We start from the raw sequence: 57,343 nt of genomic DNA on the forward strand, positions 1-57,343 counted from the left end.
ATTACTACGCAAAACCAATGCCCGCGGACCAGCTCGGGCATTGGCTGGCTAAGCATCCTGCCCGCGTTTAACCCCGGTCTGCGAGATTATCCGGCTTTGCGCAGGGACGCGCTGTGACGGTTTTGCAGCTGCACCAGACGTTCCATATACGCAATGTCTTTCGGTTCCAGCGTGAAAGCATAATCCACCCAATCTTCGGTTATATCCATCAGTTCCGCCCTTGAGAGTTGCAACACGCGCTGACGTGCTTTCAACATCGCCCGTACACCATTTAGTTTAGGGCGCAACGTGTCGATAAACGTACGTGTGGTGCGATAGCTATCCCCTGGCTGGAAGACTTTGTCGACCAGACCACGGGTTTCATACCACTCCGCACTGTGTGACTCCCCTTCACAAATTAACTCTTCTGCTAGCTTCATACCCGCACGGCGCGCCACGAGCGAGTAGCCACCCATGCCAGGGAACAGGTTAAAGGCAATCTCCGGGAATCCCATGCGTGCGCTGTTTTGCGCCAAAATGAAGTGATGCGCCAGTGCGGCTTCAAAGCCACCGCCGAGTGCACTGCCCTCGATCATCGCCAGCGTGACTGCGCCGGTATCAAAGCCTCGCGCCGCCGAATGGATGCAATCCACACAGGCTCGTGCGTAGGCGCGCAGCGCTTCACGTCGGTTGTTGCGAATACATTCAACAAAGAAACGTAAATCGCCTCCGGCGTTAAACATCTGCGGCACTAACGACCCCGTCACCCAGAAATCAATCGGTAAACCAGAACGCTGCGCCGCATAGCTCAGGTTCATGATTTCTTCGATTAATTCGTGGTTGAAACTGGGACGTGGTTGCGCCCGCAGCATCATCCACATGGTATGACGCCCTTCCTCGTAGTAGGCCGCCAGCTGGGTGGTTTGTCCGACTTCGGTAAACAGTCGGCATGTCGGTTGGTTAATCACTGTCATAGTCTCATCCTCTAGTTATGTGATGCGTTAAACGCAATATCAGCGTAATCCAGAGTGAGGCCAGACCAAATGAGAGATTGATTTATAAAGCAAATTCCAGAGATTTCCCCGACTCAGGGGTCGGGGAAAGATTAGCGAGGTTACTTAATAGCGGCGCGCTGGCCCACAGCAGCACGAAAACGCTTAATGCGGCGTGAATAAAGCGCCGTAATGATCGGCACCAATACTGAAGTCACGATTACCGATGTTGCCACTAATGCGGTAGCGGCAGGCGCGACCGGTTTGAACTGTGGCAACATTTCAGCGATTAAAACCGGTGTCGCTACCGCCGCGCCAGCGGTACTGGAAGCCGCAATCCCCGCCGTGCCATCACCGCCACCGATCAGGCGATCCGCCAGGATTAACGGAATGCCGGTGATGATGATGACAGCGACGCCGAGCATAATCCCAAGCAAGCCGGTTTGCGCGATAACCGCTAAGTCGATGGTGTTGCCGAGCGCAAAGGCAAAGAAGGGAATCAGGGTATGTACCGCTTTGCCGAAAAACTCGCGCAACTCGGGATCGAGGTTACCGAGGGCAAAACCGACGAGGAATGGCAGGACTGCGCCAACGAAGACATGCGGCTCAAAAGAAGCGATACCTGCCGTGCCCAGAATAACCATCGTCATCAATGGCCCTGATTCCAGTGACATCAGCACAAACGCGCCCGCTTCTTCTTTCGAGCCATATTGCTGCATGATCGAGGCATACAGACCACCGTTGGTCATATCCATCGCCGCCACTAACGCCAGCGTCGAAAGACCGGCAAACATCCCTACTTCCACGCCATTTTCCGGCATCACGCGTGAAGCAATGGCCGCAACCACCCAGGCAACCGCGATTTTCGTCAATACCAGCGTACCGGATTTGCGCAGCACGGTGCCGGTGGCACTGAGTTTGATCGAGGCACCCATACAAAAGAACCATACCGCAAGAATCGGTACGGTGCCGGTCATCAGTCCGTTAGTAAAGGAGCCAAAATACTTGCCTGCGCCGGGAGAAAAGGTATGGCATAGCGCGCCAAGAAAAAGCGGAATCAACATCATACCGCCAGGAATTTTATCGATTGCACGTTTGATATGCATTTGAGTATCACCTGTACTGAGCCAGAGGGAGGTGCGTTTATTGTTGCCATGCGGCATAAGCGGCAAGATAACGGCTCTGGACCGACAAAAAAGTGATCGCAAATATATTTATGAAACGTTGTTTTACTTTTATTGGTTTATCATTTTATTTTTTTGATCCTGGTCGCCATACCAGTCGATTTCAGGCGATAAAAAAGGCGCCAACTGGCGCCCTGGTTGTTTTGTTCACTTCTGCCCATACCAGGCGTTTTTGCCATGTTTGCGCAGATAGTGCAGATCAAGCAGCGTTTGTGAAATCGGCGGGAGAGCCTGATGCAGCTGCTCGGTATGCAGCGCCATATACGCCACTTCCTCCAACACTACCGCGCTATGTACCGCTGCATCGGCATCTTTGCCCCAGGCAAAGGGGCCATGAGAATTAACTAACACTGCCGGAATCGCGCTGGGTGATATTTCGCGCTTAGCGAAGGTTTCAATAATCACTTGCCCGGTATTCCACTCATACTCCTGTTCGATTTCTTCGCGCTGCATCGCCCGCGTGCAGGGAATGGTGCCGTAGAAATCATCCGCGTGGGTGGTGCCCCAGGCAACTATGTCCCGCCCCGCCTGTGACCAGATAGCAGCGTGGCGTGAATGGGTATGGACTATGCCGCCAATATCCGGCCAGGCGAGGTACAGCGCGCGATGGGTAGCGGTGTCGGATGAAGGACGCATGTTGCCCTCAACTACCTTGCCGCTCTCCAGCTCTACCACCACCATATCGTCACGCTGCATGTCGGCGTACTTCACCCCGGAAGGTTTGATCACCAGCAAACCGCTATCACGATCGATGGCACTGACATTGCCCCAGGTAAAGGTCACCAGGTTGTAACGTGGCAGATCCAGATTGGCTTCCAGCACCTGTTGTTTCAGCGCTTCCAGCATATTTTTTCTCCAGCAAGATGTGATGAAGAAATTGTGCAAAGGCTGCGGCAAAAACGTTATGGAGGGAATCGCTGTAAAAGCTGCGGAAAGTGGCTGAGCACGTAAAAATGTGGCGTGAATTCGGAGTTTTCCATCTTCGGAAAAATCTCTTAATGATTAGACTGTCTCCAGCCAACCACGGGCCGATTTTGCTGCCATGTGGCACGGCTATCCCCCTGTTTTTGCATGCGGGCTGCGGATTGCAGGCTCACGGATGAGAACCGTTATGGAATCACAGGGTGAAACGATTGCAGGAAACAACACCTATACTTAAAACGTTGTCCCTGTATGTACAATCAAGGAGAAGTTTATGACAACAACAATGAAACGTCTGACCGCCGCCGTACTGGCTACCACTCTGGTTATTGCCTTGAGTGGTTGTTCAAACTGGTCCAAACGTGACCGTAATACCGCGATTGGTGCGGGTGCGGGTGCAATTGGTGGTTCTGTTCTGACTAACGGAAGTGCATTAGGCACCATTGGTGGTGCTGCTGTGGGTGGCATTATCGGCCATCAGGTTCATTAATTCCTGACTACATAACAACAGGCTTAACGCAGCGCATCTACATAAACAGGCCACTCATTGAGTGGCCTGGTCATTTTAGCCGCCAGCCAGTTTTACCTTCATGCCTTTAGCTTCGAGCAACGATTTCAGCAGGTCGCGCTTATCGCCCTGAATCTCAATCACGCCGTCTTTAACTGCCCCACCGCAGCCACATTTTTTCTTCAGCTCGGCGGCCAGCTTGGTCAGTGCCTCATCATCGAGATCGACACCGGTGATCAGACAGACCCCTTTACCTTTGCGCCCGCTGGTCTGGCGTTGAATACGCACGATGCCATCGCCTTTCGCGCGCACGGCTTTCTCTTCAGTTGGCGTAATACGGCCGGTTTCTGTGGAGTAAACCAGTGGATTGTCCTGAGCCATTAGCCCTCCTGTAAGCTGTGCAGAATCTGTTGCAGGGTGGCGGCGGGATCGGCTGATTGGGTGATCGGACGCCCGATAACCATGTAATCCACCCCGGCCTGTTGCGCCTGCTGCGGTGTCATGATGCGACGCTGGTCACCTGCGTCACTGCCAGCCGGACGGATGCCCGGTGTCACCAGCGCAAAATCTTTACCGATGACCTGTTTGAAATGCGCGGCTTCCTGCGCGGAGCAAACCACGCCGTCAAGACCACAATCACGCGTCAGACGTGCCAGACGTTCAGCCTGCGCCGCAGGTGACAACGTGATACCGAGACCTTTTAGATCCTCTTCATCCATGCTGGTGAGTACGGTGACCGCAATCAACAGCGGCGCATCGTTACCGTACGACACCAATGCCTCACGCGCTGCGTTCATCATGCGCGCCCCACCACTGGCATGGACGTTAACCATCCACACACCGAGGTCTGCCGCGGCGGCGACCGCATGCGCTGTGGTGTTCGGGATATCGTGGAATTTCAGATCGAGAAAAATCTCGAAGCCACGGTCCTGCAACGTTTTAACCAGCGTCGGCCCAAACAGGGTGAACATCTCTTTACCGACTTTCAGGCGGCATTGGCTCGGGTCGATACGATCGACAAATTGCAGTGCGCTGTCGAGATTATGATAGTCGAGTGCCACCAGAATAGGTGAAGTGGTAACAGGCATAACGTTTCCTCAGTTACAGGCACCCGCAGGCGCGTTAGACAAACGGCAAGCATTCTACCTGCGTGATCTGGCGACGACAATCACAGCACCACGATTAGCGACCTGTTTGACTGAAGGCTGCACGATGCGGCAAGGAAATAATTGATATGATCTTTAGTATGTTGTAACTATATTGCGCTTTTTTTTAGTAATACGGCCATTATTGGCCGTCAAGTCCACGAATCGGTTTCACCGAAGACCAGGTGCGACAGGAAGGGCAATGCCAATACAAGGCATGCGCAGTAAATCCACATTTCTGGCAGCGATAGCGCGGTTTGGTGCGGATTTGCTCCCCAACCATATCACGCAGCACCATCAGGCTCTCTTTGGCACGTCCATCTTCGGCTTCATGCAGGTGAAAATCCATTAAACGATGGAAAACCCGCATCGTCGGATGACGTTGCAGCTGGCGATTAATATAGAGTTGCGCAGCTTCCGGGCCTTGTTGTTGTTCGAGGATATCGGCAAGATAGAGTTCGGCCACTGCCCCGGTATTTTCATCGACACAGCGTTGCAGGAATTGTGCCCATTGTTCGGGCTGATTCAGACGTTGATAGCAGGTTTCGAGCATCGGTAAGGCTTCGCTGACCAACTCTTTATCCTGCTCAAGCACACGCTGTAAGCGTTCGACCGCTTTCGTATACTCACCCTGCTCCATATAGATGCGACCGGTCATAATCGACACGCGCGCACTTTGACGATCTGCCGCTTCGCCTTTTTTCAACAGCGCCATAGCGCGATCAAGATCGTCGCTGCTGAGTGCCTGCAAGGCCAGTTCACAGTAGAAATGCGCTATTTCACCTTTCTGCTTATCCTTGCCCAGCTTGACCAGCTTTTCCGCGACTTCAATGGCCTGCTGCCAGTCACTGGTTGCCTGATGGATCAGCAGAAGTTGCTGCAACGCACCGATGCGAAAATCGGTCTCATCCACCAGTTGGCTAAACATATCTTCCGCCCGGTCATACAGACCGGCGGCCATGTAATCACGGCCAAGCTGTTGTACCGCCAGCAAACGTTGCTCATAGCTGAGCGACGCGCTTTCCATCAAAGATTGGTGAATGCGAATGGCACGGTCAACTTCGCCGCGGGAACGGAATAAATTACCCAGAGTGAGATGGGCTTCGACCGTGCCACTGTCCTCTTTTAACATATCGAGGAAGAGATCAACGGCCTTGTCCTGTTGATTGGAAAGCAGGAAGTTAACCCCCGCAACGTATTCACGTGACAGGCGATTGGCTTCCTGTTGCTTATCCTGTTGCGCACTGCGGCGGCCCATATACCAACCGTAAGCCGCAGCAACAGGAAGAAGCAGAAACAGCAATTCAAGCATCGAAGCTTAATCCCGACGGGCAGCAGAAGGCGACGTTGTCACCGCCGTCGATTGTTCATTCTGCGCCTGCATGCGTTTTAACTTACGCTGCGCTTGCGCCAGCGATACCCGTAAACGTAACCAGAACAAACCGCAAATCGCCCATCCCAGCAAGAATCCAGCACCAAACAGAACAGCCAGCAATGTAGAAATACGGAATTGGCCCTGCGCCAGCAGATAGTTAAAAGTGATGATTTGATCGTTGTGCGCTCCGAGTGTCACGGAGATGATAAAAATGACCAATACCACGAGAAAAATCAGCAAATATTTCACAATGCATCCTGTCGTGAGGTTATCCAGTAGAAGTATGCCAAAAAAGCGGCGTTGATGCTGCTTATCACCGCATCAAACCGCCTGATTTACGCAAGTCCAATCAATAATATGGGGCCAGATGCGAAAATTACAATCCGTCGTCGCGCTGCGCAATCTCTTTTACCTCAGCTGGCGGGACTGTCAAGGGGCCGCAAAAACGTTGTGCCAGCCAGGTCGCCACCGTCACCAACAGCCAGGAAATCAGCGTTGCCATTACCAAATCACGCGGCCAGTGCATTCCGAGCAGCAGGCGGCTCCCCATCACCAGTGAGGCCCAGACAAACAGCAGCACAATCGTCAGGGTATGCCGACGCGGCCAGAGTAAACCAATAACCAGCAGCGCCCAACTGGCAGCAAACATGGTATGGCCTGAAGGAAAAGCGAAGCCGGTTTCAAAAGCCCAGTGTTTTTTTAACCATCCCGGCAGTTGGGTATCATCCGCGACCAGTTGCTCAACCAGCTTGCCGCGCTGCTTACGTTTCAATTCATAGAATTGGCTTTCATTGATACCGTGACTCTTTTCCAGCCACACGACATACGGTCGGGGTTCCTGTACCTGATCTTTAATGAAAGATTTCGTGTATTGCCCAGCCAGGATCGCGCCATTCATGATGATCAGTAGCAGGATGGCCGGTTTGAGACGAAAGCGCAGACACCATAATACCCAGGCGCTCAGGATCAGGCTGGTGAGGATACCCCAGGGACTGGTGACCGTTTCGGTCATCCAGAACAACACTTTCAATAGCGCACCATTCTCCCCAGGTTGCCACTGCCAGCCAGAAAGCCAGACGCCGAGCGGCATAATCAGCAATAAAACCGCACCAATGGTGGTGCGTTGTATGATTTTGAACATCCATCTTCCTTTGAAACCACGCAAAATACTGTGCTATGCATAACTTTAGCTTAAAAAAGAATAACATAACCGTTGCAGCTTGGATAATTGTGCTTTATCACTACAATAACTCTGACTGATTAACTGCCTGCAACCAGGTTGTGGCACAATATTGTCAGTTTTTCGGGCCACTCAGGCCCGTGCGTTATCATGATGATAGCGCATCCTCTGAAGGTTCTGGAGAGTCACATGCAGCTTAAACGGGTAGCAGAAGCCAAACTGCCCACGCCATGGGGAGACTTCCTCATGGTTGGTTTTGAAGAACTGGCAACCGGTCACGACCATGTTGCACTGGTCTATGGTGATATTAGCGACCACAATCCGGTGCTGGCGCGCGTCCATTCCGAATGTCTGACCGGTGACGCATTGTTCAGCCTGCGTTGCGATTGCGGATTTCAGCTGGAAGCCGCGCTGACCGCTATCGCTGAAGAAGGACGCGGTATCCTGCTTTACCATCGTCAGGAAGGCCGTAATATCGGCCTGTTAAATAAGATTCGCGCTTATGCCTTGCAGGATAAAGGTTATGACACCGTGGAAGCCAACCATCAGTTAGGCTTTGCCGCCGATGAGCGTGATTTCACCTTGTGTGCAGATATGTTCAAACTGCTGGGGGTGAATGAAGTGCGTTTGCTGACCAATAACCCACGTAAAGTAGAAATCCTCAGCGAAGCCGGGATCAATATCGTTGAGCGCGTCCCCTTAATCGTCGGGCGTAACCCGAAGAACGCGCATTATCTTGATACCAAAGCGGAAAAAATGGGCCATTTGCTGCCGAAGTCATAAAAAGCACGTTTCGTAGCGGCGCGATTTATCGTGCAGTCATGAAACAGCGCGATAAATCGCGCCGCTACGCATACTACCCTGCTCCCGACTTTTTCTTAGTTCAGCATATTACGTATCACGTAATGCAGAATGCCGTCATGCTGGTAATAGGTCAGCTCATTGCCGGTGTCGATGCGACAACGGGTTTCCAGCGTCTCCACGCTGCCATCCGCGCGGGTCAGCGTCACCTCAACCTTACAGCCAGGCTTCAGTTGGGTCAGATTTGCCACATCAATGCACTCCTCCCCGCTTAATTTTAGCGTTTTACGCGTAACACCTTGGGGAAACTCCAGTGGCAGAATCCCCATCCCGATCAGATTCGAACGGTGGATACGCTCAAAGGACTCTGCAATCACCACACGTACGCCTTGCAGACGCGGCCCTTTAGCCGCCCAGTCACGGCTGGAGCCTGAGCCATACTCTTTCCCGGCAATCACCGCCAGTGGGACGCCCTCAGCCTGATATTTCATGGCCGCATCGTAGATCGCCAGTTGCTCATCGCTGGGGAAATGTTTGGTATACCCCCCTTCCACCCCCGGCACCATCTCGTTGCGAATACGAATATTGGCGAACGTCCCACGCATCATCACTTCATGGTTACCGCGACGCGAACCGTAGGAGTTGAAATCAGTACGCTCCACGCCATGCGCCAGCAGATATCGTCCTGCCGGGCTTTCGGCCTTGATGCTTCCTGCCGGGGAGATATGGTCGGTGGTGACGGAATCGCCGAGCATCGCCAAAATGCGAGCCCCGCTGATGTCCTGCACCGGTTTCGGCATTTTTTCCATATCGTCAAAGAACGGTGAAAGACGGATATAGGTTGAACCCTCATCCCAATCGTAGGTAGCCGCTTCGCTCACCTTGATCTGCTGCCATTCTGGGGTGCCATCAAACACTTCGGCATATTCTTTATGGAACATATCGCTGGTGACTTTCTGCACATACTCGGCAATCTCTTCCGGTGACGGCCAAATGTCCTTCAGGTACACATCCTTACCGCGCTGATCCTGGCCGATCGCTTCGGTTTGCAGATTGACCTTCATATTGCCCGCCAGTGCATACGCCACCACCAGCGGCGGCGACGCCAGCCAATTGGTTTTCACTAACGGATGGATACGACCTTCAAAGTTACGGTTGCCTGACAGCACTGCCCCCACGGTCAGATCGCCCTCTTTTATCGCGCTCTCGATGCTGTCCGGCAACGGCCCGGAGTTGCCTATGCAGGTAGTACATCCATAGCCCACCAGATTGAAACCTAACTCATCCAGATAAGGGGTGAGTTGGGCTGCGGCCAAATAATCAGACACCACTTTTGAACCGGGTGCCAGTGACGCTTTGACCCAGGGCTTACGCATCAGACCCTTTTCTACGGCTTTTTTTGCCAACAGCCCCGCCGCCATCAACACGCTGGGGTTCGAAGTGTTGGTGCAGGAGGTAATGGCGGAAATCACCACCGCACCGTCATTCAGTTGATAGCTGACGCCAGTTTCGCTGTCACGGTAATGGATGCTTTTATGTGGTTTCTGCGCCTGATTCACCTCCAGCTCGTTGCTGGCCGCGAAAGCCGCCGGAACATCACCCAAAGAGACACGGTCCTGCGGACGTTTAGGACCCGCGAGGCTGGATTCAACCTCGTTCATATCCAGCGCCAGCGTGCTGGTGAATACCGGTTCATCGCCCGGATTGCGCCACATACCTTGCGTTTTGGCATACGCCTCGACCAATTTTATCTGTGCGCTGTCACGCCCCGTCAGCGTCATGTAGCTGAGAGTGATGTCATCAATCGGGAAGAAACCACAGGTGGCACCATATTCTGGTGACATATTGGCGATGGTTGCACGATCGGCCAGCGGCAAATCTGCCAGCCCATCACCATAGAATTCAACGAACTTGCCGACGACACCGTGTTTTCTCAGCATCTGCGTCACGGTTAACACCAGGTCGGTGGCGGTGATACCTGGGCGGAGCTTGCCGGTTAATTTAAATCCAACCACGTCAGGGATTAGCATAGATACCGGCTGCCCCAGCATCGCCGCTTCAGCTTCGATGCCACCAACACCCCACCCTAGTACGCCAAGCGCATTAATCATGGTGGTATGGGAATCCGTACCGACCAAAGTGTCGGGATAGGCCACCTCCTGGCCTTCCTGGTTTTCATGCCAAATCGCCTTACCAAGGTACTCAAGGTTTACCTGATGGCAAATACCGGTGCCCGGTGGCACCACGCGAAAACGGTTGAAGGCTTTTTGCCCCCAGCGCAGGAACACATAACGTTCATGGTTGCGCTCCATCTCCAGACGCACATTCTCCTCAAACGCTTCATCATCACCAAAATGGTCAACGGTAACCGAATGGTCGATCACCAGATCCACCGGCGATAGTGGATTCACCTTCGCCACATCTCCGCCTAAACGTTTTACCGCTTCGCGCATTGCCGCTAAATCGACCACCGCCGGTACGCCAGTAAAATCCTGCATCAGTACCCGCGCCGGACGATAGGCAATTTCCCGCTCGGCATGTGCATCTTTTTGCCACGCGACCAGCGCCTGAATATCTTCCGCCGTGACGGAATCACCATCCTGCCATCGCAGCAGATTCTCCAGCAGGACTTTCATGGACTTCGGCAGGCGTTCGATATTGCCAAGCTGAACGGATGCTTTTGGCAGGCTGTAGTAGTGATAAGTCTTGTTGCCAACTTCGAGCGTTTCCCGGCTCTGCTCGCGTAACGTTAACGACATAGCTCCTCCTCCTCATAGGGTTCTCTTAACCTCAGTAACCGCAAGGTTTAGCTTAAAGATAGACCACATTCTCGTTAACGTTTTGATAACAACACGAATTGACACATTGCTTCAGAAACAAAAATGCCCCGGATATTGGCCAGGGCATTTAAAAAAAGAAATAATTTGAGTTATTAAATTACATCATCATCCATACAGCCGCGCCCCAAAAAGCAATTGAGAAGGCATATACGCTGAACCATGACAGGGTAATTGTGGAATTCATTGGTCACTCCCTCCCGGATTCCGGGTAAAAAAGGCTTCGGCCTTCAGCCTGAGCTGACGACACCATTTTTTATGTGCTGAGTGTTAAGGAAAGGGCGTTCAAATTGCCCACCGGATGACCCGGTAAAATGAAGGAGTATACGTCTATATAAAAAACTGAACGCAGGCTGCGTTATTTTGATTTCGGATCCATGAACGATTCAATAAAGCTGCGCTGCTTATCACTCAGTTCCCAGGATGAAGGGATCGCCACATCCTGTTCTGTGCTGGCAGCGTCTTTAGCTTTGCACGCTGGCGTGTTGGGCTGACGTGCAGGAACCGGAGATTTACGACTGAGTGTATTTGCCCACATGGTTTAACCCCACATACGCCAAATCATTAATGCCACCACTACCCAGAACAAAGCTGATGCAGCGAAGACAGTTAACCAGGCTTTGCGACGGATGTTACCTGAACGCTCAACCTTGGTGCTTTTAGCCCGGAAGTCCGGTTGTACAGTTAATCTCGTAGCCATAGTTTTTGATAATCACTCTCAATAAAACGATTGTTAACATCGATTAAGATTTAGGACGAATCCTAAACGCCTTAAGTCCAAAAATCCAGTTATTTTTATTGAGCACAACGATTAATGCTATTTATCAAAACATCGAAAAATGATGAGATAAATTTAATAACTAAGCAAACTATTAATTAAAAACTAACTTTGTAAATTTGGGTTAAATCGAAATTAGATCCATTTTAAATTCGAGTTTAATTTAGCGGGCCAGATAAAAAGCCCTTCTCCATCAACTCTTAACTGGAGTATGGGAATATTCCTGGGATCGCGCAAAGCGATAACGTAAAAAATGTGTACTAATTCGCATTTAACAACTAACAATGAAAAAACATGTGACCGATGTTTCATTTACATAAAATTAATCTAATTTTTGAGCTACCAATGGCGCTAAGCATCATCTGGAAAAAGAAAGGGTGCCCAATGGGCACCCCGGTAACCTAATGAGTTCGTGGGCTATTTGAAGGGTAATTTGATATCCCGGAACATCGCTTCGATGTCCTCATTGGAGCGTAATGCAACGGCGGTATCCACCACATCACGGGTCAAGTGCGGTGCAAAACGTTGAATAAAATCATACATATAGCTTCGCAGAAAGGTACTGCGTCTGAAGCCGATTTTAGTCGTGCTATTGGTAAATATCTCTGATGCTTCAATTCTAACCAGATCAGGATCCGAGACCGGGTCCACCGCCATGCTGGCAATCACCCCTACCCCCAGCCCCAGACGGACATACGTCTTAATCACATCGGCATCGGTGGCGGTAAAGACAATACGTGGTGTCAGGCCCGCGCGATTAAATGCGGTATCCAGCTCCGAGCGTCCGGTAAAGCCAAAGGTATAAGTCACCAGCGGGAACTCCGCCAGCTCTTCAATCGACACCTGCGCTTTGCCTGCCAGTGGATGGTCCGGCGTCACCACGATCGCGCGGTTCCAGTGATAGCAAGGCAACATAATCAGGTCGTCGTAGAGATGCAACGCTTCGGTGGCAATGGCAAAGTCGGCATTGCCTTTAGAAACGGCTTCAGCGATTTGCGTCGGCGAGCCTTGATGCATGTGCAGGGAAACACGTGGATAGCGCTCAATAAAACCCTTAATCACACCAGGCAGCGCATAACGCGCCTGGGTATGGGTAGTCGCGACGTAAAGTGAACCTTTGTCAGGCCACGTATGCTCTCCAGCAACCGATTTGATTGCATCCACTTTTGATAACACTTCACGGGCAATGCGAATGATTTCCTCACCGGCTGGAGTGACCTGCGTCAGGTGCTTACCGCTGCGCGCAAAAATCTGCACCCCCAGCTCATCCTCCAGCATTCTGACTTGCTTACTGATACCCGGTTGCGACGTGTATAAGCCTTCTGCCGTCGATGAGACATTGAGGTTGTGATTGACCACTTCAACGATGTAACGCAACTGCTGCAATTTCATAGTTATATCTTCCCGGTAGGCGACAGAGGAGCATTCCCAGCCAGCGTGTTTCCGCCTTGAGCAAGGTATTTCAGGGAAAGCGTGTACGCGAAAAGTAAAATCTATAACTACTATATCAGTTAAAGAAAGAATGTAGAACGATTAGCTATAAGGATGGTAAAAAGGCCAGCAGACGCTGGCCTTGTGGGGATTATTTCTTCGCTTCCTGCCAGCTACCATCGATATAGAAGGCTGACCAGCCGGTCGCTTTGCCCTCTTTTTCCGAGGCAACATATTGTTGTTTGGTTTTACGACTGAACCGCACCATGGTTTTGTTGCCTTCCGGATCGGCTGCCGGTGCTTCCGCCAGATACTTCAGTTTCTCCGGCAGGCGGTCCGCGAAGCGCTGCAACTCTTCTACCAGCGGCGCACGGGTTTCGCGCGATTTCGGGAAGGTGTTGGCAGCGAGGAACACGCCCGCAGCGCCATCACGCAGCACGAAATACGCATCTGACTTCTCGCATGCCAGCTCCGGTAACGGCACTGGATCTTCCTTCGGCGGTGCAACTTCACCATTACGCAGGATTTTACGGGTGTTCTTACACTCGTCGTTGGTACAGGCCATGTACTTACCAAAACGCCCCATTTTCAGGTGCATTTCTGAGCCACATTTTTCGCACTCAACAATCGGGCCGTCATAGCCTTTAATACGGAACTCACCGTGCTCGATTTCGTAACCGTCACATTCCGGGTTATTACCACACACGTGCAGCTTGCGCTGGTTATCAATCAGGTAGCTGTCCATCGCGGTGCCACACTTCTGGCAACGACGACGGGCGCGTAACGCGTTGGTTTCCGCGTCATCACCTTCCAGCACGTTCAGGACTTCGTTTTCCGGGATCAGGTTGATGGTTTGCTTGCAACGCTCTTTCGGTGGCAAGGCATACCCCGAACAACCAAGGAACACACCGGTGCTCGCGGTACGGATCCCCATCTTACGTCCGCAGGTCGGACAATCGATGGAGGTCAGCACCATCTGGTTCGGCTGCATGCCGCCCTCTTCCGGTTCTTTCTCCGCCTGATCCAGTTGCTGGCTGAAATCGCTGAAGAACGAATCCAGTACACCCTTCCATTCAGCCTGATTGTTCGCCACCTGGTCGAGACTGTCTTCCATATGGGCGGTGAAATCGTAGTTCATCAGCTCACGGAAGTTCTCTTCCAGACGATCGGTAACAATTTCACCCATCTTTTCAGCATAGAAACGACGGTTCTCAACCCGTACATAACCACGATCCTGAATGGTTGAAATAATCGAGGCGTAGGTCGAGGGGCGACCAATACCGCGTTTCTCCAGCTCGCGCACCAGCGAAGCTTCACTGAAGCGGGCTGGCGGTTTCGTGAAGTGCTGGCTTGGCAGCACTTCTTGTAGATCCAACACGTCGCCGACATTCACTGGTGGCAGTGTCAAATCTTCATCATTTTTACGCAGCGCTGGCATCACGCGGGTCCAGCCATCAAAACGCAGCGTGCGCCCTTTGGCTTTCAGTTTGAAGTCACCCGCACCAACGGTCAGGGTGGTGGAATCATACTGCGCCGGAACCATCTGACAGGCGACGAACTGGCGCCAAATCAGCTGATACAGTTTCTGCGCATCGGCTTCCATATCCTTGAGTTGTTCTGCCGCTACGGCCACGTCAGAAGGACGAATCGCTTCGTGCGCTTCCTGCGAGTTATCTTTGCTGGCGTAAGTATTGGGCGCATCCGGCAGATATTTCGCACCAAAACTTTTGTCGATATAACCGCGCGCCATGGCAATGGCATCCTGACTCAGGTTGGTGGAGTCAGTACGCATATAGGTAATGTGGCCCGCTTCATACAGACGCTGCGCCATCATCATGGTTTTCTTCACCCCAAAACCAAGGCGCGTACTGGCCGCCTGTTGCAGGGTGGAGGTAATAAAGGGGGCCGACGGTTTGCTGCTGGTCGGTTTATCTTCGCGATCCAGCACGTCGTAACGCGCTTTTTGCAGCAAGGCTACCGCAGCATAGGTTTGTTCGCGATTAACCGGACGGAACGCCTTATCACCCTGATGCGTGACTTGCATGGCCAGCGCGTCACCTTTCGGTGTCACGAAATCGGCATCCACTTCCCAGTACTCTTCCGGGACAAAGGCTTTGATTTCACGCTCACGCTCCACCACCAGGCGTACCGCCACCGACTGCACACGTCCGGCAGAAAGGCCGCGGGCGATTTTTTTCCACAGCAGCGGAGAAACCATATAACCCACCACGCGGTCCATAAAACGGCGCGCCTGCTGGGCATTAACACGTTCGATATTCAGTTCGCCAGGCTTCTCAAACGCCTGGCGGATCGCATTTTTGGTGATTTCGTTAAACACCACGCGGCTGAAACGCTTGTCATCGCCACCAATCACTTCCCGCAGGTGCCAGGCAATGGCTTCCCCTTCGCGGTCAAGGTCGGTTGCGAGATAGATATGGTCAGCATCGGCAGCAAGGCTTTTTAGCTCAGAGACCACTTTTTCTTTGCCCGGCAGGATTTGATAATCCGCCTGCCAGCCATGCCAGGGATCCACGCCCATACGATTGACCAGCGCGGCTTTTTCATCTTTTTTGACTTTTTTGCCAGCCGGTTTCGCTTTTTCCCCTTCGGTGGTTTTACGGGCAGTTGAACCACTGGTCGGCAAATCACGGATATGACCGACGCTGGATTTCACCACGTAGTCATTACCGAGGTATTTATTGATTGTTTTGGCCTTTGCCGGGGACTCAACGATGACGAGTGCTTTACCCATATGTACCTTTACCTAATTGAAACGTCCTGATAAACGGGGGAGGATTGAAGACCCTAAAACCCAATGGGTTCAATATTGCTGCCACTGTTTCACTTTTCAAGGCAACCGGGACAATCTCAGGTCAGATTGCATCGACTTATGCAACTTTATGATTAGGAGCGAGTTTTCCATCTGACAGTATCACACATCCCGGTGTGATCTCCCTGAAATCTGAATCGCCCACACTCTACCTGATAAAATCCGTTACGCAACTTAATTAGCATCCTGGTTAATTTTGCGCCAACCATACCGCCCTGAGCGGATTTGCACCACAACCTCTCTGGCAAGTAATATAGAAGGAGAAAAGTGGCTGTCAAAAAAGGAGTGAATAATGTCAGCTTTTACGGAATCCATTTCACGCCAGGCGTTACTGGAAAAAGCTAATCACCTGATCAAAGAACACGATGATTATTTTGCCGGTATGGTAGCGAATGACGTCGTCCAGCAGCGTGACGTGTTGGTGTTTCGCGGCCCGTTGTTTCTCGATAAAGACGACTTACCCACCGCCAAAACCACCGCCGTGTTTAACGTGTTTAAACACCTGGCGATTACCTTCTCGTCTCAGTATCACCTGGAACCGTAATCACGGTAGCGGCGCAATGTATTGCACATGTTTTTCGATCACAAACGCGCGATAAATCGCGCCGCTACAAGATAGGGTCGTTTTACAGGAGCGGCCTGTTGCCGCGCTGCCACATTTTCAGAATCAGGCGCTCTGCCGCCAGACTGGCGCTATGTGTCATACGATCAAGCATTTTCCGTTTGCGCGCATAGTGCACGCCCAACACGGTGAAGCGATCCATCTGATTGATAATCAGCGCATCGCTGGTGCCAATTTCATCCACCAGTCCTAACTCAAGTGCCTGACGACCGTACCAATGTTCACCGGTGGCCACTTTTTCTACATCCAGCGTTGGACGCATCTGGTGCACAAAGTCTTTGAACAGCAGATGGGTTTCATTCAGATCTTCACGAAACTTTTCACGACCTTCATCAGTATTTTCTCCGAATAATGTCAGGGTGCGTTTATATTGTCCGGCGGTATGCAACTCAACATCAATATCGTTACGCTTCAGCAGACGATTAAAGTTGGGGATCTGCGCCACTACACCAATCGAACCGATGATCGAGAAGGGTGCAGCAACAATGCGATCTGCCACGCACGCCATCATGTAGCCACCGCTGGCCGCCACTTTATCCACGGCTGCGGTTAATGTCAGGCCAGCATCGCGCAGACGTTGCAACTGTGAGGCCGCCAGGCCGTAGCCGTGTACCACGCCACCAGGGCTTTCCAGTTTCAGCAGGACTTCATCACCCGGGGTTGCCACCGCCAACACGGCGCTGATCTCTTCCCGTAGCGAACTGACTTCTCCGGCGTCCATACTGCCTTTAAATTCCAGCACATAAAGCGTCGGTTTTTCCGTTTCCGTCACGCCAGATTTCGCATTGCGTTTCGCGATTTTGGCTTTCTGCTTCTCTTCTTTTTTATGCTGCTTCAACCAGACTTTTTGCGCTTGCGGTTTCATCTTCGCCAACTGCAAATCTTCTTTCATCTGGAGATAGTCATCATCCAGATGGGTTAAGCGCAGCTGACCACCGCTGTGACGTTTCCGCATCGCCGCATTGAGCACAATCAGAACAATAGCTGCAATCGTCACCACTACGGTGACGGCCTTGGCCAGAAATAATCCATAACTGGAGAGTAAATCCATTCTGCCGCCTTATTAAACAGTGAATTACAGACAAAGCCCGAGTTTACCCGCTTTAATGGCATTCGTCGCCTGAATTGCCCACGGGCGGCACAGAAAGCGCGGTTGAGCGATTGCGCCGGACCGCAAATTAAGGCATAAAGCCAAAAAACCTTCTGACCTGTGCAAAGGACATCGCTGTGCATTATCAACCGAAAAGCGATCTGCTTGAAAATCGTATTATCCTGGTCACCGGTGCTTCTGATGGTATCGGCCGCGAAGCCGCGTTAACCTACGCGCGCTATGGTGCGCAGGTGATCCTGCTGGGACGTAACCCGGAAACCTTGCAGCACACCGAACAGGCGATTAATCAGCTGCATAAAAAACCGGCCTCTACCCTGCTGCTGGATTTCTCCCATGCCACCCCTGAAAGCTGTCAGCAACTCGCGGCCCAGCTGGCACAGCAGGTGCCGCACCTCGACGGCGTGCTACACAACGCCGGGATCCTTGGCGAAATTGTGCCATTAGCAGAACTGGAGCCACACATCTGGCGTCAGGTGATGCAAATTAACCTTGATGCCACCTTCTATCTCACCCAGGCCTTGCTGCCGCTGCTGCTGAAATCCGATGCCGGATCGTTGATCTTTACGACCTCCAGCGTCGGACGTGTCGGTCGTTCCGGTTGGGGAGCCTATGCGGTATCGAAGTTCGCTACCGAAGGCATGATGCAGGTACTGGCCGATGAATATAAAAACCGTCATTTGCGCGTGAACTGCATCAACCCTGGCGGCACCCGTACCAAAATGCGGGCCAGTGCCTTTCCACAGGAAGACGCCAGCTTGCTGAAAACCCCAGCGGACCTGATGCCGTTATATTTATATCTTATGGGCGATGATAGTCGCCGCAAGACCGGCATCAGTTTTGATGCCCAGCCAGGACGCAAACCCGGACCGGCCAGCGCATGAGTGAACAACGTCATCAACAACGCCAGCAGCGCTTGAAAGAACAGGTCGATGCACGCATCGCAGCAGCAAACGAGGTGCGTGGCATCCTGATGGTGTTTACCGGCAATGGCAAAGGCAAAACCACCGCTGCCTTTGGCACCGCCCTACGCGCCTGTGGTCACGGCAAGCACGTCGCGGCCATTCAGTTTATTAAAGGTGAATGGCCCAACGGCGAACGTAATCTGCTGGAACAACATGGCGTCGAATTTCAGGTAATGGCGACCGGCTTTACCTGGGAAACCCAGAACCGGGCAACCGATACCGCTGCCTGCCAGCAGGTATGGCAACACGCAAAAAGGATGCTGGCAGATCCCCAACTGGATTTAGTGATTCTGGATGAAATCACCTATATGGTCAGCATGGATTATCTGGATCTGGATGAACTGTTAGTCGCCTTGCAGCAACGGCCACGGGGACAGAGTGTGATCATTACCGGCCGCGGCTGCCATCGCAGCTTAATCGAGATGGCGGATACCGTGACGGAGATGCGTCCGGTCAAACACGCATTTGATGCCGGGATCCAGGCGCAGCAGGGTATCGACTGGTAAGCAAGGTTAGTAGCGGCACGATTTATCGTGCGTCTTTTTAAAAACGCGCGATAAATCGCGCCGCTACGGGATATGTCTTTATACTCAGGCGCCGCGTTTGCTACTGCGACGTGGTGAGTTGCTCACCTGGCTGTGGCGTTTCACAGCACGGCGAATCTGATTGGCTTTAGTACGACGGCGATCTTTTTCCACCGCGACTTTAGTCACTGTCTCTTCCGGCATGTCTACCAGGGTGCGCAGATAGTTGACCGCCGGTAATTCCATTTCCATCCAGCCACCGCGTGGCAAACCTTTTGGCAGTTGGATATCACCATAGCGCACGCGCATCAGACGGCTGACCTGCACCCCGACCGCTTCCCATAAACGACGCACTTCACGGTTACGCCCTTCGGTCAGCGTGACGTTGTACCACTGGTTGATCCCTTCTCCGCCAGCAAAACGCAGCGTTTTGAACGCGGCCGGACCATCTTCCAATTGCACGCCTTTACTCAACTGGCGAATTTTATCGTCACCCACTTCACCAAACACACGCACCGCATATTCACGTTCAACTTCACGGCTGGGGTGCATCAGGCGGTTCGCCAATTCTCCGTCGGTGGTGAACAGCATCAGGCCACAGGTGTTCACATCCAGACGACCAACGGCAATCCAGCGAGAACCACGTAGGCGTGGCAGACGATCAAACACCGTCGGACGCCCTTCCGGATCGTTACGCGTGCAAAGCTCGCCTTCAGGTTTGTAGTAGGCTAATACCCGGCACACTTCAGTGGTGGACTCGGCGATGGAAACCAGATGGCCATCAATACGGATTTTCAGGGATTTATCGTTTTCGATGCGATCGCCCAGCGTCGCCAGTTTGCCGTCAACGCTGACGCGTCCGGCTGAAATCATGGTTTCGATTTCACGACGCGAGCCATGACCGGCACGCGCTAATACTTTCTGTAATTTCTCGCTCATTGAGCAGCCTCGTTGTCGCCTTCCCAGGCGTCGTGGTAAGAAGGTGCAGATACAGGGATTACCAGTTCCCATATCGGAATTCGTCTAAGCCGCCAGACCTGCAAGCGGCCCGAGATTTTACACTAAGCATAGCAGCGTTAAAACCTTTTACTTTTCTGCCGATAACAATGGTCGCGCACTTTGTGTCCATCATGCAGTCAAAAGCGTCATCCATTCGCAAAACTAATAAATGCCCCACAGCACTGACCGGCTATTTTTCCTCAACTCCCTGAATTTTTGTCTTTTTAACTTAAGACTTATTGTTAGAAAATTAGCCGCACTTAAACAAACTGATACATTAGCCACTCTCAATACTGCAATCACAGCAGAGCCATCTATACTCATGTTAAAGTGCAATTACAAAGACTAACCACTAAGCAAAAAACAGAATTAAATTCTGATCAACGAGCTTAAGTAAGCCGCATCCCCCCACTAAATGTAAATCCTCAGCTAAATAATACTGTGGATTGGATTATATCTCTATTTTCTGATTTATTTGACAAAGATTAAATTTCTGAATTGTTCTGATTTAAAATCTGTGTAAAATTTGAGCCTGAAATCCAGTGCATCGTGAAAATAAAAAAACTTTAGTCTTACTTTTTATTATCGATTTACCAACAAATCATTAACGAGCACTGTGAAATTTCATTGATAATATAAACCGGCGCGCGCGGGAGTTGTTGCGTTAATTCATTCAGGTACGAATTAAACTTGCATACCAAAAATCTTCACCAGGGATTTTACCGGTATGCCTGAATAAAGATTACTATCATGAGAACTTCCCTGCTTTGGCCTGCGCTCGCCGCGCTGGCACTGAGCGGCTGTTCCGTGGGCCATACTGAGTACAGCCGTGCGGCGCTGCAACACGTTGATATGAGCGTGACCGGCATCCCGACTGTACTAGGTTTAGGTGTCCTCGGCACAACCATTCCCTTAACGCCAGAGTACAGCTTGACAGCTGCCCACGTTGCGACCACTGCCGTCCAACGCGTGAAGGCTTATCATCCGTATTGTGATGTGGCAATTATTTATCACAAGAACGATCCCAGCACGCTGGTTAAATTCCGCAAAAGTAATATTGGCGAACCGATTAAGATGTACGGTTACAGTTTTGTTTCGGCCATGCCAGTGGAATCAAGCGGCGTTAATTTAGCACGCACCGCCATTAATAATCGCTGGAATAAAAAACCTTGTGTGGCAATGGCTACCAATGCCGGTGTTGTTCAGGGCATGTCCGGCGGAGCCGTTTATAATTCCGACCAAACCATGGCAGGCGTCATTGTCGGCTATAGCCATCGAATTGATAATATTCGTAGTGGTCAGGCGGTATTGAAAGATGTGTCGCTGTATATTCCTTACGGCGAATTTAGAAACTGGCTGGAAAGTAATATTGGTCAGACGCCTGACAGCGCGCCTGACCATACATAATTACTGGAACGGGCGAATATCGCCCACCCCTTCACGCACGATGACCGGAGCATCGCTGGTGAGATCGACCACCGTGGTCGGCTGTTGTCCCAGCGTTCCGCCATCAATGATCAGATCGACCAGCTTACCTATGGTGTGCTGGATCTCTTCCGGATCGGATTCGGTGAAATCGTTACCTGGCAACATCAGCGAGGTAGACATCATCGGTTCGTTAAGCGCTTCCAACAGCGCCAGGGCGACCGGATTCGACGGCACTCGCAGGCCAATGGTTTTACGCTTGTCATTCATCAGACGACGTGGGACTTCTTTGGTCGCTTTCAGGATAAAGGTGTAGCTTCCCGGCGTATTGTTTTTAATGATGCGGAACGCCGAGTTGTCTACCTGCGAATAAGTCGAAAGCTCCGACAAATCGCGGCACATCAGGGTAAAATTGTGGTGTCCATCCAGCTGACGAATGCGGCAGATGCGCTCCATGGCATTTTTCTCTTCGAGACGACAACCCAGCGCATAACCTGAATCCGTCGGATAGACAATGACTCCGCCTTTATTGAGATACTCAACCGCCTGGTTGACCAGACGTGGCTGCGGGTTTTCCGGGTGAATATGGAACAGTTGACTCATAAAAACCTCATATCACCTGTCGGCTGGCATCAGATCAGGCGCAAGCACGGGAAAACGTTCCCAGATCGGCTCAACACCGCCCGGTAACCACAGCTTACGACCCAGTTCGATCCACGGACAGGGTTGGTGAAAATCCGATCCCTGCGACGCTGCCAGCTGATGATCGCGGGCATAACTCGCCAGCTGACTGCGTTCGTTCGGTGCCTGCTGGCATTGCGCCACCTCCATGGCATCGCCGCCCACTTCAGCGAAATGGGCGATCAGTCGTCTTAGCCATTTGCCGGAAAGACCGTAGCGCCCGGGGTGTGCCAGCACGGCGTAGCCACCAGAATCATGAATTGCATCAATGGCTTGTTTAATTGTACACCATTGCGGCGGCACATAACCGGTTTTCCCTCGCGCCAGGTAATTCTTAAACACCTGGGCCAGGTTATCCGCTTTGCCGATTTCAACCAGATAACGGGCAAAATGGCCGCGGGTGATCACCCCGCCCTGCGCCAGACGCAACGCACCCGCCAACGCATCAGGAATGCGTGCACGCTCAAGGCGCTCGCCAATCATCTGCGCCCGTTGTATGCGGCAGTCATGCTGCTGCGCCAAAAACTGCGTAAGCGCCTGATGCTGGCAGTCAACATGTAATCCGACGATGTGGATTTCATGGTTCTCCCATAAGGTCGAGGCTTCCAGCCCGGCGAGGACTTTAAGTGGCAAGTTCTGTTGAGCTGCCGTCTGTTGCGCTTCCACCACCCCGGCAACGGTATCGTGATCGGTAATGGCGAGCACGCCCACGCGCATCTCCACCGCACGCTGCACCAGCGCCGCAGGCGTCAGCAAGCCGTCAGAAGCCAGTGTATGGCTGTGTAAATCGTAAAGGGGAAAACGGGGGATGTCCGTCAAGGATAACTCCAGCAACTACATAAACCGGCAGGCATGATAACGATTTTGTTCTTAACTGAAAAAGGGTATTGACTTTTTTCAGCCGAACCAGTTAACTAGTACACAAGTTCACACGTAACGGGTATTTAATCATGGCTGTTGTTCACACGCATTCAAATGGTTGGTGGCGCGATGTTCCCGAATCCGGGCGACGTCGTCGTGCACAACTTGCGTAAACGCTGTGCAGATACCTGAGCCCGCCACCGAGCGGGCTTTTTTTTGAGCTAAATTCAGAGAATTCATCATGCCAAATGCGAAACCTACATTGAAGTTGATTACCGGCACCGCACCCTACCGCGAAGATCCGGCCGCAGTGTTTCATCAATTATGCGGCGCACGTCCGGCAACCCTGCTGCTTGAATCCGCCGATATCGACAGCAAACGTAACCTGAAAAGCCTGTTAATCGTCGATAGCGCCCTGCGTATCAGCGCGCTGGGTAACGTGGTCACCATTCAGGCGCTGTCTGAGAATGGCCGCGCGCTGCTGTCACTGCTGGATGAAGCGCTGCCGCAGGCGGTGCGCATTGAAGTACGCCCCGATGGCCGCGAGCTGCACTTCCCGCAACCGCAGGATTTACAGGATGAAGATTCGCGCCTGAAAGCGCTGTCGGTATTTGACGCGCTGCGTCTGATTCCACAACTGGTGCAAAGCCCGGCAGAAGAGCGTGAAGCGATGTTCCTTGGTGGTTTATTTGCCTACGATCTGGTGGCCGGTTTTGAAGAGTTACCTGATCTGCGCAATGACCAACGCTGCCCGGATTACTGTTTCTACCTGGCAGAAACGCTGCTGGTGATTGACCATCAGACACGGAGCGCCCGGTTGCAGGCCAGTCTGTTCTGCCCTTCCACCAGCGAGTTCCAGCGCCTGCAAAGCCGCATCGAACAGTTGCGCGGCCAGATGACTCAAGCCGCTCCCGCCCTGCCAGTGCAGACCGTGGAGCATATGGTGCTCAGCACCAACCAGAGCGATGAAGTCTATTGCAACGTAGTAAGGGAGATGCAGGAGGCCATTCGCATTGGTGAAATATTCCAGGTGGTGCCGTCACGCCGTTTCTCGCTGCCGTGCCCATCACCGCTGGCTGCCTACGACACACTGAAGAACAGCAACCCCAGCCCGTATATGTTCTTTATGCAGGATCAGGATTTCGCGCTGTTCGGCGCTTCGCCAGAAAGCTCGCTGAAATATGACGCCACCAGCCGCCAGATTGAAATCTATCCGATCGCCGGGACGCGTCCACGTGGTCGCCATGCCGATGGTTCGCTGGATCGCGATCTCGACAGCCGTATCGAACTGGAAATGCGCACCGACCATAAAGAACTGGCCGAACACCTGATGCTGGTTGACCTGGCGCGTAACGATCTGGCGCGCATCTGCGTGCCCGGCAGCCGCTATGTGGCTGACCTGACCAGCGTTGACCGTTACACCTTTGTGATGCATCTGGTGTCGCGCGTGGTGGGGACATTGCGCCATGACCTGGATGTTTTGCATGCCTACCGTGCGGTGATGAACATGGGCACCCTGAGCGGCGCGCCCAAAGTCCGTGCCATGCAGTTGATTGCCAACGCGGAAGGCACCCGCCGTGGCAGCTATGGCGGTGCCGTGGGTTACTTCACCGCACATGGCGATCTCGACACCTGTATCGTTATCCGCTCTGCCTGGGTGGAGGACGGCGTAGCCACGGTGCAAGCGGGTGCCGGTGTGGTGCTGGATTCTCAGCCCCAGGCCGAAGCCGACGAAAGCCGTAACAAAGCCCGCGCGGTATTGCGCGCGATTGCCACCGCCCATCACTGCAAGGAGATTTTCTGATGGCCGATATCCTGCTGCTCGATAATATCGACTCCTTTACTTACAACCTCGTTGATCAGCTGCGGACATTCGGCCACAACGTGGTGATTTACCGTAACAATCTGCCCGCGTCACTGTTAATTGAACGCTTGCAGCAGATGGAAGACCCGGTGCTGATGTTATCACCCGGTCCGGGTGCCCCCAAAGATGCGGGCTGCATGCCGGAACTGTTACGCATCCTACGTGGCCGTTTGCCGATTATCGGTATCTGTCTCGGCCATCAGGCAATTGTTGAAGCCTATGGCGGCCAGGTGGGCCAGGCCGGAGAGATTCTGCATGGCAAAGCCTCTTCCATTACCCACGACGGTATTGGCATGTTTGCCGGTCTGAGCAATCCCCTGCCGGTCGCACGCTATCACTCTCTGGTCGGCAGCAACACGCCTGCCGAGCTTACAGTCAACGCCAGCTACAACGGCATGGTAATGGCGGTACGTCACGATGCCGATCGCGTATGCGGCTTCCAGTTCCATCCTGAATCTATTCTGACCACCCAAGGCGCACGTTTGTTAGAGCAGACGTTGGCCTGGGCGCTGGCGAAGTAATAGGGAGATAATGATGCAAGCTATTCTGGAAAAACTTTATCAGGCCCAGACACTGACCCAGGCGGAAAGCCATCAGTTGTTTAGCGCCATTATTACCGGCCAACTGGAACCAACCCAACTGGCAGCGGCCCTGATTGCCATGAAGGTACGCGGGGAACGTCCGGAAGAAATCGCCGGTGCCGCGTCAGCGCTGCTGGAAGATGCCAAACCCTTCCCGCGCCCCGATTACACCTTTGCCGATATCGTTGGCACCGGTGGTGACGGCAGCAACAGCATAAATATCTCTACCGCCAGTGCGTTTGTCGCCGCAACCTGTGGCCTGAAAGTGGCGAAGCATGGCAACCGTAGCGTGTCGAGCAAGTCTGGCTCCTCCGACTTGCTGGCAGCGTTTGGCATCAATCTGGATATGCCCGCTGAACAGGCGCGGCAGGCGTTGGATGATCTGAACGTGTGTTTTCTGTTTGCGCCGCAGTATCACAGCGGTTTTCGCCACGCGATGCCAGTACGCCAACAGTTGAAAACCCGCACTCTGTTTAACGTACTCGGTCCGCTGATTAACCCGGCGCGACCGCCGCTGGCAGTGATCGGCGTGTACAGCCCGGAGCTGGTACTGCCGATTGCGCAGACGCTGAAAGTACTGGGATATCAACGCGCCGCCGTGGTTCACGGCGGTGGGATGGATGAAGTCGCGCTGCACAGTCCGACCCAGGTGGCGGAGCTGCGTGACGGTGAAATTACCGGCTATCAACTGACGCCAGAAGACTTTGGTTTCCGCTTCCACCCCCAGGAAGCGCTGGCTGGCGGCACCCCGGAAGAAAACCGTGACATTCTGGCGCGTTTACTCCAGGGTAAAGGCCAGCAAGCCCACGAGGAAGCCGTTGCGGTGAACGTGGCGATGTTGCTGAAGGTATTTGGTAATGAAGATTTGCGCGAGAACGCCCAACGCGCCATCACCGCCATTCGCAGCGGTCAGGCGTATGAACGCGTTGTCGCACTGGCAGCGAGAGGATGAGATGAGCATTAAGGGAACCGTGTTAGAAAAAATTGTGCTGGATAAAGCTGTGTGGGTCGAGGCGCGCAAAGCGCAGCAGCCGCTGGCAACCTTCCAGAACAGCCTGCAACCGGCCGAACGCCATTTTTACGATGCGCTGCGCGGTACACGCACTGCCTTTATTCTGGAGTGCAAAAAGGCTTCACCGTCGAAAGGATTGATTCGTCAGGACTTTGATCCGGCGACCATCGCCGGTGTTTATCGTCATTATGCTTCTGCCGTCTCGGTATTGACCGATGAAAAATACTTCCAGGGCAACTTTGAATTTCTGCCCATCGTAAGCCGGGCGATCACTCAGCCAGTGCTGTGCAAAGACTTTATCATCGACCCTTATCAGATCTACCTGGCGCGTCATTACCAGGCCGATGCCATCCTGTTGATGCTGTCGGTGCTGGACGATGAGCAGTATCGCCAACTGGCCGCCGTTGCCCACAGCCTGAAAATGGGTGTGCTGACGGAGGTAAGCAACGAGGAAGAACTGGAACGTGCCATCGCGCTGGAAGCCAAAGTGGTTGGCATCAATAACCGTGACCTGCGCGATCTGTCGATTGATCTGAATCGTACCCGCCAGCTGGCACCGCGTCTCAGCCACGGTGTGACGGTAATTAGCGAGTCTGGCATTCATAACTATGCACAGATTCGTGAACTCAGCCATTTCGCCAATGGCTTCCTGATCGGCTCGGCGCTGATGGAAGAAGACGATCTTAACGCGGGTGTGCGCCGCGTGTTGTTGGGTGACAACAAGGTGTGCGGTCTGACCCGTACGGAAGATGCGCGCAGCGCCCATGAAGCCGGGGCCATTTATGGCGGCGTGATTTTCGCCGCAGGTTCACCGCGTCAGGTCACCACCCAACAGGCACAGACAGTGATCGCCGCCGCACCGTTGAAATACGTTGGCGTGTTCCGCAATCAAGACATAAGTGACATTGTCACGCAAGTTACCGCGTTGAACCTGTTCGCCGTCCAGTTACACGGTGATGAAGACCAGAAATTTGTTACCGAACTGCGCCAGGCGTTGCCGGATAACGTGCAAATCTGGAAAGCACTGAGTATCAAAGATGCGCTCCCGGCACGTGACTGGCCCAATGTAGACCGTTACGTGTTCGATAATGGCCAGGGCGGCACGGGTCAACGTTTCGACTGGTCACTGCTTCAAGGGCAGGATCTGAGCAATGTGCTGCTGGCCGGTGGATTAAGCGCCGACAACTGTGTCGAAGCGGCACAACTGGGTTGCGCCGGTCTGGACTTCAACTCTGGTGTGGAATCGACACCTGGCATTAAAGATGCCAGCAAAATTGCCGCCGTATTCCGCACGCTACGCGCCTATTAATTTCTCTTGCCCGCCGGGAGCGGGCTGGATAAGGAAGATGAGAAGATGACGTTACTGAATCCCTATTTTGGCGAGTTTGGCGGCATGTATGTGCCGCAGATCCTGATGCCGGCCCTGCGCCAGCTGGAAACGGCATTCGTTGAAGCCCAACGCGACCCGGCGTTTCAGGCCGAATTTACTGACCTGTTGAAAAACTATGCTGGTCGCCCAACCGCACTGACGCTGTGCCGCAATCTGACCAAAGGCACAAGAACCCGCCTGTATCTGAAACGTGAAGATCTGCTGCACGGCGGTGCGCACAAAACTAACCAGGTGCTCGGCCAGGCGTTGTTGGCGAAGCGCATGGGCAAGAATGAAATCATCGCGGAAACGGGCGCTGGTCAACACGGTGTCGCTTCTGCTCTGGCCTGTGCGCTGCTGGGTATGAAGTGCCGCATCTACATGGGTGCGAAAGACGTTGAACGTCAGTCACCTAACGTGTTCCGTATGCGTCTGATGGGTGCTGAAGTGATTCCGGTGCACAGTGGATCCGCCACGCTGAAAGATGCCTGTAACGAGGCGCTGCGCGACTGGTCTGGCAGCTATGAAACCGCGCACTATATGCTCGGCACCGCAGCAGGCCCGCATCCCTTCCCGACTATTGTACGCGAATTTCAGCGTATGATCGGTGAAGAGACCAAAGCACAAATTCTGGAAAAAGAAGGCCGTTTACCGGATGCGGTACTGGCCTGTGTCGGTGGCGGCTCGAATGCTATCGGTATGTTCGCTGACTTTATCGATGAAACCAGCGTCGGCCTGATCGGTGTGGAACCGGCGGGTCACGGTATCGAAACCGGTGAACATGGCGCACCGCTGAAACATGGTCGCGTGGGCATCTACTTCGGTATGAAAGCACCGATGATGCAGACCGAAGAAGGTCAGATTGAAGAGTCCTACTCCATCTCGGCCGGCCTCGATTTCCCGTCCGTCGGACCGCAACACGCGCATCTCAACAGCATTGGTCGTGCGGAATACGTCTCGATCACCGACGACGAAGCACTGGACGCCTTCAAACAGCTGTCCCGTTCTGAAGGGATTATCCCGGCGCTGGAATCTTCACACGCCCTCGCCCATGCATTGAAGATGATCCGCGAAAACCCGGAAAAAGAGCAGCTGCTGGTGGTTAACCTGTCTGGTCGCGGCGATAAAGATATTTTCACCGTACACGATATTCTGAAAGCGAAGGGAGAGATCTGATGGAACGTTACAATCAGCTGTTTAAACGTCTGTCGGCGAACAAAGAAGGCGCGTTCGTTCCTTTCGTGACTCTCGGCGATCCGTCACCCGAAATGTCGCTGAAGATTATTGATGCGCTGGTCGCTGGCGGTGCTGATGCGCTGGAATTAGGCATCCCGTTCTCCGATCCGCTGGCCGATGGCCCGACCATCCAGAATGCTACCTTACGTGCTTTCGCGGCCGGGACCACTACCGCACAATGCTTTGAAATCCTCGCCGCCGTTCGCCAGAAGTATCCTGACCTGCCGATTGGCCTGCTGATGTATGCCAATCTGGTGTTCAGCAAAGGAATCGATAACTTCTACGCACAGTGCGCTGCCGTCGGCGTCGATTCGGTGCTGGTAGCTGATGTGCCGGTAGAAGAATCCGCCCCGTTCCGCCAGGCAGCGATGCGTCACAATGTGGCACCGATTTTTATCTGCCCACCTAATGCGGATGATGACCTGCTGCGTGAAATCGCGTCGCATGGCCGTGGTTATACCTACCTGCTGTCACGCGCCGGGGTGACCGGTTCAGAAAACCGCGCCCATGTGCCGTTGCAGCATTTGATCGATAAATTGCGTGAGTACCACGCGGCTCCACCGTTGCAGGGCTTTGGTATTTCCGAGCCTGGTCAGGTGAAAGAAGCCGTCGCTGCCGGTGCTGCCGGTGCGATCTCCGGTTCCGCGATTGTGAAGATTATTGAGCGTAACCAAAACCAGCCAGAGACGCTGCTGAGCGAGCTGCAAGCCTTTGTCAGTAACCTGAAGGCCGCTACCCGTTAATCTCCTCCCGCCTTGTCTGTCCCAGCGACAGATAAGGCGGTATCTCCGTTCTGATCATTTCACGCTTTTTTACCCACGTTAATTTGACCATTCTCCTCTGTCCCACCACACTTTAAACGCACCGTCACATCGCGGTGAAACATCATGTATGACAAGGAGATAACCGATGAAATTGTTTAAGGTCGTTGCAGGATTGGTGATGGCTGCGGTGATGGCGCTGGCACTCAGCGCGTGTGCACCTACGTCAACGCAGGAAGGAACCGGGGGTTACATTGATGACACGGTGATTACCACTAAAGTCAAAACCGAGTTGTTGAAGGATGACTCGCTGAAATCCACCGAGATCAATGTGGAAACCTTTAAAGGACGTGTGCAGTTAAGTGGATTTGTCAGCTCACCACAGATGGCCAACCGAGCCGTTGCCGTGACGCGCAGCGTGGCTGGCGTGAAATCGGTGGTGAATAATATGCAAATCAAATAAGTTATCGGGCGACCATCTGGTCGCCCGGTTTTATTTCGCGATATATTCAAATCATCAGGACATTTCTAAACTAACCCTTCTTCTTTCTTATCCGTTGATTATTTTATCCCGACTGGGCTGCTTTTATAATTAACAAGAAAGAGGTGATAATCACCGTTTCTTGTGAATCACACAGCAAATAAATAATCAAAAGGAAATTCCTTGATGAAACTTAAACATCGGACGTTGCTATCTTTAGTGATTGGTAGCATCTGTGCTGGCTCCGTTCCCAGCGTATTTGGTCATGGCGCATTAGTTGAGCCACCGGCACGCCAGTATCAATGTGCCTTAGAAAACAGAACGGGTAATATGTCTGCGACCTGCAAACAAGCGTCAGCCGACAGCAATGATGGTGGTCAGTCAATTTACACCTGGCAACAGTTGGTGGGATTTGTTGACGGCGACCACAGCGCGGAACGGGCCAGATTACAGATCCCCAGCAACCAAATTTGCCACGGTCAATTTAATGGGCGTGGCTTTAGCATGCCTCGCTCGGACTGGGCGACGACAGTGATCAAGCCGGACAGCAATGGTAAGGTGAGAATGCGTTATGGTTATACGCAACCTCATGATCCGTCATGGATTGAATTCTATATCAGCAAAAAAGGTTTCAATCCGGCTGAAAAAGCCCTGGGATGGGACGATATTGAACTGCTGGATACAGTCGTTTCTTCCAAAGCCACTCATCCAAGCTCAGATGCGCTTTATAGTCGCTTTGAAGATTATAACATCACCATTCCGGCAGACCGTACTGGTCGTGCAGTGATCTTCGCTCGCTGGCAGCGTAATGATGCTGGCAATGAAGGTTTTTATAACTGTAGCGATGTGATTATCGACCAGCCAGGCAGTGGTGAATTGCCTCCTGAACCCGAAAATCCGGGTGGTGAAGACGGTGGTCAGGTTACTGATTGGTTTGAATACAGTAAATTTGCCCAGGAACACAAACCTGTAGCCGGTGAATATGTTCACTTCCGTTTAATGGGCGGCGCGAAAGGGAGCAACCTGGTCGATATTAAGAAAGAGATCAACGCAACCAACGTGAATGATAAATGGATTTCTGAGCTGGCGACTGAAATTAATACCAATCATTCCAATATTGTTTTGATCGGTAAACAAACAACCAGCGGCAATATCGCTTTTGATCCAGCGGATTTGCGTAATAACGATATTTTCCTGCAAGACAAAAATCAGTCTGTGGTAGTGACCGTTGAAAAAGCGGCAAATGCGCCAGTCGCCATTGCCGGTACCCACTTCACCGTCGAAAGTAATAAAGATTCCCGCAATTACCCGTTGGATGGTTCAGCCAGTCAGAATGCGCAATCCTGGGCCTGGAGTATTGTCTCCGGTCACGATGTGGGTGCGTTGCAAACCATGGACAATGGTGAGTGGGTACAAACAGTCAACACGGCTAAAGCCCGTGCCTTGATCAAGCCAGGTAAAGTGGGCAAAGTGACCTATCGCCTGACAGTTAAAAACGGCGATAAAACCAACAGTAGCGATATCACGGTGACGGTTAAAGCACCGCAAACTAAACCTGTCGCCAATCTGGAAATTCTGGGCAACGACACCATCAATACCACCAATAAACGCGTAACTTTAAGTGCGGCCAATTCAACCTTGCCGGGGGATGCTGCACTGAATAACGCTAAGTTTGAATGGTCGGTGTTGAACAACGCCAATAAGATTGTGTTTAAGCATCGCTATGGTCAGGTTGCGACGGTCGATTATCGTGCCTCTGTGGTAATGAAAGATTTCGATGTTGATGTTCAGGTGAAAATTACCGATCCGAATACCGGTCTTTCTTCAACCGCCATCCAAACAGTTAAAGTTCGCCGTTAATCACGCATCACACTCTCTGTAACTATCGGGGAGTGTTGATTATCTCATCGCCTCCTGTCTCGTGCGGGAGGCGCATGCTCAGGAAGTCGTATATGACAAGGACAATTAAAGTTCTTTGCCTTGTGCCTTCAGCGCTGCTGTTATGCTCGCTATTTTCTCAGGCTGTGCAGTCTGCCACGCTGCCACTGGTATGGGGAATAAAAGAGCAAAGGCTGACGGTGACGAACACGGGTGAAAAGCCAATCCAACTCGACAAAGATATCAAGCTGTTACCGGATGACTCAATTGTGATGTTGAATGAAACCAAGATTCTGCCAGGACAAACGGTCATCGTTTATGGGGCCTGCCCGCACCATCTGCCGTTGCAAAAAGAGATCGTATTTACGCCGCTTGCGGATGATGGTCAGCCTGAAGCCACACAAACCTTGCCACTTAATCCATAATATTCGCACCAGGTCGCCATAAATGGCGACCCTCAGCTGTCATAACCCGTATCAGAAACGATAACCCACACCAAAGAAGAACACCCAGGGATCAATGCGGGTATCAATATTCTGCTGCTGTCCGTTGGCTTTAAATTTGACGGTCGTGTCAATATCCATATACCAGACGGAGGCGTTGAGCATCCAGTCGCGGTTGATTTGATAATCCACACCCACCTGTCCTGCGGCCCCCCAGGAATCTTTAACGCTGAGGTCAGTCAGGCCGGCATCACGTCCGGTTTGGTTGAATTTGGCATCAAAAAAGGTGGTGTAGTTAATACCGGCACCGACGTAAGGACGGAATTTGCTTTTGCTATCGAAAAAGTAATATTGCGCCATCAGCGTTGGCGGCAACTGACGCACCGTTGCCAGATTGCCGGTCGGTCCCAGACCGACTTTATGACGGAACGGGGTGGCTGCCAGCAGTTCGATACCAATGTTATCGGTAGCCATATAGGTGAAGGTCAGCCCCAGTTGGGTATCATTGCTGACGCTAAAACCGCCCATCCCCAGCACATTATCCGACCCTTCCGTCGGTCGTACCGTCGCCGTACCGGCACGCATAAAGAAATCACCTGCTTCGTGAGCCAGTGCCAGTTGAGGAATCGCCAGTGCCACCAGCAGCGCGCATTTTGCCAGTTTCATATTCACTCCTTTACTTGTTTGTTTTTGATGTAGTGACGAAGTTTGTGGCAAAGATCTATCGCTTTTTCAGGCAAAATGCATCTGAATCAAATCAAATAAATCACTTATAAAACAATGAATTGATTCAGATCAATTTTCACCTTACATGGCGTAATAAATATCCCCTTGCGAAAATTTCATAGCGTGACTACTTTGCTGATTCTCTTCCGTTGATTTTGGTTCGATGCTTAGGAGAAGCGGGCGATCAAATGAGCGATTCAATTAATCCTTGTATGACCTGTGGCGCCTGCTGCGCCCATTTCCGTGTGTCTTTCTATTGGGCCGAAGCTGATGATGCGGGCGGCGTCGTTCCTGTAGAACTCACCGAACCCTTAAGCCTGCTGATGCGCAATATGCGCGGCACCAACACGCGTGAACCACGCTGTGAGGCATTACAGGGTGAGATTGGCGGCTGCGTTTCGTGCGGTATCTACCAGCAACGTCCCTCGCCTTGTCGTGAGTTTGACATGTCCGGGGAGCGTGGCGTGCTGAATGAAGCCTGCGATCGGGCCAGGGCGCGCTATGGTTTACCCGCGCTTTTTTATCCTTCTTTACCTGAGATGACAGAAAGTTATCCTAATCCGGGTGCCAGCACGCCAGTAGAACATGTACAATCGCCGGGTTAATTAACCCGGTTTCTTCAAGGAGTGTACATGTCTATCACGGCAAGCTCGTTATACCGTGACACAGGAAATTTTCTGCGCCATCAGCTGATTACCATTGTGCTGATGGCGCTGCTTACCTCATTTATAACCGTGATTATTGGCCACGCGCTGACGCCTGGTGCTGACCAACTGTCGCTGTTGAGCCAAAGCGATGACAGCGCCTCCTCGTTATTTGAGTTGGTACAGAATATGTCACCGGAGCAGCAACGTATTCTGCTGCGTGCCTCGGCGGCGGGCACCTTTGCGGCACTGGTGGGGAATACCTTGCTGTTGGGCGGTATGCTGTGCCTGATCCCCATGGTATCAAGCGGTCAGCGTGTGAGCGCCCTGCGCGCCATCGGTGCTTCCGCGCCTGTGCTGCCGAAATTGCTGCTGCAAACCTTTTTGATCACCTTGCTGGTCCAGATTGGCTTTATGGTGCTGATGGTGCCGGGCGTGATGTTGGCGATCCTGTTGTCGCTGGCCCCGGTGATGCTGGTGAGTGAGAAGATGGGTGTGATGGGCGCAATGCGTGCCAGCATGCGCATGGCGTGGAAAAATATGAAACTGATCGCCCCGGCCATTATTGTCTGGCTGTTGGCGAAAATCGCGCTGATGTTCTTTTTCTCCTCACTGACGGTGTTGCCCGCGAACGTGGCGTCGGTGGTATTGAACGCCCTGGGGAACCTGGTGTCCGCGATCCTGATTATCTACCTGTACCGGCTGTATATGCTGTTACGTTAACATTATGGCGCTCGCCGAGCGCCTTAATTAACGCCCCCTGACTGGATATCCTATGAAGCAGTTACTCGATTTTCTTCCTTTGGTCGTATTCTTCGTTTTCTACAAGCTCTACGACATTTTTGTCGCCTCGGGTGCGTTGGTGGTCGCCACGGGTATTGCACTGATCGCCAGTTGGGTGCTGTACCGTAAACTGGAAAAAATGACCATCATCACCTTCGTGCTGGTTGCCGTGTTTGGCACCCTGACGCTGGTGTTCCATAACGATGAATTTATCAAATGGAAAGTGACGGTGATTTATTCGCTGTTTGCACTGGCGCTGCTGTACAGCCAGTGGTTTATGAAGCAACCGCTTATTCAAAGCATGCTGGGGAAAGAGTTGCAGTTACCGGACGGCGTCTGGCGACGTCTGAATGTTGCCTGGGCGATTTTCTTCCTCGCCTGTGGCCTCGCGAATATTTATGTTGCGTTTTGGTTATCACAGGAGTTTTGGGTTAACTTTAAGGTGTTCGGTCTGACGGGTCTTACCCTGCTGTTTACCCTGTTAAGTGGCGCGTACATCTGGCGGCACATGCCACAACAAGAAGAAAAATAATTTCTGATGCCCGGCTATGCCGGGTTTTTTGGCGGTCACCGCCTCACCTGCATAAGAACCGAAGCAATGGACGAAAAACATAAATTGCCGCAAGGCGAAATGGTGCTGCGCACGCTGGCAATGCCAGCAGATACCAACGCCAATGGTGATATTTTTGGTGGCTGGCTGATGTCGCAGATGGATATGGGCGGTGCCATCCTGGCCAAAGAGATAGCCGAAGGTCGTGTCGCAACGGTGCGGGTCGACGGCATGAGCTTTCTGAAGCCCGTTGCGGTAGGTGATGTGGTGAGCTGCTATTGCCGCTGCATTCGCACCGGTAACAGCTCCATGACCATCAACGTTGAGGTGTGGATCAAAAAAGTCTCGTCGGAACCCATTGGTCAGACATACTGTGCAACTGAAGCGGTGTTTATTTACGTCGCCATCGATAACACCGGCAAATCACGTCCACTGCCACCGGGCAAAGCCAATTTGAGTGATTAACAGCGATAAAAAGCGGTCACATTGACCGCTTTTTTCTTATTCGATATTGGCACCACCGTTGATGCGGAAGACGATATTCATCGTCAGATTGGTACCGGGACGCCCTGGCTGATAACGCCATTTCTTCATCGCCTGTTTCACTTCACGTTCAAACATGTTGCGCGGTTCCGCAGACAGAATCTGAATGTTATCGACACGGCCATCGCTATCCACATCGAACTGCACCCGCACACGACCTTCAACACGCAACGCGAAAGCACGCGCTGGATAGGCCGGTTTGCTGACATTCATCGCTTTCGGGCCATCAGAAACGGAAGGCGTCGAGGTGGGAGTTGTTCTCGGGGCCGTGGTCGGACGCGTCTGCGTGGTCGGTGCGTCGGTCTTCACCGGGGCCTGCGGCTTCGCTTCTTCGCGTGGTTTCACCTCACGTTTCGGCTCATGCTTCTTCTCAACCTTCGGCTTGGGTTTTGGCTTCGGCTCAGGTTTTGGAATCGGGATGGGAACAGGCTCGACTTTCGGCGGTTCCGGCGCGACTTCAGGGACTGGCTCAGGGGTTGGTTCCGGCTCCGGTGGCGGTGGAGTCTGAACCGTTGGTGCAGGCTCTGGCTGCACTTCGGGCGCCACCATCGTGACGCTGATGGGTTGAGATGCTTTCGGAACCTCAATGACCTGATGGAACGATGCATAAAGAATACCGGCAATTACCGTGCCGTGAAGAACCACAGATAACAGCACAGAAACGGGGGTACGTTTGGGAAAAGGCGTAGTCAGCGTCGTCATAACAGTCATGTTCATTGAGTGAAGCGCAGATTTTAAATGCAAATAGCAATCAGTTTCAATAAGCAGTGTTAAGTGTGTACCGTAAATGCCTTTTTTAGCCTCATTTGCGCCGGATTGCAGTGGGATTATCTTTCGTTTGCACTCTGTTTAACGATCACTTAACGTGTTCGGCAAATCAGACCAGTTTAACGGGAGTTCCCTATCGTGCTTTATGTCATTTATGCGGAAGACAATACTGACTCGCTCGAAAAACGTACTGCTGTACGCCCTGCCCATCTGGCACGTCTGCAACTATTACAGGATGAAGGTCGTTTAATTGTTGCTGGCCCGATGCCCGCCGTCGACAGCAACGATCCTGGCGCGGCCGGTTTTACCGGTTCTACGGTTATTGCCGAGTTCCCGTCACTGGAGGCGGCACAATCATGGGCCAATGACGATCCTTACATTGCTGCCGGTGTGTATAAGCAAGTCGCGGTCAAGCCGTTCAAACGCGTTTTCTGATATGTGGCGCTCTCTGGCTCTACTGGTCGTGGTTTTTATCCTGATCGGTAGAGCGCTCTGGATATGGCGTCAGCAGGGCTGGCATCACGCACGGCAGCAGATCGTGATGTTGATTGTGCTGGCGGCGGCAATCCAGATGGTAAACCTGACATGGGTTCTGCGCGGCGCATAAACGCCGCGTTTTTTATCTCAGGTATTCTGGGTGATAAACAGGATGGAGCGGCGATGCTGCTGCGCTACCTGATGACGAATAGCGTGAATACGCTTGTAACGACGTGACTGCCCTTCTAACCAGCGCGCACGACGGCGCTGTACCTGACGTAACATTCTCCAGCGAGCCACTTCATTTCTGCTTCGTCTCATCACATCCTCTCTGACAGGCTAATCACCGGCACGCATTATAGTGATCTGCCATAAAATGCCAATTCGAATCGCTTATCGTTACCCCGTTATGATTAAGGGTTTCGCTACCGTTCAGCAACACGTAAACTTTGCTCATCAAAGCGCGAACGGGATGTCCACTGAATGACCACATTTTATACCCTTATCAGTTGGTTACTGCTCTTTGGCTACTGGTTGCTTATTGCCGGTGTGACACTGCGTATTCTGATGAAACGCCGGGCCGTCACTTCAGCGATGGCCTGGTTGCTGATCATCTACATTCTGCCGCTGGTGGGTATCATTGCGTATTTGTCATTTGGTGAGCTGCATCTGGGCAAACGTCGCGCGGAACGCGCCCGTACCATGTGGCCGTCCACCGCCAAATGGCTCAACGACCTGAAGCAATGTCGCCATATCTTCGCCACCGAACACAGCGACGTGGCGCTCTCACTGTTTCAGCTCTGCCAGCATCGTCAGGGTATCGCCGGGGTTAAAGGTAACCAGCTTCAGTTGCTGACAAATTCCGACGACGTGATGCATGCATTGATCCGTGATATTCAGCTCGCGCGTCATAATATTGAGATGGTGTTTTATATCTGGCAACCGGGTGGTCTGGCGGATGAGGTGGCAGAATCGCTGATGGCGGCATCGCGCCGTGGTGTGCATTGTCGCCTGATGCTGGACTCCGCAGGCAGCGTCGCATTTTTCCGCAGCCCGTGGGTTGGCATGATGCGCAACGCCGGTATCGATGTGGTGGAAGCGTTACAGGTCAGCCTGCTGCGTGTCTTCCTGCGCCGTATGGATTTACGTCAGCATCGTAAAGTGGTGCTGATCGATAATTACATCGCTTATACCGGCAGTATGAATCTGGTCGATCCGCGGTTCTTTAAACAGGATGCCGGTGTGGGACAATGGATTGACGTGATGGCGCGTATGGAAGGCCCGGTGGCAACCACCATGGGGATTGTCTACTCCTGCGACTGGGAGATAGAAACCGGCAAACGGATCCTGCCGCCTGCGCCGGATACCAATATCATGCCGTTTGAGAAAGAGAGCGGCCACACTATTCAGGTGATCGCCTCCGGCCCTGGCTTCCCTGAAGACATGATTCATCAGGCATTGCTGACCGCCGTTTACTCCGCTCGTCATCAGTTGATCATGACCACGCCGTACTTCGTACCCAGTGATGATTTATTGCATGCCATCTGTACTGCGGCACTACGCGGTGTCGAGGTGAGCATTGTGGTGCCACGCCATAATGACTCGCTGCTGGTAGGCTGGGCCAGCCGTGCCTTCTTCACCGAGCTGCTGGAAGCCGGTGTGAAGATTTATCAGTTTGAAGATGGCCTGCTGCATACCAAGAGCGTGCTGGTCGATGGTCAGCTCAGTCTGGTGGGTACGGTAAATCTCGATATGCGCAGCCTGTGGCTTAATTTCGAGATTACTCTGGTGGTGGATGACGCCGGATTTGGCAGCGATCTTGCCTGTGTGCAGGATGATTATATCGCCCGTTCACGCTTGCTGGATGGCACGCGCTGGGCAAAACGTGCCTGGTGGCAGCGCATCGTTGAACGACTGTTTTACTTCTTCAGTCCTTTACTGTAAAACGAGCGGAAATATTTACCGCCGCAGGGCACGCCAATGACTATGGATTTAAATAATCGCCTTACCGAAGATGAAACGCTGGAACAGGCTTACGATATTTTTCTTGAGCTGGCAGGCGATAATCTCGATCCCGCAGACATCATTTTGTTTAACCTGCAATTTGAAGAACGCGGTGGCGCAGAGCTGTTCGATCCGTCAGAAGACTGGCAAGAACATGTCGATTTTGACCTGAACCCTGACTTCTTCTCTGAGGTGGTGATTGGCCTCGGTGAAGCGGATGGTGAGCCAATTACGGATGTGTTCGCGCGGATTCTGCTGTGCCGCGAGAAAGACCATAAGCTGTGTCATATTCTCTGGCGCGAATAACCCGCGCGGGTTATTCGTAGCGGCGCGATTTATGAATGAACGCCGGGCACTTGCCCGGCGTTGTGTTTTATAGCGGATCGACCTTCAGACAAGACACCGCATGGCGGAAGCTGCCCTCCAGCAGGGGACGCGTTTTCGCACACTCCGGCCCGGCTATCGGACAACGGGTGCGAAATACACAGCCTGATGGCGGATTGATCGGTGACGGCAGTTCCCCTTCCAGTAGCTGAATCTGTTTGTTCTTCTCCAGATCCGGGTCGGGAATCGGCACCGCTGACATCAACGCACGCGTATACGGGTGCTGCGGATTGCTGTAGACCTCATCGTAAGTCCCCAGCTCCACCGCATGACCGAGATACATCACCAGCACACGATCGGAGATGTGTTTGACCACCGCCAGGTCGTGTGCGATGAAAATCAGCGACAGCCCCATCTCACGTTGCAGCTGCTGCAACAGGTTCACCACCTGCGCCTGAATCGACACGTCGAGTGCGGAAACCGGTTCATCGCAGATGATCAGTTTCGGTTCGAGGATCAACGCACGGGCAATCCCGATACGTTGACACTGGCCGCCAGAAAACTCATGCGGATAACGGTTGATGAGGTTCGGCAACAGGCCAACCTTCATCATCATGTTTTTGACCTTATCCTTCACTTCCTGACGCGGCATCTTCGGATGATAGGTACGCAGCGGCTCCGCAATGATATCGCCGATGGTCATACGCGGGTTGAGCGACGCCAGCGGGTCCTGGAAGATCATCTGGATATCGCTGCGCGCTTTACGCCACTCTTCCTGACTCTGCCCCAGCAAATCACGCCCCAGCCAGGCCACACGTCCATCGGTGGCTTTCACCAGCCCGATAATCGCGCGCGCCAGCGTTGATTTACCGCAGCCGGACTCCCCCACTACACCGAGGGTTTCCCCCTCGTACAGACGCAGGCTCACGCCATCCACCGCTTTCAGGGTCTTGGCCGGTTGCCAGAACCACTGCTTGCCATCTTTGATATCGAAATGCACTTTCAGATCGGCGATTTCGAGTAACACTTTTTTATCAGCTACGGCGTTCATACTAACTCCTTCACCGGCTTGAAGCAGGCGCGCAGGCGACCTTCACCAAAAGGCTCCAATGCCGGTGCCCTGGCACAGACATCCATCGCATGCGGGCAACGTGGTTGGAATGGGCAACCCTGCGGCAGGCGTAACAGGTTAGGCGGATTACCCGGAATCGTCATCAGCGACTCCCCTTCGGCATCGAGACGCGGCACCGCGCTCAGCAGGCCGATAGAGTAAGGATGCGCCGGTTGATAGAAGACATCACGCGCCCGGCCATACTCCATGGTACGTCCGGCATACATCACCAGCACCTTGTCGCAGATGCCAGCGACCACGCCCAAATCGTGGGTAATCATGATGATCGCCGTGTTGAACTCACGCTTCAGTTCGTTCAGCAACGTCATGATTTGCGCCTGTACCGTCACATCCAACGCCGTAGTGGGTTCATCGGCGATCAATAGTTTCGGGCGACACAGCAGCGCCATGGCGATCATCACGCGCTGGCGCATCCCGCCAGAAAATTCATGGGGATACATTTTCATGCGCTTCCGCGCTTCCGGCATTTTCACCGCATCCAGCATGCGTACTGATTCTTCAAACGCCTGGGCGTTGCTCATCCCTTTATGCAGCTTCAGCACTTCCATCAACTGTTCGCCGACGCGCATATAAGGGTTCAGTGAGGTCATTGGATCCTGGAAAATCATCGCGATCTGCTCAGCACGCAGTTTGTTCAGCGTATTTTCCGGCAGGTTGAGGATCTCCTGACCGTTAAATTTGGCTGATCCACCAATGCGACCGTTTTTCGCCAACAGGCCCATCAGCGCAAACGCGGTCTGCGATTTACCGGAGCCTGACTCACCAACGATGCCGAGGGTTTCACCGGCACGCAGGGAAAAATTAAGATCGTTGACCGCAGTGACGTCACCATCGTGCGTGCCAAAGGTGACGCGCAGATCTTTCACATCTAATAACAGGTTGCTTCCCGCACGGGCCGCCATTGCTGGCTGAAATTCATGAATGGTCATCGGGAAACTCCTCAACGATCTTTCGGGTCGAGGGCATCACGCAGGCCATCGCCGATAAAGTTAAAACAGAACAACGTGACCACGAGGAAACCCGCCGGGAACATCAGCAACCACGGGGAAACCTCCATCGAGTTAGCCCCGTCGCTTAATAACGCGCCCCAACTACTCAGCGGCTCCTGAGTACCCAGACCGAGGAAGCTGAGGAAGGATTCGAACAGGATCATGCTCGGCACCAATAACGAGGCGTACACCACCACCACACCCAAAACGTTAGGCACGATGTGGCGTAGCACGATGTTCATCGTCGATACGCCGCCAACCTGTGCAGCCTCGATAAACTCTTTGCGTTTTAGCCCCAGCGTTTGCCCACGCACAATACGCGCCATATCCAGCCACGACACCATACCGATAGCGACGAAAATCAGCAGGATGTTACGACCAAAGAAGGTTACGAGCAGAATGACGAAGAACATAAACGGGAAGGAGTTGAGAATCTCCAGAATACGCATCATCACCGAGTCGGTTTTACCACCCAAATATCCGGCGGCTGAACCGTACAGGGTGCCCACCAGCACCGCAATCAGCGCGGATGCAATCCCCACCATCAGCGAGATACGGCCACCAATGGCAACACGAACCAGCAGATCGCGCCCCGAGGAGTCGGTGCCGAACCAGTGACCTGAGGTGGTGTCTGGCGGGGCGGACATCATGCCCCAGTCGGTATCGTCGTAGCGAAATTGCGACAGCATCGGCGCAAAAATCACAAACAAGGCGATCAGGACTAACACCAGCAAACTGAGTAACGCAGCGCGGTTATGAATAAAGCGACGGCGTGCATCCTGCCACAGGCTACGTCCTTCCACTTCCAGCTTTTCACTGAAGGCATCCAGAGCTTCGCTGTTTTTCTTACTTAACATCATGGGCGAACTCCGGCATCAGTAGCGAATCTTCGGATCGATAACGGCATACAACACGTCAACGATCGCGTTAAATACAATGGTCAGCACCCCAACCAGGATGGTCAGACTCATCACCAGGGAATAGTCACGGTTCAGCGCGCCATTCACAAACAACTGACCAATACCCGGCAGACCGTAAATCGACTCAATCACCATTGAACCGGTGATGATGCCGACAAAAGCCGGTCCCATATAGGAGATCACCGGCAGCAGTGCCGGTTTCAACGCATGACGCAGCACGATACGACGCAGTGGCAAGCCTTTGGCCCGCGCGGTACGGATAAAGTTGGAGTGCATGACTTCAATCATAGAACCGCGCGTAATACGTGCGATGCTGGCGATATAGGCTAACGACAGCGCCACCATCGGCAGCAACATGTATTGCAGTTGCCCACCGTTCCAGCCGCCGCCAGGCAACCAGCGCAGGGTAATGGCGAAGATCAGCACCAACAGCGGTGCCACCACAAAACTGGGTATCACCACGCCAGTCATGGCGACCCCCATCACCGCGTAGTCCCATAAACTGTTCTGTTTTAAGGCGGCTATCACACCCGCCGTGATCCCCAGCACCATCGCCAAAACAAAGGCGGCAAGGCCCAGTTTGGCTGATACCGGGAAGGCATGCCCCACCAGATAGTTGACGCTGTAATCCTTGTATTTAAACGACGGGCCAAAATCGCCGTGTGCCAGTTGGATCAGATAATCAACATATTGTTTGCCGATGGGATCGTTGAGATGGTATTTGGCTTCGATATTCGCCATCACTTCCGGTGCCAGAGTGCGTTCGCCGGTAAACGGGCTACCGGGGGCCAGGCGCATCATAAAGAAGGAGATGGTGATCAGAACGAAGAGCGTCGGAATCGCTTCCAGAATCCGGCGCAGGATGAATTTTAACATTGCCGTACCTACCAGGCTGTTGCTTCACAAAGTAATGGGCGGTGCCGCAGCACCGCCACTGTCTGATAGCCTGTGTGCTATTAGTGTTTAATTATATAAAAGTTCTTATCGAGAGTTTTATCCAGCGGATCTTTGCCGGTGTAACCGCCAACATAGGTTTTCACCAGACGCGCGTTCACATAGTAGTAAACCGGCACGATGGTGCTGTCTTTATCGAGGATCTGCTCGGCTTTCTGATAATCAGCGGCACGACCTTTGGCGTCAGGCGCTTTAATGGCGTCTTTGATCACTTTATCAAATTCTGCGCTCTTATAATGCGAGGTGTTACTGCTGCTGTCTGACACCATGATATTCAGGAACGACGTCGGTTCGTTATAGTCAGCACACCAGGCCGCACGGGAAACATCAAAGTTGCCCTGATGACGGGTATCCAGGAAGGTTTTCCATTCCTGGTTTTCCAGTTTGATGTTCACGCCAATATTTTTCTTCCAGATAGACGCCGCCGCAATCGCCAGCTTCTTGTGCAGGTCAGAAGTGTTATATAGCAGGTTAAAGGTCAACGGTTTGTCCGCGGTGTAACCAGCTTCTGCCAGCAGTTTCTTCGCTTCTGCGTTACGTTTTTCCTGTGACCACTTGAACCAGTCTGGCGGCAGAATTTCCATGCCATCGGTAGCCGGCGGAGTGAAGCTGTAGGCCGGTTGCTGGCCCTGTGCCAGAACCTTGTTCACCATGATGTCACGATCCAGGCCCAGTTTCAGCGCAGCGCGCACGCGCGGGTCAGTAAACGGTGCTTTCTGGTTGTTGATTTCGTAGTAGTAAGTACACAGATACGGGTCTACGTGCAGCTCTTTCGGGTTGTCGCGTTGCAGCTTTTTGAACAGCTCGATCGGCATGTTGTTGTAAGTCATGTCGCTACCGTTTTCAGAGAAGAAACGGTTCACATCGCTGACTTCGGAGTTGATCGGCAGGAAGGTCACTTTGTTCAGCACGGTATGCGCGTTGTCCCAATACTCCGGGTTACGCACCAGCGTAATACGTTCGTTGATCACGTGATCCTGCAACTTGAAGGCACCGTTACCCACCCAGTTTTGCGGTTGGGTCCACTGGTCGCCAAACTTCTCGATGGCAGGTTTGTACACCGGAGACATCACGGAGTTGATCAGCAGTTTGTCAAAATAAGGCACTGGCTCGCTGAGGGTCACTTCCAGCGTGTGATCGTCAATGGCTTTGACGCCCAGATCGGTAATCGGTTTTTTACCGGCGATGATGTCATCGACGTTCGCGATGTGACCATACTGCGGATAGCTGGCGTAAGGTGACGCAGTCTTAGGATCAACTAAGCGCTCCCAGCTGTAAACGAAGTCCTGCGCGGTAACCGGTGCGCCGTTTGACCATTTGGCATTTTTACGCAGATGGAACGTCCAGACTTTGAAGTCTTTGTTTTCCCAGCTTTCAGCCACACCCGGAACGGGTTTGCCGTCGCTATCGCTCACCAGCAGACCTTCATACAGGTCACGTGCCACGTTGTCTTCCGGCACGCCTTCAATTTTATGCGGGTCCAGAGACTGCACTTCGTCACCATTACCGCGCACCAGCTCCTGCTTTGCTGCCAATTCAACGCCTGCTGGCACATTTGCTGCCAGCGCGGCATTCCCTGCCAGCGCGCCAATCGCCGTTACCACACCTAAGGCGATCAGGCTTTTTTTCGTGATGTTGTTCATTATTACGCTCCAGTTTTATTATCGTCACCGGGAAGTAAAACCACCCGGCGTACCCCGTATCCGGGAGATCTCCGCCCTGTCTGGTCAGAGATCGCAATCACCTTTTTCAGATGTTGCCACGGTAACGTGCCGCCCGACTGTAGCGCCGGATCAGCCCATTACTCAATGTTTCTTTATGTAATAGTATTTCAGGTTGATCAGATCCTGCGGATCTTTACCGGTAAAGCCCCCCACCCAGGGTTTGACCAGACGCACGCTGACCCGGTAATAGACCGGAATAATCGCTGAGTCATTATCCAACTGAGTTTCCGCCTGTTGGTACAGCGTCGCACGCTCCGACGCATCCGCAGCCGTCAGGGTTTTCGCCATCAACTGATCAAAAGCCGGGCTGCTGTAGAAAGCGGTATTGATTGAGGCACCCGTCAGCAACATATTAAGAAAGGTGGAGGGTTCGTTATAGTCAGCACACCAGGTAGCGCGCACCACATCGTATTGCGCCTGATGACGCGTTTCGAGCAGCGTTTTCCACTCCTGATTCTGCAATGTCACCACCGCACCGAGGTTTTTCTGCCACATAGAGGCAGCGGCAATGGCTTGCTTTTTATTTTGCTCAGAAGTGTTGTACAGCAGCGTGAAGCGCAGCGGATGCTGATCAGTAAATCCGGCGTCAGCCAATAGTTTTTTGGCTTGCGCATTGCGTTCCGCCTGGGTCAGGTTAAACCAGTTCGGTGGTGAAAGTTTGATGCCATCGGTAAACGGCGGCGTCAGGCTATAGGCAGGGATTTGCCCCTGCCCCATCACTTTCTGCGCGATAATGTCACGATCCAGCGTTAACTTCAGCGCGGTACGCACCCGCGCATCAGTGAAAGGCGCTTTCTTGTTATTGATTTCATAATAGAAAGTGCAGAGCAGTGGGCTGACTTTGACCTGATCATCCAACTCCGTCTGCAATTTATGGAACATATCCGGCGGCACAACGCTGTTGGTCATGTCCGTCCCGCCACTGCGGTAGCGATTAATGTCGCTGTTTTCTGACGACAGAGGCAGATAAACGCCCTCTTCAATCACCGTGTGCGCGTTGTCCCAGTAAAGCGGATTGCGCTTTACCACGATTTTTTCGTTCACCACCCACTGGCTCAGGGTATAAGCACCATTGCTGACGTAGTGTTCAGGCTGCGTCCATTGTTCGCCCCACTGCTCCACTGCCGGACGATAAACCGGCTTCATCGCGGTGTTCGCCACCATTGAGATAAAATAGGGAACGGGTTCGGAGAGCGTAACCTGAAAATGGCGGGCATCCAGTGCCTTAACCCCCAGCTCGCCTGGTTTGGCTTTTCCAGACAGCACCGCATCAACATGAGCAACATGCGCCGCCTGTAAATAGCTGGCATAGGGTGAAGCGGTTTTGGGATCGGCCAGACGTTGCCAACTGTAAACAAAATCCTCGGCGGTTACCGGTTTCCCATTGCTCCAGCGCGCGTTATCTCGCAGGGTAAAGGTCCAGACGCGTCCCTGATCGTTCTGCCACTTTTCCGCCACGCCAGGTACAATCTTGCCGTTGTTGTCGGTATTGACCAAACCATCAAGCAGGCTTTGAACCACATTCGATTCCGGCACACCTTCGATTTTTTGTGGATCGAGGGATGCCACTTCGCTGCCATTATTAATCACAATGCGCTGGGTATCGGATAATTGTGTACCTGCGGGAATATCAGCCGCCTGACTTTGGCTAAACAAACTCCACAGGCAAAAGGCGAGAGGTGAAAACGCCGCGGCCTTCGCTACCTTCCATTTCATCAACAGAGATCAACCCTAAACATAAACCTGATAGCGAGTAAGCAAGAACCGTACACATTTTTGACTATCAGATAAAAAATTTGTGATGGTCCGGAAATTATCAGAACAAATACCCGCACGCCAAAGCTAAACCGTAAAAATGTTAGCTAATTCTCTTTTATCACGTCCGGAAGAGAAGGAAAAGTGTTAATTCTTAACCAGAATTATCACTTATCATATTGATAATGATAGATTTTTATCGATATTTGCTGACATTCTGTTCATGACAACATGACTTAGATCTTAAATGTGTTTTGTGTCATTACTTAGCACTACGCTGGAATATCCCCTCGCAATACAATAAAAGAAAAGTGAGTTTATTTATTTAAAGACCAACTATGCAGAATATGATGCTGTGATAATTATCACAATAAAAAGCGCGTATGGCCTGGCGAAAGGAGACGCCAGTAGCAAAATTGATATCTGAAAGACGATGTTAAGTGTGATGAATAAAAGCACCAAAATGGTGCATTATTTCCATTAATTGCACCACCATAGTTCATCGCTTGCAGACGTGAGGAAAATTAAGGCAATTTTTAACTTAATAAACCAGGGAAAATGGCTTTAAGTCCGGTGACAACAAATTCAATGCCTAACGCCATCAGCAGCAAACCCATAATACGCGTAATGACGTTAATCCCGGTCTGACCAAGCACACGCACCATCAGCGGCGCAGCGCGGAACAGCAACCAACAACAGAAGGCAAATATCGCAATCGCGAGGGAGAAACCCAGCAGATTTTGCCAGTTGTGATAGCGCGTGCTCCAGACAATGGTGGAACTGATCGCACCCGGACCGGCCATGAGCGGCAACGCCAGCGGTACTACGCCGATACTTTCACGAATCGCGGTTTCTGATTTTTCCTGTTTGTTTTGCTTATCCTCACCCAGTTTACCGCTGATCATCGACATGGCGATGGTGACCACCAGAATGCCGCCAGCGATGCGGAATGAATCAATTGAGATGCCAAACAGGTGTAAAATCGCGTCACCCAGGAATAACGATGTCCACAGAATGATCGCCACTGCAAGGTTGGCTGTGAGGTTGGTTTTATTACGCTCAACTGCCCCCTGGTAGCTGGTCATGCTAATAAAAACCGGAATGATGCCAACCGGGTTCACCAGGGCGAACAAACCGACAAAAAACTTAATATAGCCGGATAGATCAAGTAGCACGGGGGTCACAGTCAGCTCCAGAAATGGTCACAGTGAAAATCGCGCATAATGTAGAGCAAAACCCTGGAGAAAAACCAGTGGTTTGAGCAGAAAACTATGCTGCATTTTTGCCTTTCAACCAGTGTATCTGACTGGCGTTAATTCCGGGTTATCGTTTTGCTACTGTGCCGTCGTCATTTTGTGGCACTCGTGCTTACTTTACTTGCGAAAGTGGGTGCTGAAAGGTGTCAGCTTGGGACAAAATTGATCTGCATCATAATTCGCCTACCTCATCGGGGGTAATCTTAGCTCAACGAAACAGAATCCTGAGGCTTCAGTATCCAGACCGGAAAACCTTTTTAGTAAGCAACTGCGAGTTGACTCGCTTCCCCTGACCAGTACACGACTATACTTCTGGATCCAGGCTTGTTTACTAAAAAAGTTTAACTTCCTTCAGGAGAACACCATGGCCGTAACTAATGTCGCCGAACTTAATGCACTGGTAGAACGTGTTAAAAAGGCACAGCGTGAATACGCCAACTTTAGTCAGGAACAAGTTGATGCCATCTTCCGTGCTGCTGCCCTCGCTGCTGCAGATGCGCGAATCCCTCTGGCTAAAATGGCCGTTGCCGAATCCGGCATGGGCATCGTCGAAGATAAAGTCATCAAAAACCACTTTGCTTCCGAATATATCTACAACGCTTATAAAGATGAAAAAACCTGTGGCGTGCTCGACACTGACGACACCTTCGGGACCATCACCATCGCTGAACCGATCGGCCTGATTTGCGGTATCGTTCCAACCACTAACCCAACCTCTACCGCCATTTTCAAAGCATTGATTAGCCTGAAAACACGTAACGGAATTATCTTCTCACCGCACCCACGTGCGAAGGATGCGACCAATAAAGCCGCAGATATCGTGTTGCAGGCGGCTATTGCCGCAGGCGCACCAAAAGACATTATCGGCTGGATTGATACCCCGTCTGTTGAGCTGTCGAATCAGCTGATGCATCACCCGGACATCAACCTGATCCTCGCAACCGGTGGTCCAGGCATGGTGAAAGCTGCGTACAGCTCGGGTAAACCTGCGATTGGTGTAGGTGCTGGTAATACCCCGGTAGTGGTGGATGAAACCGCCGACATTAAACGTGCCGTTGCGTCCATTCTGATGTCCAAAACCTTCGATAATGGCGTGATCTGTGCTTCTGAACAGTCAGTGATTGTGGTTGATTCCGTCTATGACGCCGTACGCGAACGTTTCGCCAGCCACGGTGGCTATCTGTTGCAGGGTAAAGAGCTGAAAGCCGTGCAGGATATCATCCTGAAAAATGGCGCCCTGAACGCCGCCATTGTGGGTCAACCGGCACCTAAAATTGCCGAAATGGCCGGTATTACCGTCCCGGCTAACACCAAAATCCTGATTGGCGAAGTGAAGCTGGTTGATGAGTCAGAACCTTTCGCCCATGAAAAATTGTCGCCGACACTGGCGATGTATCGCGCCAAAGATTTTGAAGATGCAGTGAGCAAGGCAGAGAAACTGGTCGCTATGGGCGGTATCGGCCATACCTCCTGCCTCTACACCGATCAGGATAACCAGACTGAACGCGTGCACTTCTTCGGTGACAAGATGAAAACGGCGCGTATTCTGATCAACACCCCGGCCTCACAGGGGGGTATCGGTGACCTGTACAACTTCAAACTGGCGCCGTCACTGACGCTCGGTTGTGGTTCATGGGGCGGCAACTCCATTTCTGAAAACGTGGGACCAAAACATCTCATCAACAAGAAAACCGTGGCCAAGCGAGCTGAAAATATGTTGTGGCATAAACTTCCGAAGTCCATCTACTTCCGTCGTGGTTCTCTGCCAATTGCACTCGAAGAAGTGGCAACGGATGGGGCCAAACGTGCCTTCATCGTAACTGACCGCTTCCTGTTCAATAACGGCTATGCTGACCAGGTTACCCGCGTACTGAAAGCACACGGTATCGAGACTGAAGTGTTCTTCGAAGTTGAGGCCGACCCGACGCTGAGCATCGTGCGCAAAGGCGCAGAACAGATGAACAGCTTCAAACCTGACGTGATTATCGCCCTCGGTGGTGGTTCACCGATGGATGCAGCAAAAATTATGTGGGTAATGTACGAACATCCGGAAACGCATTTCGAAGAACTGGCACTGCGCTTTATGGATATCCGTAAACGTATCTACAAATTCCCGAAAATGGGTGTGAAGGCGCGCATGATTGCCATCACCACGACGTCTGGTACAGGTTCTGAAGTCACACCATTCGCTGTGGTCACCGATGACGCCACCGGTCAGAAATACCCGCTGGCTGACTATGCGCTGACACCGGATATGGCGATTGTCGATGCCAACCTGGTGATGGATATGCCACGTTCACTCTGCGCCTTTGGCGGTCTGGACGCAGTGACCCACTCGCTGGAAGCCTACGTTTCTGTGCTCGCCAATGAATACTCTGACGGCCAGGCGCTCCAGGCACTGAAACTGCTGAAAGAGAACCTGCCAGCCAGTTATAAAGAAGGCGCGAAAAATCCGGTAGCGCGTGAGCGTGTCCATAACGCAGCCACCATCGCCGGTATTGCGTTTGCTAACGCCTTCCTTGGTGTATGTCACTCAATGGCGCACAAACTGGGTTCCGAGTTCCATATTCCGCATGGTCTGGCTAACGCCCTGCTGATTTGTAACGTCATTCGCTACAACGCCAATGACAACCCAACCAAACAGACTGCCTTTAGCCAGTACGACCGTCCGCAGGCACGTCGTCGTTACGCTGAAATCGCCGACCACCTTGGTCTGAGCGCCGAAGGCGACCGTACCGCGCAGAAAATTGAAAAACTGCTGGCGTGGCTGGAAGAGATGAAAACCCAGTTGGGGATTCCGACCTCCATTCGTGAAGCCGGAGTACAGGAAGCCGATTTCCTCGCGAAAGTGGATAAACTGGCTGACGATGCGTTCGATGACCAATGTACCGGTGCTAACCCACGTTATCCGCTGATTGCTGAACTGAAACAAATCATGCTGGATACTTTCTATGGCCGGGAATTTGTCGAAGCGACAGCAGAAGTGGCTGAAGCCGTTGACCTACAACCGGTGAAAGCCGTCAAAGTAGAGAAAAAGACAAAAAAAGCCTGAGTTTAAGTCATAAAAAAACCCGCTGCGGCGGGTTTTTTTATCTGCGTAAAAATTTAGAGTTCGGGCTGATGGGTGCCGTAAATGGCGTTTAATGACCCTTCATCGATCGCCTGCTTATAATGTTTCCGGCAGACCGATATATATCGTTCATTCCCGCCAATCACCACCTGTTCGCCTTCACTAAAAGGCTTACCGTTAGCATCAAGGCGTAACACCATGCTGGCTTTGCGTCCGCAATGGCAGATGGTTTTCAACTCCACCAACTTATCAGCCCATGCCAGCAGGTATTGGCTGCCGACAAATAACTCACCGCGAAAATCGGTGCGTAATCCATAACACAGCACCGGAATATCCATATTGTCGACCACATCGGACAACGCCCTGACCTGCTCGCGTGTCAAAAACTGACTTTCGTCAACCAATACACAATGCAGCGGCTGACGGGCGTGCTCCGCTGCTATTTCCACATCAAGTTGAGTTTGCGCATTATATAAAGATGCCGGCGATGAGAGACCGATACGTGAACTCACCTTTCCTGCACCAAAACGATCGTCAATTTCAGCGGTATACACCAGAGTGCGCATCCCACGTTCCTGATAATTATAGGACGACTGCAACAGCGCCGTTGATTTGCCCGCATTCATCGCTGAGTAATAAAAATAGAGTTGAGCCATTGGTAAATCTCGTCAGGGCCAAATTCAGATGCGCGCAAGTCTACCATAAAGGCGCATGACTGTAGCGAAGGATTATTTTTATCATTTGCTCAAATTACCAGCATTAGTTCGCTTAACAAAATGCCACCCGAGCAGCTAAATAGCACTCAATGTTAAAAGGCATCGATGCCGACTTTTTATTCATTTTTATTCCTGCACCGATCAAGCGCGCGGCTTCACGCTGCCCACGAGGCACAAACTTTAAGGGTTAAAGAATGTGATGTGACAAGTTAAATAGACATCATCCATCGATAAAGATGGATGCTGACTTTTAATTTACGTTTTACTTTTTTATCTGGCTATTGCAGTTATTTTTTTCCACCTCTATTATGAGCTGGCAGAACAACTCCCATTAAATATATTTTGAGATTAGGACAATGAGCGAAGCACTTAAAATTCTTAATAATATCCGTACATTGCGCGCGCAGGCTCGTGAATGCACGCTGGAAACTCTTGAAGAGATGCTGGAAAAGCTCGAAGTTGTGGTGAATGAGCGTCGTGAAGAAGAGTCCCATGCGCAAGCAGAAAATGCCGAACGCACGCGTAAACTTGAACAATATCGTGAGATGCTGATTGCTGACGGTATCGATCCGAATGAGTTACTGCAGGCTTTATCAGAAACCAAAGCAGCGGGTAAAACTAAGCGTGCTGCGCGCCCGGCAAAATACCAATACGTTGACGAAAATGGTGAAACCCGCACCTGGACTGGTCAGGGTCGTACACCTGCCGTGATTAAAAAAGCTCTTGAAGAACAAGGCAAACAGCTGGACGATTTCCTGCTGTAATCCCCCGGTGCTTTGCAACGTTTGTTACTACACACCAATTTGAATTTGGTGAATTCACCAGGTAAAGAAAAGGAAGCCAGCGGCTTCCTTTTTTCATGCATGCTTATTGCGGGTAGAATTCGCGATACCAGTCAACAAATTGCTGCACGCCATCACCCACGCTGGTTTGCGGGCGGAAATTAATCGCATCATATAACGGTTGAGTATCCGCACTGGTCTCCAACACATCCCCCGGTTGCATTGGCATCAGGTTTTTATTTGCTTCAATACCCAGTGCATTCTCCAGCGCCTTGATATAGTCCATCAGACTCACTGGCTGACTATTACCGATGTTATACACGCGATAAGGTGCCGAGCTGGTTGCCGGTGTGCCGGTTTCTACGGTCCAATTCTCATCCGGTTGCGGAATCACATTCTGTAAACGCACAATGGCTTCGGCAATATCATCAATGTAGGTGAAGTCACGCTTCATCTGGCCATTGTTGTAAACATCAATGCGCTCCCCCGCCAGCATTGCGCGAGTGAATTTAAACAAGGCCATATCCGGACGTCCCCACGGGCCATACACCGTGAAAAAGCGTAAACCGGTGGTGGGCAATTGATAGAGATGTGAATAGGTGTGCGACATCAGCTCATTGGCTTTTTTCGTTGCGGCATAGAGTGAAACAGGATGGTCAACTGAATCATCAGTTGAAAAAGGCATTTTGCGGTTCAGACCATAAACAGAACTGGAAGAAGCGTAAAGCAAGTGTCCAATTTTATGGTGTCGACAGCCTTCAAGAATATTCAGGTGCCCAATCAAATTTGCATCGGCGTAGACATGTGGATTTTCAATGGAATAGCGCACTCCAGCCTGTGCGGCTAAATGAATAACCCGATCGAAACCCTGTTGTTCAAATAAGGAGGAAATGGCCTGGCGATCTGCCAGGTCCATTTTGCTAAAGCTAAATGCAGGATGATGAGCTATCTGGTCAAGACGGGCCTGTTTCAGGCTGACATCATAATAATCATTCAGATTGTCGATACCAACAACCTGATGACCGGCAGCCAACAGACGTTGACTAACATGAAATCCAATAAAACCTGCCACACCGGTAACCAAAAACTTCATACATCCCTCATCTATTATGCATTTTGAATTGATGCCCCGCGGCCGATTGCATAATAAACGAAACCGCGTTTGCTGATACGTTCCGGATCATACAGGTTACGACCATCAAAAATCACGGGTTGTTTTAATGCCGTTTTAATGACATCAAAATCAGGCGCACGGAAATTCTGCCATTCGGTGCAGATCACCAGGCCATCAGCACCCTGCAACGCCGCTTCTTTGGTTCCCATGAGCTTCAGATCGCTACGATGACCATAGATGCGCTGTGCTTCATCCATCGCTTCCGGATCGAATGCCTGAACGGTTGCACCCGCTTCCCACAGCGTTTCAATCAGCACGCGACTGGAGGCTTCACGCATATCATCGGTATTCGGTTTGAATGCCAGACCCCACAGAGCAAAGGTTTTACCACGCAGATCATCGCCGAAGTGACGTTTGATAAAGGTGGGAAGTTTAGTTTTCTGGGAATCATTCACATCTTCAACCGCCTGCAACAGACGTGGTTTATAACCGATAGACTCCGCAGTGCGAATCAGCGCCTGCACATCTTTCGGGAAACAAGAACCACCGTAGCCACAGCCCGGATAGATGAAGTGGTAGCCAATACGGGAATCGGAACCGATACCCTGACGTACCTTCTCAATATCCGCGCCCAGACGTTCAGCCAGGTTGGACATCTCGTTCATAAAGCTGATTTTGGTGGCCAGCATGCAGTTTGCTGCGTACTTCGTCAGCTCTGCACTGCGGATATCCATCAAAATCATACGATCATGATTACGGTTAAACGGCTCATACAGCTCGCGTAACAGTTCAACCACGTCGTCGTTATCGGTGCCAATCACGATACGCTCAGGACGCATGCAGTCATTAACCGCTGCACCTTCCTTGAGGAATTCCGGGTTTGAAACCACATCAAAGGCGATGTTTGCATCACGCTTTTGCAGGGTTTCCGTCATCACCGAGCGTACTTTATCGGCCGTACCTACCGGTACTGTCGACTTATCGATAACCACTTTGTGGCCATTCATATGCTGCGCAATAGTGCGCGCAACCGCAGTCACATATTTCAGGTCGGCTGAACCATCTTCATCTGGCGGCGTTCCCACCGCGATGAACTGCATCACACCATGGTTAACACCCTCTTCCGCATTGGTGCTGAACTTCAGGCGACCCGCCTCATAGTTCGACATCACCAATGGGGTTAAACCGGGTTCAAAAATCGGGATGACGCCTTTTTTCAGGTTTTCGACTTTTTTCGCGTCGACATCAATACAGAGAACGTCATGTCCGACTTCGGCCAACACCGCAGCCTGAACCAGACCGACATAGCCGATACCAAATACAGTGACTTTCATTGAATTATCCTGTTTTTAATGGATTATTTTTTGTTTCCTACAGCGCCTTCAAGCCATTGGGTGAAATCTTTACCCAGAACCGGATGGCGAACACCGTACTCAACAAAAGCCTGCATATAACCCAGCTTGTTACCGCAATCGTGGCTAACACCTTTCAGGTGATAAGCTTCAACGGTTTCTTTTTCCATCAACATAGCGATGGAATCCGTCAGCTGAACTTCACCACCCGCACCCGGAGGGGTTTTTGCCAGCAGTGGCCAGATGTCAGCAGACAGCACATAACGACCCACTACCGCCAGGTTTGATGGCGCTTCAGCAGCTTTCGGTTTCTCAACCACACCGACCATCGGGGCGCTTTCGCCTGGAGCCAGGTCTGCACCTTTGCAGTCAACCACACCATACGCGGTTACGTCAGCAACCGGCTCAACCATGATCTGGCTGCGGCCACTTTCTTCGTAACGTGCCAGCATTTCTGCCAGGTTATCTTTCGTCGGGTCAGATTCGTACTCATCAATGATGACGTCCGGCAGAATGACCGCAACCGGCTCATCACCCACCAGCGGGTGCGCGCACATTACCGCGTGGCCCAGACCTTTGGCGATACCCTGACGAACCTGCATGATGGTGACATGCGGCGGGCAAATAGACTGGATTTCATCCAGCAACTGACGCTTAACACGTTTTTCCAGCATCGACTCCAGTTCAAAACTGGTATCAAAATGGTTCTCGATGGCGTTTTTAGAGGAATGGGTGACCAGCACGATTTCATTAATGCCGGCAGCGATACACTCGTTCACGACATACTGGATCAACGGCTTATCAACCAGCGGCAACATTTCTTTCGGAATAGCTTTGGTGGCTGGCAGCATACGCGTACCCAGACCAGCTACAGGGATTACCGCTTTTTTTACTTTTGACTTAAAGGCAGACATCAAGATACCTCTCTTATAGGCCGCTCAAGTTAATACTTGATATGTCGGTTTAAAAACGAAATGAGTATATCAGTTACTCTTTGACGGATTTATCCTGGATGAAGTTAATCCGCGGAATTTAAGACTATTACCCAAGTGTAAAGCTAAGCCCTGGTCCTGTCTTCAACCCGCGAAAAATATAAATGTAATCGCTTATTCTTCAGCCGATAACATCAGGCGGAGTCTGCCACCCGCCCCCCATACGTGGCACTGCCAGGACTCGGCGCGTTGGCTTATTTGATTAAGATGCGTACTACCCATAGTGCCAAGCGGAACGCCATTACTGAGTTGAATTTGATGGGTGTTAATGTGCAACGTGGCATTCAGACCGGCTGACACCAGAATAAGGTTTTTCAGTTGCCGGTGGTAATAACCCACCAGGAGAGGGAATTGACCATGCAGATTCGCCTGACGCAACAACATATTTACCTGACGCAACAGACCGTTTAACTCCGGCAACCGCTGTTTCTGACCAGAAAGTTGCTCCTGCAACAAGCCATTGAACAACGCACGCAGCAATAAGGCAGCCAGCACACCATTATCACCGGCACGGGTAACGTCCAGACAATAAAACGCCAGATCTTTATCCGACAAGGCGGCAATATCCAGCACCAGGCCTGGCTGTTCCGCCATGGTTAGCTGCCGATAATTGATGCGGCAATTAGCAATGGTTTGCTGCACCGGCGGCTGCAGTTGTTTCAATAATTTCGCTGCGGCCAGCGGATCGCTCACCAGCGCATCCCAGTCCTGGAAAAGTTGCTCGTCCTCTTCCACTTTAGAGGTAAACATTGAGGGATAAAGGCATTCATACACCGCTTCACGAAAGCGATCGAGATTTCTCAGCGGTTTAAGCAGCACATCCTGGACACCAAGGCGTAAGACATGGGCAATATCCGCCATATTCTGCGTGGCAGAAATGATCAGGATTGGCACGCTATTGCCCCGACTGCGAATACGTTCGACGAACTGAATACCGCCCATTCGCGGCATCTCCAGGTCACAAATGACCAAATCAACCGTCTGCGCGGTGAGCAAC

At 52.0% G+C, this 57,343-nt stretch carries 56 protein-coding genes, 1 pseudogene and 1 other annotated feature (2 of these 58 cut by a window edge); of the genes and pseudogenes, 25 read left to right on the forward strand and 32 right to left on the reverse strand.

All coding sequences use genetic code 11. The annotated features are described in order from the left end of the window. Positions 1-71 carry the 3' end of a cyclic di-GMP phosphodiesterase gene (gene pdeR, locus AC6I8W_RS11495; RefSeq protein WP_497835120.1) on the forward strand. It extends 1,915 nt beyond the left edge of the window, so the window shows 71 of its 1,986 coding nt (coding positions 1,916-1,986); its start codon lies beyond the left edge, outside the window; the stop codon is at positions 69-71. 15 nt (positions 72-86) lie between these two features. Here pdeR and AC6I8W_RS11500 read toward each other — a convergent pair whose 3' ends face one another. The 3 genes from AC6I8W_RS11500 to araD form a co-directional block, all read right to left on the reverse strand. Then, the gene (locus AC6I8W_RS11500) at positions 87-953 is read right to left on the reverse strand and encodes a crotonase/enoyl-CoA hydratase family protein (protein ID WP_021183107.1); all 867 of its coding nucleotides are present in this window, start codon (positions 951-953) and stop codon (positions 87-89) included. Between the two features lie 140 nt (positions 954-1,093). Next, positions 1,094-2,077 carry a 2-keto-3-deoxygluconate transporter gene (gene kdgT, locus AC6I8W_RS11505; RefSeq protein WP_497835121.1) on the reverse strand — a complete coding sequence of 328 codons (984 nt, stop codon included), beginning with the start codon at positions 2,075-2,077 and terminating at the stop codon, positions 1,094-1,096. A 225-nt stretch (positions 2,078-2,302) separates the two neighbouring features. Then, a complete protein-coding gene (araD, locus tag AC6I8W_RS11510; protein ID WP_497835122.1) occupies positions 2,303-3,001 on the reverse strand; it encodes an L-ribulose-5-phosphate 4-epimerase in 699 nt (232 codons plus the stop codon). Positions 3,002-3,350: 349 nt separating this feature from the next. Here araD and osmB point away from each other — a divergent pair, with 349 nt between their 5' ends. Next, the gene (gene osmB / locus AC6I8W_RS11515) at positions 3,351-3,566 is read left to right on the forward strand and encodes an osmotically-inducible lipoprotein OsmB (protein ID WP_084875083.1); all 216 of its coding nucleotides are present in this window, start codon (positions 3,351-3,353) and stop codon (positions 3,564-3,566) included. Positions 3,567-3,641: 75 nt separating this feature from the next. Here the strand turns inward: osmB and yciH are convergent, their stop codons facing one another. The 5 genes from yciH to pgpB form a co-directional block, all read right to left on the reverse strand. Next, positions 3,642-3,965, reverse strand: a complete 324-nt coding sequence (gene yciH / locus AC6I8W_RS11520) for a stress response translation initiation inhibitor YciH (RefSeq protein WP_497835123.1) — start codon at positions 3,963-3,965, stop codon at positions 3,642-3,644. Beyond that, a complete protein-coding gene (gene pyrF / locus AC6I8W_RS11525; protein ID WP_497835124.1) occupies positions 3,965-4,672 on the reverse strand; it encodes an orotidine-5'-phosphate decarboxylase in 708 nt (235 codons plus the stop codon). Before pyrF ends, yciH begins: the two co-directional genes overlap by 1 nt. A 199-nt stretch (positions 4,673-4,871) precedes the next feature. After that, positions 4,872-6,041, reverse strand: a complete 1,170-nt coding sequence (lapB, locus tag AC6I8W_RS11530) for a lipopolysaccharide assembly protein LapB (protein WP_497835125.1) — start codon at positions 6,039-6,041, stop codon at positions 4,872-4,874. A gap of 6 nt (positions 6,042-6,047) precedes the next feature. Beyond that, positions 6,048-6,353, reverse strand: coding sequence for a LapA family protein (locus tag AC6I8W_RS11535; RefSeq protein WP_497835126.1), 306 nt, complete (start codon positions 6,351-6,353; stop codon positions 6,048-6,050). A 127-nt stretch (positions 6,354-6,480) separates the two neighbouring features. Continuing rightward, a complete protein-coding gene (gene pgpB, locus AC6I8W_RS11540) occupies positions 6,481-7,245 on the reverse strand; it encodes a phosphatidylglycerophosphatase B (protein WP_497835127.1) in 765 nt (254 codons plus the stop codon). A gap of 228 nt (positions 7,246-7,473) precedes the next feature. Between pgpB and ribA the strand changes: the two genes are divergently transcribed. Next, on the forward strand, positions 7,474-8,067 hold the full coding sequence (gene ribA / locus AC6I8W_RS11545) for a GTP cyclohydrolase II (RefSeq protein WP_497835128.1): 594 nt from the start codon (positions 7,474-7,476) through the stop codon (positions 8,065-8,067). 95 nt (positions 8,068-8,162) lie between these two features. On the opposite strand, the gene acnA is transcribed toward ribA, so the two are convergent. The 5 genes from acnA to topA all read right to left on the reverse strand — a co-directional run bounded on the left by acnA (position 8,163) and on the right by topA (position 15,883). Next, the gene (acnA, locus tag AC6I8W_RS11550; protein ID WP_497835129.1) at positions 8,163-10,844 is read right to left on the reverse strand and encodes an aconitate hydratase AcnA; all 2,682 of its coding nucleotides are present in this window, start codon (positions 10,842-10,844) and stop codon (positions 8,163-8,165) included. A 436-nt stretch (positions 10,845-11,280) separates the two neighbouring features. Next, positions 11,281-11,460 carry a YciX family protein gene (locus tag AC6I8W_RS11555; protein WP_480363981.1) on the reverse strand — a complete coding sequence of 60 codons (180 nt, stop codon included), beginning with the start codon at positions 11,458-11,460 and terminating at the stop codon, positions 11,281-11,283. A 3-nt stretch (positions 11,461-11,463) separates the two neighbouring features. Next, positions 11,464-11,622 (reverse strand): YmiA family putative membrane protein, encoded by a 159-nt coding sequence (locus AC6I8W_RS11560; protein ID WP_013509244.1) that lies wholly within the window; start codon positions 11,620-11,622, stop codon positions 11,464-11,466. Between the two features lie 495 nt (positions 11,623-12,117). Continuing rightward, positions 12,118-13,092, reverse strand: coding sequence for an HTH-type transcriptional regulator CysB (gene cysB, locus AC6I8W_RS11565; protein ID WP_013509245.1), 975 nt, complete (start codon positions 13,090-13,092; stop codon positions 12,118-12,120). 190 nt (positions 13,093-13,282) lie between these two features. Next, the gene (gene topA, locus AC6I8W_RS11570) at positions 13,283-15,883 is read right to left on the reverse strand and encodes a type I DNA topoisomerase (RefSeq protein WP_497835130.1); all 2,601 of its coding nucleotides are present in this window, start codon (positions 15,881-15,883) and stop codon (positions 13,283-13,285) included. A gap of 370 nt (positions 15,884-16,253) precedes the next feature. Between topA and AC6I8W_RS11575 the strand changes: the two genes are divergently transcribed. Continuing rightward, positions 16,254-16,505 carry a DUF2498 family protein gene (locus AC6I8W_RS11575; RefSeq protein ID WP_497835131.1) on the forward strand — a complete coding sequence of 84 codons (252 nt, stop codon included), beginning with the start codon at positions 16,254-16,256 and terminating at the stop codon, positions 16,503-16,505. An 82-nt stretch (positions 16,506-16,587) separates the two neighbouring features. Here AC6I8W_RS11575 and sohB read toward each other — a convergent pair whose 3' ends face one another. Next, positions 16,588-17,634: a protease SohB gene (gene sohB / locus AC6I8W_RS11580; RefSeq protein ID WP_497835132.1), complete on the reverse strand. Its 1,047-nt coding sequence runs from the start codon at positions 17,632-17,634 to the stop codon at positions 16,588-16,590. Positions 17,635-17,810: 176 nt separating this feature from the next. Between sohB and AC6I8W_RS11585 the strand changes: the two genes are divergently transcribed. Beyond that, positions 17,811-18,575, forward strand: coding sequence for a YciK family oxidoreductase (locus AC6I8W_RS11585; protein ID WP_497835133.1), 765 nt, complete (start codon positions 17,811-17,813; stop codon positions 18,573-18,575). Then, complete coding sequence (gene cobO / locus AC6I8W_RS11590; RefSeq protein ID WP_497835134.1) at positions 18,572-19,162, forward strand: cob(I)yrinic acid a,c-diamide adenosyltransferase; 591 nt, start codon at positions 18,572-18,574, stop codon at positions 19,160-19,162. The genes AC6I8W_RS11585 and cobO overlap by 4 nt, the downstream gene beginning before the upstream one ends. 84 nt (positions 19,163-19,246) lie before the next feature. Here cobO and rluB read toward each other — a convergent pair whose 3' ends face one another. Continuing rightward, positions 19,247-20,119 carry a 23S rRNA pseudouridine(2605) synthase RluB gene (rluB, locus tag AC6I8W_RS11595; protein WP_497835135.1) on the reverse strand — a complete coding sequence of 291 codons (873 nt, stop codon included), beginning with the start codon at positions 20,117-20,119 and terminating at the stop codon, positions 19,247-19,249. Between the two features lie 810 nt (positions 20,120-20,929). Between rluB and AC6I8W_RS11600 the strand changes: the two genes are divergently transcribed. After that, the gene (locus tag AC6I8W_RS11600) at positions 20,930-21,586 is read left to right on the forward strand and encodes a serine protease (RefSeq protein ID WP_497835136.1); all 657 of its coding nucleotides are present in this window, start codon (positions 20,930-20,932) and stop codon (positions 21,584-21,586) included. Here the strand turns inward: AC6I8W_RS11600 and AC6I8W_RS11605 are convergent, their stop codons facing one another. Further along, the gene (locus AC6I8W_RS11605; protein ID WP_497835137.1) at positions 21,587-22,207 is read right to left on the reverse strand and encodes an L-threonylcarbamoyladenylate synthase; all 621 of its coding nucleotides are present in this window, start codon (positions 22,205-22,207) and stop codon (positions 21,587-21,589) included. It abuts the gene before it with no gap. Positions 22,208-22,219: 12 nt separating this feature from the next. Beyond that, positions 22,220-23,104: an RNase RNM gene (gene rnm / locus AC6I8W_RS11610; RefSeq protein WP_497835138.1), complete on the reverse strand. Its 885-nt coding sequence runs from the start codon at positions 23,102-23,104 to the stop codon at positions 22,220-22,222. A gap of 155 nt (positions 23,105-23,259) precedes the next feature. After that, positions 23,260-23,364: a sequence feature (Trp leader region), on the forward strand. Positions 23,365-23,387: 23 nt separating this feature from the next. On the opposite strand from rnm, the gene AC6I8W_RS11615 reads away from it, so the two are divergent. From AC6I8W_RS11615 to AC6I8W_RS11650, 8 genes and pseudogenes are all read left to right on the forward strand, one after another. Then, positions 23,388-24,950 carry an anthranilate synthase component 1 gene (locus AC6I8W_RS11615; RefSeq protein WP_497835139.1) on the forward strand — a complete coding sequence of 521 codons (1,563 nt, stop codon included), beginning with the start codon at positions 23,388-23,390 and terminating at the stop codon, positions 24,948-24,950. Then, positions 24,950-26,543 (forward strand): annotated as a pseudogene (gene trpD, locus AC6I8W_RS11620) (bifunctional anthranilate synthase glutamate amidotransferase component TrpG/anthranilate phosphoribosyltransferase TrpD). Before AC6I8W_RS11615 ends, trpD begins: the two are co-directional and overlap by 1 nt. 1 nt (position 26,544) lies before the next feature. Further along, positions 26,545-27,912 (forward strand): bifunctional indole-3-glycerol-phosphate synthase TrpC/phosphoribosylanthranilate isomerase TrpF, encoded by a 1,368-nt coding sequence (trpCF, locus tag AC6I8W_RS11625; protein ID WP_497835140.1) that lies wholly within the window; start codon positions 26,545-26,547, stop codon positions 27,910-27,912. A 45-nt stretch (positions 27,913-27,957) separates the two neighbouring features. Further along, positions 27,958-29,148 (forward strand): tryptophan synthase subunit beta, encoded by a 1,191-nt coding sequence (gene trpB, locus AC6I8W_RS11630; protein WP_497835141.1) that lies wholly within the window; start codon positions 27,958-27,960, stop codon positions 29,146-29,148. After that, positions 29,148-29,951, forward strand: coding sequence for a tryptophan synthase subunit alpha (gene trpA / locus AC6I8W_RS11635; RefSeq protein WP_497835142.1), 804 nt, complete (start codon positions 29,148-29,150; stop codon positions 29,949-29,951). Before trpB ends, trpA begins: the two co-directional genes overlap by 1 nt. 166 nt (positions 29,952-30,117) lie before the next feature. Beyond that, complete coding sequence (locus tag AC6I8W_RS11640) at positions 30,118-30,432, forward strand: BON domain-containing protein (RefSeq protein ID WP_013509262.1); 315 nt, start codon at positions 30,118-30,120, stop codon at positions 30,430-30,432. Between the two features lie 204 nt (positions 30,433-30,636). Continuing rightward, positions 30,637-32,310 carry a lytic polysaccharide monooxygenase gene (locus AC6I8W_RS11645; protein ID WP_497835143.1) on the forward strand — a complete coding sequence of 558 codons (1,674 nt, stop codon included), beginning with the start codon at positions 30,637-30,639 and terminating at the stop codon, positions 32,308-32,310. Between the two features lie 92 nt (positions 32,311-32,402). Further along, entirely contained in the window at positions 32,403-32,753 is a 351-nt protein-coding gene (locus tag AC6I8W_RS11650) for a hypothetical protein (protein WP_497835144.1), read from the forward strand. A gap of 51 nt (positions 32,754-32,804) precedes the next feature. On the opposite strand, the gene ompW is transcribed toward AC6I8W_RS11650, so the two are convergent. Continuing rightward, positions 32,805-33,437, reverse strand: a complete 633-nt coding sequence (ompW, locus tag AC6I8W_RS11655) for an outer membrane protein OmpW (protein ID WP_480374872.1) — start codon at positions 33,435-33,437, stop codon at positions 32,805-32,807. Between the two features lie 248 nt (positions 33,438-33,685). Here ompW and AC6I8W_RS11660 point away from each other — a divergent pair, with 248 nt between their 5' ends. The 4 genes from AC6I8W_RS11660 (at position 33,686) to yciA (ending at position 35,939) form a co-directional block, all read left to right on the forward strand. After that, positions 33,686-34,102, forward strand: coding sequence for a YkgJ family cysteine cluster protein (locus AC6I8W_RS11660; RefSeq protein ID WP_497835145.1), 417 nt, complete (start codon positions 33,686-33,688; stop codon positions 34,100-34,102). Positions 34,103-34,129: 27 nt separating this feature from the next. Next, positions 34,130-34,864, forward strand: a complete 735-nt coding sequence (locus tag AC6I8W_RS11665) for a YciC family protein (protein WP_497835146.1) — start codon at positions 34,130-34,132, stop codon at positions 34,862-34,864. A gap of 52 nt (positions 34,865-34,916) precedes the next feature. After that, complete coding sequence (locus tag AC6I8W_RS11670) at positions 34,917-35,456, forward strand: septation protein A (protein WP_497835147.1); 540 nt, start codon at positions 34,917-34,919, stop codon at positions 35,454-35,456. Positions 35,457-35,522: 66 nt separating this feature from the next. After that, complete coding sequence (yciA, locus tag AC6I8W_RS11675; protein WP_041525794.1) at positions 35,523-35,939, forward strand: acyl-CoA thioester hydrolase YciA; 417 nt, start codon at positions 35,523-35,525, stop codon at positions 35,937-35,939. A 36-nt stretch (positions 35,940-35,975) separates the two neighbouring features. Here yciA and tonB read toward each other — a convergent pair whose 3' ends face one another. Beyond that, on the reverse strand, positions 35,976-36,719 hold the full coding sequence (gene tonB, locus AC6I8W_RS11680) for a TonB system transport protein TonB (protein WP_190274630.1): 744 nt from the start codon (positions 36,717-36,719) through the stop codon (positions 35,976-35,978). 204 nt (positions 36,720-36,923) lie between these two features. On the opposite strand from tonB, the gene AC6I8W_RS11685 reads away from it, so the two are divergent. Both AC6I8W_RS11685 and AC6I8W_RS11690 read left to right on the forward strand, forming a co-directional pair. After that, positions 36,924-37,220: a YciI family protein gene (locus AC6I8W_RS11685; RefSeq protein ID WP_497835148.1), complete on the forward strand. Its 297-nt coding sequence runs from the start codon at positions 36,924-36,926 to the stop codon at positions 37,218-37,220. A 1-nt stretch (position 37,221) separates the two neighbouring features. Then, positions 37,222-37,392 (forward strand): hypothetical protein, encoded by a 171-nt coding sequence (locus tag AC6I8W_RS11690; RefSeq protein WP_497835149.1) that lies wholly within the window; start codon positions 37,222-37,224, stop codon positions 37,390-37,392. 17 nt (positions 37,393-37,409) lie between these two features. Here the strand turns inward: AC6I8W_RS11690 and AC6I8W_RS11695 are convergent, their stop codons facing one another. Continuing rightward, positions 37,410-37,583, reverse strand: coding sequence for a YciY family protein (locus AC6I8W_RS11695; RefSeq protein ID WP_013509336.1), 174 nt, complete (start codon positions 37,581-37,583; stop codon positions 37,410-37,412). A 162-nt stretch (positions 37,584-37,745) separates the two neighbouring features. On the opposite strand from AC6I8W_RS11695, the gene cls reads away from it, so the two are divergent. Next, the gene (cls, locus tag AC6I8W_RS11700) at positions 37,746-39,206 is read left to right on the forward strand and encodes a cardiolipin synthase (RefSeq protein WP_497835150.1); all 1,461 of its coding nucleotides are present in this window, start codon (positions 37,746-37,748) and stop codon (positions 39,204-39,206) included. A 36-nt stretch (positions 39,207-39,242) separates the two neighbouring features. Continuing rightward, entirely contained in the window at positions 39,243-39,572 is a 330-nt protein-coding gene (locus tag AC6I8W_RS11705) for an HI1450 family dsDNA-mimic protein (RefSeq protein ID WP_013509338.1), read from the forward strand. Positions 39,573-39,639: 67 nt separating this feature from the next. On the opposite strand, the gene oppF is transcribed toward AC6I8W_RS11705, so the two are convergent. The 7 genes from oppF to AC6I8W_RS11740 form a co-directional block, all read right to left on the reverse strand. Next, positions 39,640-40,641, reverse strand: a complete 1,002-nt coding sequence (oppF, locus tag AC6I8W_RS11710) for a murein tripeptide/oligopeptide ABC transporter ATP binding protein OppF (RefSeq protein ID WP_497835151.1) — start codon at positions 40,639-40,641, stop codon at positions 39,640-39,642. Then, positions 40,638-41,651 carry an ABC transporter ATP-binding protein gene (locus AC6I8W_RS11715; RefSeq protein WP_497835152.1) on the reverse strand — a complete coding sequence of 338 codons (1,014 nt, stop codon included), beginning with the start codon at positions 41,649-41,651 and terminating at the stop codon, positions 40,638-40,640. The genes oppF and AC6I8W_RS11715 overlap by 4 nt, the downstream gene beginning before the upstream one ends. Positions 41,652-41,662: 11 nt before the next feature. Further along, positions 41,663-42,571, reverse strand: coding sequence for an oligopeptide ABC transporter permease OppC (gene oppC, locus AC6I8W_RS11720; RefSeq protein WP_480364007.1), 909 nt, complete (start codon positions 42,569-42,571; stop codon positions 41,663-41,665). 15 nt (positions 42,572-42,586) lie between these two features. Then, positions 42,587-43,507, reverse strand: coding sequence for an oligopeptide ABC transporter permease OppB (gene oppB / locus AC6I8W_RS11725; RefSeq protein ID WP_497835153.1), 921 nt, complete (start codon positions 43,505-43,507; stop codon positions 42,587-42,589). 80 nt (positions 43,508-43,587) lie between these two features. Beyond that, positions 43,588-45,228 (reverse strand): oligopeptide ABC transporter substrate-binding protein OppA, encoded by a 1,641-nt coding sequence (gene oppA / locus AC6I8W_RS11730; protein ID WP_497835154.1) that lies wholly within the window; start codon positions 45,226-45,228, stop codon positions 43,588-43,590. A 162-nt stretch (positions 45,229-45,390) separates the two neighbouring features. Further along, positions 45,391-47,025 (reverse strand): ABC transporter substrate-binding protein, encoded by a 1,635-nt coding sequence (locus AC6I8W_RS11735; RefSeq protein WP_497835155.1) that lies wholly within the window; start codon positions 47,023-47,025, stop codon positions 45,391-45,393. Between the two features lie 575 nt (positions 47,026-47,600). Continuing rightward, positions 47,601-48,248, reverse strand: a complete 648-nt coding sequence (locus AC6I8W_RS11740) for a YchE family NAAT transporter (protein WP_480364009.1) — start codon at positions 48,246-48,248, stop codon at positions 47,601-47,603. A gap of 436 nt (positions 48,249-48,684) precedes the next feature. Between AC6I8W_RS11740 and adhE the strand changes: the two genes are divergently transcribed. Further along, complete coding sequence (gene adhE / locus AC6I8W_RS11745; protein WP_497835156.1) at positions 48,685-51,372, forward strand: bifunctional acetaldehyde-CoA/alcohol dehydrogenase; 2,688 nt, start codon at positions 48,685-48,687, stop codon at positions 51,370-51,372. 53 nt (positions 51,373-51,425) lie between these two features. Here adhE and tdk read toward each other — a convergent pair whose 3' ends face one another. Then, a complete protein-coding gene (gene tdk, locus AC6I8W_RS11750; RefSeq protein WP_497835157.1) occupies positions 51,426-52,046 on the reverse strand; it encodes a thymidine kinase in 621 nt (206 codons plus the stop codon). Positions 52,047-52,462: 416 nt separating this feature from the next. On the opposite strand from tdk, the gene hns reads away from it, so the two are divergent. Beyond that, positions 52,463-52,870, forward strand: a complete 408-nt coding sequence (gene hns / locus AC6I8W_RS11755) for a histone-like nucleoid-structuring protein H-NS (protein WP_497835158.1) — start codon at positions 52,463-52,465, stop codon at positions 52,868-52,870. Between the two features lie 103 nt (positions 52,871-52,973). On the opposite strand, the gene AC6I8W_RS11760 is transcribed toward hns, so the two are convergent. The 4 genes from AC6I8W_RS11760 to rssB form a co-directional block, all read right to left on the reverse strand. After that, positions 52,974-53,981, reverse strand: coding sequence for an NAD-dependent epimerase (locus tag AC6I8W_RS11760; RefSeq protein WP_497835159.1), 1,008 nt, complete (start codon positions 53,979-53,981; stop codon positions 52,974-52,976). 14 nt (positions 53,982-53,995) lie between these two features. Further along, entirely contained in the window at positions 53,996-55,336 is a 1,341-nt protein-coding gene (locus AC6I8W_RS11765) for a UDP-glucose dehydrogenase family protein (protein WP_480364017.1), read from the reverse strand. 23 nt (positions 55,337-55,359) lie between these two features. Beyond that, positions 55,360-56,268 carry a UTP--glucose-1-phosphate uridylyltransferase GalU gene (galU, locus tag AC6I8W_RS11770; protein ID WP_013509351.1) on the reverse strand — a complete coding sequence of 303 codons (909 nt, stop codon included), beginning with the start codon at positions 56,266-56,268 and terminating at the stop codon, positions 55,360-55,362. A 192-nt stretch (positions 56,269-56,460) separates the two neighbouring features. After that, on the reverse strand, positions 56,461-57,343 hold the 3' portion of the coding sequence (gene rssB, locus AC6I8W_RS11775) for a two-component system response regulator RssB (RefSeq protein ID WP_497835160.1). It continues 134 nt past the right edge of the window; the window shows 883 of its 1,017 coding nt (coding positions 135-1,017); its start codon lies beyond the right edge, outside the window; it ends in the stop codon at positions 56,461-56,463.

This window comes from Pantoea sp. X-Soil-TKNS-1211 (assembly GCF_059730495.1).

Excerpts from the sequence above, each read along its gene's own strand:
- tdk (WP_497835157.1), bottom strand. The coding sequence starts at position 52,046 with ATGGCTCAACTCTATTTTTATTACTCAGCGATGAATGCGGGCAAATCA.
- AC6I8W_RS11650 (WP_497835144.1), top strand. The coding sequence starts at position 32,403 with ATGACAAGGACAATTAAAGTTCTTTGCCTTGTGCCTTCAGCGCTGCTG.
- AC6I8W_RS11575 (WP_497835131.1), top strand. The coding sequence starts at position 16,254 with ATGTCAGCTTTTACGGAATCCATTTCACGCCAGGCGTTACTGGAAAAA.
- AC6I8W_RS11600 (WP_497835136.1), top strand. The coding sequence starts at position 20,930 with ATGAGAACTTCCCTGCTTTGGCCTGCGCTCGCCGCGCTGGCACTGAGC.
- kdgT (WP_497835121.1), bottom strand. The coding sequence starts at position 2,077 with ATGCATATCAAACGTGCAATCGATAAAATTCCTGGCGGTATGATGTTG.
- AC6I8W_RS11645 (WP_497835143.1), top strand. The coding sequence starts at position 30,637 with ATGAAACTTAAACATCGGACGTTGCTATCTTTAGTGATTGGTAGCATC.
- adhE (WP_497835156.1), top strand. The coding sequence starts at position 48,685 with ATGGCCGTAACTAATGTCGCCGAACTTAATGCACTGGTAGAACGTGTT.
- AC6I8W_RS11615 (WP_497835139.1), top strand. The coding sequence starts at position 23,388 with ATGCCAAATGCGAAACCTACATTGAAGTTGATTACCGGCACCGCACCC.
- trpCF (WP_497835140.1), top strand. The coding sequence starts at position 26,545 with ATGAGCATTAAGGGAACCGTGTTAGAAAAAATTGTGCTGGATAAAGCT.
- AC6I8W_RS11500 (WP_021183107.1), bottom strand. The coding sequence starts at position 953 with ATGACAGTGATTAACCAACCGACATGCCGACTGTTTACCGAAGTCGGA.
- lapB (WP_497835125.1), bottom strand. The coding sequence starts at position 6,041 with ATGCTTGAATTGCTGTTTCTGCTTCTTCCTGTTGCTGCGGCTTACGGT.
- pyrF (WP_497835124.1), bottom strand. The coding sequence starts at position 4,672 with ATGCCTGTTACCACTTCACCTATTCTGGTGGCACTCGACTATCATAAT.
- AC6I8W_RS11660 (WP_497835145.1), top strand. The coding sequence starts at position 33,686 with ATGAGCGATTCAATTAATCCTTGTATGACCTGTGGCGCCTGCTGCGCC.
- ompW (WP_480374872.1), bottom strand. The coding sequence starts at position 33,437 with ATGAAACTGGCAAAATGCGCGCTGCTGGTGGCACTGGCGATTCCTCAA.
- AC6I8W_RS11705 (WP_013509338.1), top strand. The coding sequence starts at position 39,243 with ATGACTATGGATTTAAATAATCGCCTTACCGAAGATGAAACGCTGGAA.
- AC6I8W_RS11690 (WP_497835149.1), top strand. The coding sequence starts at position 37,222 with ATGTGGCGCTCTCTGGCTCTACTGGTCGTGGTTTTTATCCTGATCGGT.
- AC6I8W_RS11555 (WP_480363981.1), bottom strand. The coding sequence starts at position 11,460 with ATGTGGGCAAATACACTCAGTCGTAAATCTCCGGTTCCTGCACGTCAG.
- oppB (WP_497835153.1), bottom strand. The coding sequence starts at position 43,507 with ATGTTAAAATTCATCCTGCGCCGGATTCTGGAAGCGATTCCGACGCTC.
- AC6I8W_RS11735 (WP_497835155.1), bottom strand. The coding sequence starts at position 47,025 with ATGAAATGGAAGGTAGCGAAGGCCGCGGCGTTTTCACCTCTCGCCTTT.
- galU (WP_013509351.1), bottom strand. The coding sequence starts at position 56,268 with ATGTCTGCCTTTAAGTCAAAAGTAAAAAAAGCGGTAATCCCTGTAGCT.
- AC6I8W_RS11560 (WP_013509244.1), bottom strand. The coding sequence starts at position 11,622 with ATGGCTACGAGATTAACTGTACAACCGGACTTCCGGGCTAAAAGCACC.
- yciH (WP_497835123.1), bottom strand. The coding sequence starts at position 3,965 with ATGGCTCAGGACAATCCACTGGTTTACTCCACAGAAACCGGCCGTATT.
- cysB (WP_013509245.1), bottom strand. The coding sequence starts at position 13,092 with ATGAAATTGCAGCAGTTGCGTTACATCGTTGAAGTGGTCAATCACAAC.
- AC6I8W_RS11670 (WP_497835147.1), top strand. The coding sequence starts at position 34,917 with ATGAAGCAGTTACTCGATTTTCTTCCTTTGGTCGTATTCTTCGTTTTC.
- trpB (WP_497835141.1), top strand. The coding sequence starts at position 27,958 with ATGACGTTACTGAATCCCTATTTTGGCGAGTTTGGCGGCATGTATGTG.
- AC6I8W_RS11665 (WP_497835146.1), top strand. The coding sequence starts at position 34,130 with ATGTCTATCACGGCAAGCTCGTTATACCGTGACACAGGAAATTTTCTG.
- rluB (WP_497835135.1), bottom strand. The coding sequence starts at position 20,119 with ATGAGCGAGAAATTACAGAAAGTATTAGCGCGTGCCGGTCATGGCTCG.
- AC6I8W_RS11760 (WP_497835159.1), bottom strand. The coding sequence starts at position 53,981 with ATGAAGTTTTTGGTTACCGGTGTGGCAGGTTTTATTGGATTTCATGTT.
- osmB (WP_084875083.1), top strand. The coding sequence starts at position 3,351 with ATGACAACAACAATGAAACGTCTGACCGCCGCCGTACTGGCTACCACT.
- acnA (WP_497835129.1), bottom strand. The coding sequence starts at position 10,844 with ATGTCGTTAACGTTACGCGAGCAGAGCCGGGAAACGCTCGAAGTTGGC.
- tonB (WP_190274630.1), bottom strand. The coding sequence starts at position 36,719 with ATGACGACGCTGACTACGCCTTTTCCCAAACGTACCCCCGTTTCTGTG.
- oppC (WP_480364007.1), bottom strand. The coding sequence starts at position 42,571 with ATGATGTTAAGTAAGAAAAACAGCGAAGCTCTGGATGCCTTCAGTGAA.
- AC6I8W_RS11605 (WP_497835137.1), bottom strand. The coding sequence starts at position 22,207 with ATGAGTCAACTGTTCCATATTCACCCGGAAAACCCGCAGCCACGTCTG.
- yciA (WP_041525794.1), top strand. The coding sequence starts at position 35,523 with ATGGACGAAAAACATAAATTGCCGCAAGGCGAAATGGTGCTGCGCACG.
- sohB (WP_497835132.1), bottom strand. The coding sequence starts at position 17,634 with ATGGATTTACTCTCCAGTTATGGATTATTTCTGGCCAAGGCCGTCACC.
- cobO (WP_497835134.1), top strand. The coding sequence starts at position 18,572 with ATGAGTGAACAACGTCATCAACAACGCCAGCAGCGCTTGAAAGAACAG.
- hns (WP_497835158.1), top strand. The coding sequence starts at position 52,463 with ATGAGCGAAGCACTTAAAATTCTTAATAATATCCGTACATTGCGCGCG.
- oppA (WP_497835154.1), bottom strand. The coding sequence starts at position 45,228 with ATGAACAACATCACGAAAAAAAGCCTGATCGCCTTAGGTGTGGTAACG.
- ribA (WP_497835128.1), top strand. The coding sequence starts at position 7,474 with ATGCAGCTTAAACGGGTAGCAGAAGCCAAACTGCCCACGCCATGGGGA.
- AC6I8W_RS11640 (WP_013509262.1), top strand. The coding sequence starts at position 30,118 with ATGAAATTGTTTAAGGTCGTTGCAGGATTGGTGATGGCTGCGGTGATG.
- oppF (WP_497835151.1), bottom strand. The coding sequence starts at position 40,641 with ATGAACGCCGTAGCTGATAAAAAAGTGTTACTCGAAATCGCCGATCTG.
- pgpB (WP_497835127.1), bottom strand. The coding sequence starts at position 7,245 with ATGTTCAAAATCATACAACGCACCACCATTGGTGCGGTTTTATTGCTG.
- AC6I8W_RS11695 (WP_013509336.1), bottom strand. The coding sequence starts at position 37,583 with ATGAGACGAAGCAGAAATGAAGTGGCTCGCTGGAGAATGTTACGTCAG.
- AC6I8W_RS11765 (WP_480364017.1), bottom strand. The coding sequence starts at position 55,336 with ATGAAAGTCACTGTATTTGGTATCGGCTATGTCGGTCTGGTTCAGGCT.
- topA (WP_497835130.1), bottom strand. The coding sequence starts at position 15,883 with ATGGGTAAAGCACTCGTCATCGTTGAGTCCCCGGCAAAGGCCAAAACA.
- araD (WP_497835122.1), bottom strand. The coding sequence starts at position 3,001 with ATGCTGGAAGCGCTGAAACAACAGGTGCTGGAAGCCAATCTGGATCTG.
- cls (WP_497835150.1), top strand. The coding sequence starts at position 37,746 with ATGACCACATTTTATACCCTTATCAGTTGGTTACTGCTCTTTGGCTAC.
- AC6I8W_RS11715 (WP_497835152.1), bottom strand. The coding sequence starts at position 41,651 with ATGACCATTCATGAATTTCAGCCAGCAATGGCGGCCCGTGCGGGAAGC.
- trpA (WP_497835142.1), top strand. The coding sequence starts at position 29,148 with ATGGAACGTTACAATCAGCTGTTTAAACGTCTGTCGGCGAACAAAGAA.